This window comes from Aeromonas sp. R1-2, from assembly GCF_040908505.1.
Classification (GTDB): Bacteria; Pseudomonadota; Gammaproteobacteria; order Enterobacterales; family Aeromonadaceae; genus Aeromonas; species Aeromonas veronii.
This window is the reverse complement of sequence record NZ_JBFODU010000018.1, coordinates 1-56,426: the sequence shown is the minus strand read 5'-3', so window position 1 is coordinate 56,426 and position 56,426 is coordinate 1. Positions and strand designations below refer to the sequence as shown.

Annotated in this window: 53 protein-coding genes, 1 tRNA gene and 1 rRNA gene (1 of these 55 running past the window's edge); 17 read left to right on the top strand and 38 right to left on the bottom strand. The window is 61.0% G+C overall.

Annotation, left to right across the window (positions count from 1 at the left end; all coding sequences use genetic code 11):
* The 3 genes from AB5Y76_RS06950 to AB5Y76_RS06940 all read right to left on the bottom strand — a co-directional run.
* A protein-coding gene (locus AB5Y76_RS06950; protein WP_005357481.1) for a glutamine amidotransferase crosses the window boundary here: on the bottom strand, window positions 1-60 show its start. 669 nt of this gene lie to the left of the window's left edge; 60 of the gene's 729 nt are visible here — the first part of the coding sequence; its start codon is at window positions 58-60; its stop codon lies beyond the left edge, outside the window.
* Window positions 61-143: 83 nt separating this feature from the next.
* Entirely contained in the window at window positions 144-1,640 is a 1,497-nt protein-coding gene (locus AB5Y76_RS06945; protein WP_263717849.1) for a CoA-acylating methylmalonate-semialdehyde dehydrogenase, read from the bottom strand.
* A gap of 81 nt (window positions 1,641-1,721) precedes the next feature.
* Window positions 1,722-3,053 carry an aspartate aminotransferase family protein gene (locus AB5Y76_RS06940; RefSeq protein ID WP_263717850.1) on the bottom strand — a complete coding sequence of 444 codons (1,332 nt, stop codon included), beginning with the start codon at window positions 3,051-3,053 and terminating at the stop codon, window positions 1,722-1,724.
* A 186-nt stretch (window positions 3,054-3,239) separates the two neighbouring features.
* Between AB5Y76_RS06940 and AB5Y76_RS06935 the strand changes: the two genes are divergently transcribed.
* The 6 genes from AB5Y76_RS06935 to AB5Y76_RS06910 all read left to right on the top strand — a co-directional run bounded on the left by AB5Y76_RS06935 (window position 3,240) and on the right by AB5Y76_RS06910 (window position 9,753).
* Window positions 3,240-3,782 carry a cupin domain-containing protein gene (locus tag AB5Y76_RS06935; RefSeq protein WP_005339643.1) on the top strand — a complete coding sequence of 181 codons (543 nt, stop codon included), beginning with the start codon at window positions 3,240-3,242 and terminating at the stop codon, window positions 3,780-3,782.
* Window positions 3,783-3,905: 123 nt separating this feature from the next.
* Window positions 3,906-5,402 carry an aldehyde dehydrogenase gene (locus AB5Y76_RS06930; protein WP_159157990.1) on the top strand — a complete coding sequence of 499 codons (1,497 nt, stop codon included), beginning with the start codon at window positions 3,906-3,908 and terminating at the stop codon, window positions 5,400-5,402.
* Window positions 5,403-5,528: 126 nt separating this feature from the next.
* A complete protein-coding gene (locus AB5Y76_RS06925) occupies window positions 5,529-5,699 on the top strand; it encodes a hypothetical protein (protein ID WP_005341999.1) in 171 nt (56 codons plus the stop codon).
* A 125-nt stretch (window positions 5,700-5,824) separates the two neighbouring features.
* On the top strand, window positions 5,825-6,721 hold the full coding sequence (rarD, locus tag AB5Y76_RS06920; protein WP_159157989.1) for an EamA family transporter RarD: 897 nt from the start codon (window positions 5,825-5,827) through the stop codon (window positions 6,719-6,721).
* Window positions 6,722-6,901: 180 nt separating this feature from the next.
* Window positions 6,902-8,521: a methyl-accepting chemotaxis protein gene (locus tag AB5Y76_RS06915; RefSeq protein WP_368177698.1), complete on the top strand. Its 1,620-nt coding sequence runs from the start codon at window positions 6,902-6,904 to the stop codon at window positions 8,519-8,521.
* A 122-nt stretch (window positions 8,522-8,643) separates the two neighbouring features.
* Entirely contained in the window at window positions 8,644-9,753 is a 1,110-nt protein-coding gene (locus AB5Y76_RS06910; protein WP_263717853.1) for a YeeE/YedE family protein, read from the top strand.
* Between the two features lie 79 nt (window positions 9,754-9,832).
* Here AB5Y76_RS06910 and ompA read toward each other — a convergent pair whose 3' ends face one another.
* Entirely contained in the window at window positions 9,833-10,972 is a 1,140-nt protein-coding gene (ompA, locus tag AB5Y76_RS06905) for a porin OmpA (protein ID WP_263717854.1), read from the bottom strand.
* Window positions 10,973-11,097: 125 nt separating this feature from the next.
* Window positions 11,098-11,664 (bottom strand): TetR/AcrR family transcriptional regulator, encoded by a 567-nt coding sequence (locus AB5Y76_RS06900; protein ID WP_263717855.1) that lies wholly within the window; start codon window positions 11,662-11,664, stop codon window positions 11,098-11,100.
* 76 nt (window positions 11,665-11,740) lie between these two features.
* Here AB5Y76_RS06900 and AB5Y76_RS06895 point away from each other — a divergent pair, with 76 nt between their 5' ends.
* Complete coding sequence (locus AB5Y76_RS06895) at window positions 11,741-12,193, top strand: HPP family protein (protein WP_263717879.1); 453 nt, start codon at window positions 11,741-11,743, stop codon at window positions 12,191-12,193.
* A gap of 49 nt (window positions 12,194-12,242) precedes the next feature.
* On the opposite strand, the gene ilvA is transcribed toward AB5Y76_RS06895, so the two are convergent.
* From ilvA to ilvG, 5 genes are all read right to left on the bottom strand, one after another.
* Window positions 12,243-13,763, bottom strand: coding sequence for a threonine ammonia-lyase, biosynthetic (gene ilvA, locus AB5Y76_RS06890; RefSeq protein WP_201913314.1), 1,521 nt, complete (start codon window positions 13,761-13,763; stop codon window positions 12,243-12,245).
* 3 nt (window positions 13,764-13,766) lie between these two features.
* Complete coding sequence (ilvD, locus tag AB5Y76_RS06885; RefSeq protein ID WP_263717856.1) at window positions 13,767-15,608, bottom strand: dihydroxy-acid dehydratase; 1,842 nt, start codon at window positions 15,606-15,608, stop codon at window positions 13,767-13,769.
* Between the two features lie 144 nt (window positions 15,609-15,752).
* Window positions 15,753-16,697: a branched-chain amino acid transaminase gene (locus AB5Y76_RS06880; protein ID WP_064338981.1), complete on the bottom strand. Its 945-nt coding sequence runs from the start codon at window positions 16,695-16,697 to the stop codon at window positions 15,753-15,755.
* Between the two features lie 12 nt (window positions 16,698-16,709).
* Window positions 16,710-16,988, bottom strand: coding sequence for an acetolactate synthase 2 small subunit (gene ilvM / locus AB5Y76_RS06875; RefSeq protein ID WP_005342011.1), 279 nt, complete (start codon window positions 16,986-16,988; stop codon window positions 16,710-16,712).
* Window positions 16,985-18,631, bottom strand: a complete 1,647-nt coding sequence (gene ilvG / locus AB5Y76_RS06870; RefSeq protein ID WP_263717857.1) for an acetolactate synthase 2 catalytic subunit — start codon at window positions 18,629-18,631, stop codon at window positions 16,985-16,987. The genes ilvM and ilvG overlap by 4 nt, the downstream gene beginning before the upstream one ends.
* 384 nt (window positions 18,632-19,015) lie before the next feature.
* Here ilvG and AB5Y76_RS06865 point away from each other — a divergent pair, with 384 nt between their 5' ends.
* From AB5Y76_RS06865 to AB5Y76_RS06855, 3 genes are all read left to right on the top strand, one after another.
* A complete protein-coding gene (locus tag AB5Y76_RS06865; protein ID WP_263717858.1) occupies window positions 19,016-20,530 on the top strand; it encodes a YifB family Mg chelatase-like AAA ATPase in 1,515 nt (504 codons plus the stop codon).
* A gap of 126 nt (window positions 20,531-20,656) precedes the next feature.
* A complete protein-coding gene (locus AB5Y76_RS06860) occupies window positions 20,657-21,556 on the top strand; it encodes an acyltransferase (RefSeq protein ID WP_005339610.1) in 900 nt (299 codons plus the stop codon).
* A 6-nt stretch (window positions 21,557-21,562) separates the two neighbouring features.
* Window positions 21,563-22,528 (top strand): acyltransferase, encoded by a 966-nt coding sequence (locus tag AB5Y76_RS06855; protein ID WP_263717859.1) that lies wholly within the window; start codon window positions 21,563-21,565, stop codon window positions 22,526-22,528.
* Here the strand turns inward: AB5Y76_RS06855 and AB5Y76_RS06850 are convergent.
* Together AB5Y76_RS06850 and AB5Y76_RS06845 are read right to left on the bottom strand one after the other, a co-directional pair.
* On the bottom strand, window positions 22,453-22,956 hold the full coding sequence (locus AB5Y76_RS06850) for a DUF523 domain-containing protein (protein ID WP_263717860.1): 504 nt from the start codon (window positions 22,954-22,956) through the stop codon (window positions 22,453-22,455). The two genes, AB5Y76_RS06855 and AB5Y76_RS06850, sit on opposite strands and share 76 nt — an antisense overlap.
* Window positions 22,953-23,603 carry a DNA mismatch repair protein MutT gene (locus AB5Y76_RS06845; RefSeq protein ID WP_005339607.1) on the bottom strand — a complete coding sequence of 217 codons (651 nt, stop codon included), beginning with the start codon at window positions 23,601-23,603 and terminating at the stop codon, window positions 22,953-22,955. Before AB5Y76_RS06845 ends, AB5Y76_RS06850 begins: the two co-directional genes overlap by 4 nt.
* Window positions 23,604-23,677: 74 nt before the next feature.
* On the opposite strand from AB5Y76_RS06845, the gene AB5Y76_RS06840 reads away from it, so the two are divergent.
* The gene (locus AB5Y76_RS06840; RefSeq protein WP_042055347.1) at window positions 23,678-24,313 is read left to right on the top strand and encodes a nicotinamidase; all 636 of its coding nucleotides are present in this window, start codon (window positions 23,678-23,680) and stop codon (window positions 24,311-24,313) included.
* Between the two features lie 101 nt (window positions 24,314-24,414).
* Window positions 24,415-25,593: a nicotinate phosphoribosyltransferase gene (gene pncB, locus AB5Y76_RS06835; RefSeq protein ID WP_263717862.1), complete on the top strand. Its 1,179-nt coding sequence runs from the start codon at window positions 24,415-24,417 to the stop codon at window positions 25,591-25,593.
* Window positions 25,594-25,665: 72 nt separating this feature from the next.
* Here the strand turns inward: pncB and AB5Y76_RS06830 are convergent, their stop codons facing one another.
* From AB5Y76_RS06830 to rph, 9 genes are all read right to left on the bottom strand, one after another.
* Window positions 25,666-26,274, bottom strand: coding sequence for a thiol:disulfide interchange protein DsbA/DsbL (locus tag AB5Y76_RS06830; protein WP_005339604.1), 609 nt, complete (start codon window positions 26,272-26,274; stop codon window positions 25,666-25,668).
* Between the two features lie 137 nt (window positions 26,275-26,411).
* Window positions 26,412-27,401, bottom strand: a complete 990-nt coding sequence (locus AB5Y76_RS06825; RefSeq protein ID WP_069529748.1) for a serine/threonine protein kinase — start codon at window positions 27,399-27,401, stop codon at window positions 26,412-26,414.
* Window positions 27,402-27,475: 74 nt separating this feature from the next.
* Window positions 27,476-28,927 (bottom strand): cytochrome c oxidase accessory protein CcoG, encoded by a 1,452-nt coding sequence (gene ccoG / locus AB5Y76_RS06820; protein WP_005356121.1) that lies wholly within the window; start codon window positions 28,925-28,927, stop codon window positions 27,476-27,478.
* Window positions 28,928-29,082: 155 nt separating this feature from the next.
* On the bottom strand, window positions 29,083-29,346 hold the full coding sequence (locus tag AB5Y76_RS06815) for a YihD family protein (RefSeq protein ID WP_005339598.1): 264 nt from the start codon (window positions 29,344-29,346) through the stop codon (window positions 29,083-29,085).
* A gap of 30 nt (window positions 29,347-29,376) precedes the next feature.
* On the bottom strand, window positions 29,377-30,531 hold the full coding sequence (locus tag AB5Y76_RS06810) for a GGDEF domain-containing protein (protein ID WP_005339596.1): 1,155 nt from the start codon (window positions 30,529-30,531) through the stop codon (window positions 29,377-29,379).
* Between the two features lie 127 nt (window positions 30,532-30,658).
* Window positions 30,659-31,048, bottom strand: a complete 390-nt coding sequence (cueR, locus tag AB5Y76_RS06805; RefSeq protein WP_005356117.1) for a Cu(I)-responsive transcriptional regulator — start codon at window positions 31,046-31,048, stop codon at window positions 30,659-30,661.
* Window positions 31,049-33,478: a heavy metal translocating P-type ATPase gene (locus AB5Y76_RS06800; protein ID WP_263717863.1), complete on the bottom strand. Its 2,430-nt coding sequence runs from the start codon at window positions 33,476-33,478 to the stop codon at window positions 31,049-31,051. It abuts the gene before it with no gap.
* Window positions 33,479-33,656: 178 nt separating this feature from the next.
* A complete protein-coding gene (pyrE, locus tag AB5Y76_RS06795) occupies window positions 33,657-34,310 on the bottom strand; it encodes an orotate phosphoribosyltransferase (RefSeq protein WP_010676102.1) in 654 nt (217 codons plus the stop codon).
* Window positions 34,311-34,385: 75 nt separating this feature from the next.
* On the bottom strand, window positions 34,386-35,102 hold the full coding sequence (rph, locus tag AB5Y76_RS06790; protein WP_263717864.1) for a ribonuclease PH: 717 nt from the start codon (window positions 35,100-35,102) through the stop codon (window positions 34,386-34,388).
* Window positions 35,103-35,249: 147 nt separating this feature from the next.
* Between rph and AB5Y76_RS06785 the strand changes: the two genes are divergently transcribed.
* On the top strand, window positions 35,250-36,113 hold the full coding sequence (locus AB5Y76_RS06785; RefSeq protein ID WP_005357447.1) for a YicC/YloC family endoribonuclease: 864 nt from the start codon (window positions 35,250-35,252) through the stop codon (window positions 36,111-36,113).
* A gap of 112 nt (window positions 36,114-36,225) precedes the next feature.
* Here the strand turns inward: AB5Y76_RS06785 and AB5Y76_RS06780 are convergent, their stop codons facing one another.
* The gene (locus tag AB5Y76_RS06780) at window positions 36,226-37,131 is read right to left on the bottom strand and encodes a LysR substrate-binding domain-containing protein (RefSeq protein WP_263717865.1); all 906 of its coding nucleotides are present in this window, start codon (window positions 37,129-37,131) and stop codon (window positions 36,226-36,228) included.
* Window positions 37,132-37,251: 120 nt separating this feature from the next.
* Here AB5Y76_RS06780 and AB5Y76_RS06775 point away from each other — a divergent pair, with 120 nt between their 5' ends.
* The 3 genes from AB5Y76_RS06775 (at window position 37,252) to AB5Y76_RS06765 (ending at window position 40,379) form a co-directional block, all read left to right on the top strand.
* A complete protein-coding gene (locus AB5Y76_RS06775; RefSeq protein ID WP_259584401.1) occupies window positions 37,252-38,379 on the top strand; it encodes an S-(hydroxymethyl)glutathione dehydrogenase/class III alcohol dehydrogenase in 1,128 nt (375 codons plus the stop codon).
* A gap of 48 nt (window positions 38,380-38,427) precedes the next feature.
* Window positions 38,428-39,264: an S-formylglutathione hydrolase gene (fghA, locus tag AB5Y76_RS06770; protein WP_263717867.1), complete on the top strand. Its 837-nt coding sequence runs from the start codon at window positions 38,428-38,430 to the stop codon at window positions 39,262-39,264.
* A 191-nt stretch (window positions 39,265-39,455) separates the two neighbouring features.
* Window positions 39,456-40,379, top strand: a complete 924-nt coding sequence (locus tag AB5Y76_RS06765; protein WP_263717868.1) for a LysR family transcriptional regulator — start codon at window positions 39,456-39,458, stop codon at window positions 40,377-40,379.
* A 2-nt stretch (window positions 40,380-40,381) separates the two neighbouring features.
* Here the strand turns inward: AB5Y76_RS06765 and AB5Y76_RS06760 are convergent, their stop codons facing one another.
* The 7 genes from AB5Y76_RS06760 to AB5Y76_RS06730 all read right to left on the bottom strand — a co-directional run bounded on the left by AB5Y76_RS06760 (window position 40,382) and on the right by AB5Y76_RS06730 (window position 43,684).
* Window positions 40,382-40,597 (bottom strand): hypothetical protein, encoded by a 216-nt coding sequence (locus AB5Y76_RS06760; protein WP_263717869.1) that lies wholly within the window; start codon window positions 40,595-40,597, stop codon window positions 40,382-40,384.
* A 69-nt stretch (window positions 40,598-40,666) separates the two neighbouring features.
* On the bottom strand, window positions 40,667-40,996 hold the full coding sequence (locus tag AB5Y76_RS06755; protein WP_263717870.1) for a hypothetical protein: 330 nt from the start codon (window positions 40,994-40,996) through the stop codon (window positions 40,667-40,669).
* Window positions 40,989-41,447, bottom strand: coding sequence for a DMT family transporter (locus AB5Y76_RS06750; protein ID WP_033114721.1), 459 nt, complete (start codon window positions 41,445-41,447; stop codon window positions 40,989-40,991). Before AB5Y76_RS06750 ends, AB5Y76_RS06755 begins: the two co-directional genes overlap by 8 nt.
* Entirely contained in the window at window positions 41,447-41,887 is a 441-nt protein-coding gene (locus AB5Y76_RS06745; protein ID WP_103250671.1) for a DMT family transporter, read from the bottom strand. The genes AB5Y76_RS06750 and AB5Y76_RS06745 overlap by 1 nt, the downstream gene beginning before the upstream one ends.
* Complete coding sequence (locus AB5Y76_RS06740; RefSeq protein WP_263717871.1) at window positions 41,884-42,399, bottom strand: VOC family protein; 516 nt, start codon at window positions 42,397-42,399, stop codon at window positions 41,884-41,886. Before AB5Y76_RS06740 ends, AB5Y76_RS06745 begins: the two co-directional genes overlap by 4 nt.
* Window positions 42,399-42,764 (bottom strand): carboxymuconolactone decarboxylase family protein, encoded by a 366-nt coding sequence (locus AB5Y76_RS06735; protein WP_042010292.1) that lies wholly within the window; start codon window positions 42,762-42,764, stop codon window positions 42,399-42,401. Before AB5Y76_RS06735 ends, AB5Y76_RS06740 begins: the two co-directional genes overlap by 1 nt.
* 197 nt (window positions 42,765-42,961) lie before the next feature.
* Window positions 42,962-43,684 carry a head GIN domain-containing protein gene (locus AB5Y76_RS06730; protein ID WP_263717872.1) on the bottom strand — a complete coding sequence of 241 codons (723 nt, stop codon included), beginning with the start codon at window positions 43,682-43,684 and terminating at the stop codon, window positions 42,962-42,964.
* Between the two features lie 363 nt (window positions 43,685-44,047).
* On the opposite strand from AB5Y76_RS06730, the gene ovoA reads away from it, so the two are divergent.
* The gene (ovoA, locus tag AB5Y76_RS06725; RefSeq protein WP_263717873.1) at window positions 44,048-46,198 is read left to right on the top strand and encodes a 5-histidylcysteine sulfoxide synthase; all 2,151 of its coding nucleotides are present in this window, start codon (window positions 44,048-44,050) and stop codon (window positions 46,196-46,198) included.
* A gap of 79 nt (window positions 46,199-46,277) precedes the next feature.
* Here the strand turns inward: ovoA and AB5Y76_RS06720 are convergent, their stop codons facing one another.
* From AB5Y76_RS06720 to AB5Y76_RS06680, 9 genes are all read right to left on the bottom strand, one after another.
* Window positions 46,278-47,228: a bile acid:sodium symporter family protein gene (locus AB5Y76_RS06720; protein WP_263717874.1), complete on the bottom strand. Its 951-nt coding sequence runs from the start codon at window positions 47,226-47,228 to the stop codon at window positions 46,278-46,280.
* Between the two features lie 294 nt (window positions 47,229-47,522).
* Window positions 47,523-48,968: an amino acid permease gene (locus tag AB5Y76_RS06715; protein ID WP_263717875.1), complete on the bottom strand. Its 1,446-nt coding sequence runs from the start codon at window positions 48,966-48,968 to the stop codon at window positions 47,523-47,525.
* 166 nt (window positions 48,969-49,134) lie between these two features.
* Entirely contained in the window at window positions 49,135-49,473 is a 339-nt protein-coding gene (locus tag AB5Y76_RS06710; RefSeq protein ID WP_026080427.1) for a tRNA-binding protein, read from the bottom strand.
* 76 nt (window positions 49,474-49,549) lie between these two features.
* Window positions 49,550-50,995 (bottom strand): amino acid permease, encoded by a 1,446-nt coding sequence (locus AB5Y76_RS06705; protein ID WP_102989700.1) that lies wholly within the window; start codon window positions 50,993-50,995, stop codon window positions 49,550-49,552.
* Between the two features lie 101 nt (window positions 50,996-51,096).
* Window positions 51,097-51,552, bottom strand: a complete 456-nt coding sequence (locus tag AB5Y76_RS06700) for a beta-galactosidase subunit beta (protein ID WP_263717876.1) — start codon at window positions 51,550-51,552, stop codon at window positions 51,097-51,099.
* A complete protein-coding gene (gene ebgA, locus AB5Y76_RS06695) occupies window positions 51,549-54,623 on the bottom strand; it encodes a beta-galactosidase subunit alpha (RefSeq protein ID WP_263717877.1) in 3,075 nt (1,024 codons plus the stop codon). Before ebgA ends, AB5Y76_RS06700 begins: the two co-directional genes overlap by 4 nt.
* A gap of 321 nt (window positions 54,624-54,944) precedes the next feature.
* Complete coding sequence (gene ebgR, locus AB5Y76_RS06690; RefSeq protein WP_263717878.1) at window positions 54,945-55,910, bottom strand: transcriptional regulator EbgR; 966 nt, start codon at window positions 55,908-55,910, stop codon at window positions 54,945-54,947.
* 165 nt (window positions 55,911-56,075) lie between these two features.
* Window positions 56,076-56,190: ribosomal RNA gene (gene rrf / locus AB5Y76_RS06685) — 5S ribosomal RNA — on the bottom strand.
* Between the two features lie 27 nt (window positions 56,191-56,217).
* Window positions 56,218-56,293: transfer RNA gene (locus AB5Y76_RS06680), tRNA-Thr, on the bottom strand.
* Between the last annotated feature and the right edge of the window lie 133 nt (window positions 56,294-56,426).

Genomic DNA, 56,426 nt, shown 5'->3' with positions numbered 1-56,426 from the left:
GCCAAAACGATCCGCCAGATCGGGATCGAGCCGGTCACAATCGAGAATTCCCAATCGCATCTGTTGTTCCTTTACAGAGTTCGCCCCCGCCAATCATTGACCGGCGGGGGCAAGAGGTTAGGCCATGAGCACGCGCCAGCGCGTCACTTCATGGTCGGCATGGAGAACTCGGCACCACTGCGCAGGCTCTGAGGCCAGCGCGCCGTCACCGTCTTCATCCGGGTATAAAAGCGAACCCCGTCCGGCCCGTGCATGTTGAGCGGCCCGAAGATGGAGCGCTTCCAGCCGCCAAAGCTGTGAAACGCCATCGGCACCGGAATGGGAACGTTCACCCCTACCATACCGACCTGCACCCGCGCCGTGAAGTCCCGCGCGGTGTCGCCGTCGCAGGTAAAGATGGCGGTGCCGTTGCCGTACTCGTGCTCGTTGATGAGCCGCAGCGCCGTCTCGTAGTCCGGTACCCGCACGATGGAGAGCACAGGGCCGAAGATCTCCTCGCGATAGATACGCATCTCGGGGGTCACCTCGTCAAACAGGCTGCCCCCGATAAAGTAACCCTCGTCGTGGCTCAGGGTGCGACCATCGACCCGCAGCGCGGCCCCTTCGGCCACCCCCTGATCCACGTAGCCACGCACCTTGGCCAGATGCTCCTTGCTGATGAGCGGCCCCATCTCGTTCTCCGGGCTCTGGCCCAGCCCCGGGCCCACCCGCAGTTTTTCCACCAGCGGCGTCAGCTTGGCCACCAGGGCATCGGCGGTCTCGTCACCCACCACCACGGCCACCGAAATGGCCATGCAGCGCTCGCCCGCGGCCCCATAAGCAGCCCCCATCAGGGCGGAGACCGCCTGATCGAGGTCCGCATCCGGCATCACCACCATGTGGTTCTTGGCGCCGCCCAGCGCCTGTACCCGTTTGCCGTGGGCCGAGGCGGTGGCATAGATGTACTGGGCGATTGGGGTGGAACCGACAAACGACACGGCACCGACCCGCGGATCAGTCAGCAGCACGTCCACCACCTCCTTGTCACCGTTCACCACGTTGAGCACGCCGTCAGGCAGACCGGCCTCCTTGAGCAGTTCTGCCATCCGCAGCGAGAGAGAGGGATCCTTCTCGGAGGGCTTGAGAATGAAGGTATTGCCGCAGGCGATGGCGACCGGGAACATCCAGAGCGGCACCATGGCCGGGAAGTTGAACGGGGTGATACCGGCGCAGACCCCCACCGGCTGCATCATGGAGTAGCTGTCTACCCCGCGACCGACGTTGAGGGAATGCTCCCCCTTGAGCAGATGGGGAATGCCGCAGGCAAACTCCACCACCTCCAGCCCGCGGGTCAACTCACCCTGCGCATCGGAGAAGACCTTGCCATGCTCGCGGCTGATGAGCTGGGCCAACTCGTCCCTGTGCTGCTCCATCAACTCCTTGAAGCGGAAAAAGACCCGGGCCCGCACCAGCGGGGGGGTTTGTGACCAGTCGGCAAAGGCGCGCTCGGCTATGGCGATCGCCTCCTGACACTCGGCGGCGCTGGACAGCCCGACGCTCCCCTGCTGCTTGCCGCAGGCGGGATTGAAGATGGCCCCCTGGCGCTCGCTGCGACTCTCCTGCGGCTGGCCGTTGATGAAGTTGCTGACCCTGTATGTCATGTATCCTCCGTGATAACTGATGCGGTAAATGCGCTGAGCAAATCAACGCAAGGCCCCGCCAGTGCGGGGCCATCAAATGGGTTAAGGTTGTGCCTGCAGGGCATCCTGCAGCAGGGTGAAGAGATCGTCGATCTGGCTGCGCTCGATGATGAGGGGCGGCGACAGGGCGATGATATCGCCGGTCACCCGGATCAATGCCCCCTTCTCGAAGCAGCGCACGAACACCTCGTAGGCGCGTTTGCCCGGTGCATCCGGCATCGATTCCAGCTCGATACCCGCCACCAGCCCGTAGTTGCGTACATCCTTCACATGCTTGCAGCCCTTCAGCGAATGGGCCGCCTCCTCCCAGTAGCCAGCCAGATCGGCTGCGCGGCTGAGCAGGTTCTCGTTGCGATAGATCTCGAGGGTCGCGAGCCCCGCAGCCGCAGCCACCGGATGGCCGGAGTAGGTGTAGCCGTGGAACAGCTCGATAGCCCCCTTTCCTGCCGCCATCATGTCGTCATAAATGTGCTTCTGCACCAGCACCGCGCCCATGGGGATAGCGCCGTTGGTCAGCCCCTTGGCGCAAGTGATCATGTCGGGGATGACATCGAACTCCTGTGCGGCGAAGGGGGAGCCGAGGCGACCGAAACCGGTGATCACCTCGTCAAAAATCAGCAGGATGCCGTGCTTGGTGCAAATCTCCCGCAGCCGCTTGAGGTAGCCTTTGGGGGGCATCAGCACGCCGGTACTGCCAGCGATGGGCTCGACGATCACCGCCGCGATATTGCTGGCATCGTGCAGGAAGACGATCTTCTCCAGCTCGTTGGCCAGCGCCACATCCTCCTCGGGCAGCCCTTTGGTGAAGGCGTTCTTGGCGATGTTGAGGGTATGGGGCAGATGATCCACCCCGGTCAGCAGGGAGCCGAACCACTTGCGGTTGCCGGGAATGCCCCCTACCGAGATACCGCCAAAGCCGACCCCGTGATAGCCACGCTCGCGACCAATCAGCCGGGTGCGGGTGCCCTGACCGCGAGCCCGCTGCCAGGCCAGCGCGATTTTCAGCGCGGTATCGACCGACTCGGAACCGGAGTTGGTGTAGAAGACGTGGCCAAACCCCTTGGGAGCGATCTCCACCAGCTTGTTGGCCAGCTCGAACGGCAGGGGGTGGCCCATCTGGAATGTGGGGGCAAAATCGAGGTGGGAAATCTGCTGGGAGACCGCCTCGGCAATCTCGCGCCGACCATGGCCCGCGTTGCAACACCAGAGTCCGGCTGTGCCATCCAGTATCTTGCGGCCATCCTCTGAGTGATAATACATCCCCTCTGCCGACTTCAGGATACGCGGCGCTGCCTTGAACTGCTGGTTGGCGGTGAACGGCATCCAGAAGGCGGACATGTCGGAGGGCGTATTGATGTCGCTGATCGGTTTCATGGTCACCTCATCCTTAAGGTGTTTAGCAACTGTCGGCCAATGCCTATTAAATTAAACACCTGAATCCATAAAAAAGGGCCCGTTATCGCCCTGTCTGGTGCCACCCCTAGCTAGACGCATCAGCAGGGTGGTATAAGATATTTAACACAATTTTAATAATAGTAAACAGCCAAGGAGTGTCTATAGATGGATATCGGTCACCGCCTCAAGGCGGTTCGCACCAAGGCGGCCCTCTCCCAGCGCGAGCTGGCCAAGCGCTCCGGTGTGACCAACGGATTTATCTCCCAGATCGAGAAAAATCAGGTGAGCCCCTCTGTCGCCTCCCTGCGCAAGGTGCTGGAAGGGATCCCCATGTCGCTAGCCAGCTTCTTCACCGAAGAGACTGAAATGGGCACCGAAGTGATCTTCCGCGCCGCCGATATGCCGGATCTCGGCACGCATCCCATCAGCTACCGGCTGGTCGGGCACAGCCGCGCCAACCGCGCCATCGGCATGTTGCAGGAGGTGCTGCCACCTGGCGCCGACACCGGCGACGACATGCTGAGCCACGAGGGTGAAGAGTGCGGCATCGTCATCAAGGGCGAGGTTGAAGTGACCGTGGGCGAGCAGATCTACCTGCTGGGCGCCGGGGATGGCTACTACTTCGACAGCCGCACCCCCCACCGTTTTCGCAATAGTGGCGAACAGGAGTGCGTGCTGATCTCGGCCAACACCCCCGCCAGTTTCTGACATTCAGACGCGCATCGGCAGGGGGCAATGTTTAATGAATTGTTACAAGATGGATTTACAAGCGGCAGGATGTTTAGCATATTGATACGCGGAAACTGACTTTTGCCGGTTCAAGGAGTGAACATGAGTGACCTGACCCTGGCCCAGTGGCAACACAAGGCCGCCCATCTGACCCTGCCCTCGCAAGCCTTTATCAACGGCAGCTATCGGGATGCCGTCAATGGCGCCACCTTCGATTGCATCAACCCGGCCAACGGCAAGCTGCTGACCAAGGTGGCAGCCTGCGATTCCGCCGATGCCGAACTGGCGGTACAGGCTGCGCGTGACGCCTTCAACGACAAGCGTTGGAGCGGCCTGCCGCCGAAACAGCGCAAGCAGATCATGCAGCGCTTCGCCGAGCTGATGCGCCTCAACAAGGTGGAGCTGGCGCTGCTGGAGTCGCTGGATATGGGCAAACCCATCGGCGATGCCATGGGCTATGACGCCCCCGCCGCCGCCAACTGTATCGCCTGGAACGCCGAAGCGATCGACAAGATTTACGATCAGGTCGCCCCGGTGGAGGAGTCAGCACTGGCACTGGTGACCCGCGAAGCGCTCGGGGTGGTTGCCGCCATAGTGCCCTGGAACTTCCCGCTGGTGATGGCCTGCTGGAAGCTGGGCCCGGCGCTCGCTACCGGCAACTCGGTCATTCTCAAGCCTTCCGAAAAATCGCCCCTGACCGCCCTGCGTATCGCCGGTCTGGCCAAGGAGGCGGGTATTCCGGACGGCGTGTTCAACGTGCTGCCTGGCTTTGGCCACACCGTGGGCGAGGCGCTGGCCATGCATATGGATGTGGACTGCATCACCTTCACCGGCTCCACCAAGATCGGTAAACATCTGGTGGAGTGCTCCGGCAAGTCCAACCTCAAGCGCGCCTTTATGGAGTGCGGCGGCAAGAGCCCCAACATCATACTGGCCGACGCACCGGATCTAGACGCTGCGGCCAAGAGCGCCGCTGGCGCTATCTTCTACAACCAGGGCGAGGTGTGCACCGCAGCCTCCCGCCTGCTGGTACAAAACAGCATCAAACCGCAATTTATGGAGCGACTGCTGGCCCATGCCCGCGAGTGGATCTCGGCCAACCCGCTCGACCCTGCGACCCGCATCGGCGCCATGGTGGATCACATCCAGATGGAGCAGGTGCTGCGCTATATCGAGATTGGCAAGCAGGAGGGGGCCAAGCTGCTGCTGGGTGGCAACCGCACCAATATGGAGAGTGGCGGCTTCTATATCGAACCCACTATTTTCGACGACGTGACCCCGCAGATGCGCATATTCCGCGAGGAGATCTTCGGCCCTGTGCTGGCGGTGACCGGCTTCGATACGCTGGAAGAAGCCATTGCGCTCGGCAACGACACCGACTATGGGCTGGCGGCGGCGATCTGGACGGCTGATCTCAACAAGGCGGTGAAAGGCTCGCGCGCCCTGCGCGCCGGTACCGTGTTCGTCAACAACTGGGACGGTGGTGACATGACCATGCCGTTTGGCGGCTTCAAACAGTCCGGCAACGGTCGCGACAAGTCACTTCATGCGCTGGAGAAGTACACCGAGCTGAAAAGCACCTGGATTCAGCTGGAATAACACGACAAAGCAGCACTATCGGATCAAAAAGGGGGAGAAATCCCCCTTTTGCATTTTTGGCCTTCCATCATCGGGCTCAATCCTTATAATGATAAAAAAGCCAACATGTTAAATATAAAGACAAAAATGCTATTTTTTCTGGGAAGCGTACTTTTTCTGGTGATCGGTTTGCCCCTGCTGTTCTTCGTGCTGGGGCACGGCGAGGCCTACGTGACCTGGGGCCCCTGGATCTCCGCCATCGCCCTGATGTTGTGGCTGTTGATGGACGTCGACAAGATCCGCCGCGGTAAAGGCTGACCGGCCAGCCACACTCCTCCTATCCCTCAAACTTCGTTTATTCGCTTCTTTCCCCGCAAAAGGATCGCTACACTGATTTTTTGCGATGTTTTCCCGCATCCAACGCTTCAGTAAAGGTCATCCGCATGCCGCAACAGATCCAGCGTCAGGGCGTCATCTACGCCCTGTGCGCCTATACCCTTTGGGGCATAGCCCCCATCTATTTCAAGACCATCTCTGCCGTTCCGGCCGCCGAGATCCTGACCCACCGGATGATCTGGTCCTGCGTGCTGCTGATAGTACTCACCCTGGCAGGGCGCCAGTGGCACAAGGTGCAGGCGGTGCTGCGCCAGCCAAAAGTGTTGCTCACCCTGGCGTTTACCTCGGTCACCGTCGGCGGCAACTGGTTGCTGTTCATCTGGGCCATCAACAACGGTCATATGCTGGATGCCAGCCTCGGCTACTACATCAACCCGCTGTTCAACGTGCTGCTGGGGATGGTGTTTCTGAGCGAGAAGCTGCGCCGCCTGCAGTGGTGGGCAGTGGCGCTGGCCTTTGCAGGGGTGGCGATCCAGCTTATCGCCTTTGGCTCCTTGCCCTGGATTGCGCTGGTGCTGGCATCGAGTTTTGCCATCTATGGACTGGTGCGCAAAAAACTGGCCCTCGATGCCCTCACCGGTCTGCTGATCGAAACCATGATCATGCTGCCGCCAGCGGCCATCTATCTGTGGGGCTTTGCCGACAGCCCCACCAGCCATCTCACCCAGAACGACTGGCACCTCAACCTGCTGCTGATCGCCGCAGGCGCCGTCACCACGGCCCCCCTGCTCTGCTTCACTGCCGCCGCGACCAGGCTCAAGCTCTCCACCCTGGGCTTCTTCCAGTACATAGGCCCCAGCCTGATGTTTATCCTCGCAGTCACCCTCTATGGGGAAGCGCTGGCGATGGACAAACTGCTCACCTTTGCCTGCATCTGGAGCGCGCTGGTGCTGTTCAGTCTGGATGGGCTGCGCAGCGGCAAAGCCGCGCCAAGCCGGACCTGACACCGCCTCACCACCATCGACCCCGGCTCATCCGCCGGGGTTCTTTTTCGTGCCACCAGCGGTTTTCAGACTGCTACTCCCCCTTCTCCAGAGCCGACTGACCATCAACAGACCATACCCGAGTCGCACCATCCCGCCAGAGAGCTATGCTATCCATGAACGGAGCCGAATGGAGGCAACATGCTCAAGCACATTCACGACAGATCCCTGCTTTTTGGTCAGGTTCTGGGGATCATGGTCATTATCACGCTGATCTCCATCAGCTTTTTCGGGCTTTACTCGGTCCGGAGCGCAGCCGATCAGATGGGACAGGGGAAGGATGTGGTAGCCGATATTCTGCCGCCGCCCCTCTACCTTATCGAATCCCAGTTGCAGGTCTACACCCTGCTCCATGCCAAACCGGAGGAGCGGGAGGCCCTGCTGCAAACCCTCGCCCGACTGCAGCAAGAGTTCGAGAGCCGTAACCGCTTCTGGCAAGAGAGCAGCCTGAACGAGCCCCTCAGGGAGTTGCTGCTGGGGGAGCAAAAAGTGCAGGGGGAGCTGTTCTGGCAGTTGCTCAACGACAAGTTTGTCCCCTCCATCAAGGCTGGGGATCTGGCGCAGGCGGGCGCGCTTGCAGCACGCCTGCACACCCTCTATAACGCCCACCGGCTAGGGGTGGACGCCACCGTCATCCGCGGTAACGAGTATGCCGCCGAGCAAATGGCCCATCTAGCCAACACAACCCGACTCTGCTACGGCCTGCTGTTGTGCGCTGCAATGCTGGGGGCCGGGCTCATCTTCTGGCTGGGACGCCCCACCCAACAGCGGCTGCTGGCCGCAGGCAAGGCGACCGCCGCGATCGCCGAAGGGGAGTTGAACCGCCCCATGCCGGAGCCGGGCCTCGATGCCATCGGCGAGCTGATCCGCCAGATCGGGGCCATGCGTGACCAGCTGGCAACCCTGGTGGAGTCCCTGCAACGCAGCGCCAGTACGCTGGATGATCGCGCCACCAGCCTGACCGCCATGGCACAACGGCACACCGATGACAGTCAGGCACAGGTCGGGGCGGCCCACCATATCGAACAGGCCATCGAGCAGCTCACCCACTCCATTGAACAGGCGGGTAGCCAGCTGCATCAGGTAGGGGAGCAAACCCTGCAGTCAGCAGAGCGGGCACAAGAGGCGACGCTCGCCATCCACACCGTGGAACAGGTGATCGGGGAGCAAGTCACGGGCGTGAAGCAGGTCTCCCATACCATTTCGGATCTGGCTGGCCTCTCGCAGCAGATTGCCGGGCTGGCAGGCGCCATTCACGATATTGCGGAGCAGACCAATTTGCTGGCGCTGAACGCCGCCATTGAAGCGGCGCGGGCAGGTGAACAAGGGCGCGGTTTTGCCGTGGTAGCCGATGAAGTGCGCTCGCTGGCGACCCGCACCGGCAGCGCCACCACCGAGATCAACACCATCATCGGCAAGATCCAGGATGTCAGCCTGCGCGCCGCCAGCGAGATGGATACCGAGCTGGCCCGGGTCGAACAGGCGGTCACTCACACGATGACAGCGCGCCAGAGCGTCGCCCGGATCGCGCAGAGCTGCGAGGAGATCAACCAGCGCATCGCTCAGGTCGATCAGTTGATGAGCGATGAGACCCGGCTGGTACAAGGGATCCACCATCAGGTCGGCGAGATGTCGCGGTTGGCGGCCGAGGCCAACCAGAGCGCCAGTCAGGCCGCCGAAGAGGCGACCATGGTCGCCCAACACGCCCGCATCCTGACCAGGCAGACTCACCACTTCCATCTCGACACCCCCCGCCATTGATCCCCGGCGCTGACGGGAGTCTGCGCTCCCCTTTTTCTCTGCATTGGTTAAATGGGTAGCACTAGACTCCATGAGGGAATAGGATCCGCCCCTCTGAAAACCAACTGCAAGGATCAACTGACATGACTCGAAAATGGTCGCTCCCCATCGTGGTAATCGCGGGGGGAGCGTTACTCTGGCTTGGCAACACCTTTGGTATGAAATGGGCTCTGATGGCCCTGATCGGATTCGGCTTCGGCTTCACCCTCTCCTTCAGTCGCTTCGGCATCGTATTCGGTTGGCGCGAAATGCTAACCAAGCGCAACAGTTACTATGTGCGGGTTCACCTGCTCACCATCGCCATCGAAATTCTGCTGTTCACCACCTTCCTCTCCTTTAGCCACGCCCTCTTTGGCGATGCCATGGTGGGTAACGTGATGGCTATCGGCATTCCCTTCATCGTCGGTGCCTTCCTGTTCGGCATCGGCATGCAGCTGGCAGGCGTCTGCGCCACCGGCACTCTTTACTGCTGCGGCGAGGGACAACCCCGCTTCTGGCTGGTGCTGATCTGCTACGGCATCGGCACCCTGATCAGCAACCAGTTCCGCCCCGAACTGGAGGCTACCTTCTCCAGCCATGTGGTATTGGCCCGGGATCTGACCGGCAATATCTGGAGCGGCATGCTGCTCAACCTGGCGCTGGTCGCCGCGCTGTTCCTGCTGTTTCGCAAGAGCGAACTCAAGCGCACCGGCGAGCTCAAGCCCCTCTTCAGCGGCGGCAACCTGTTCTGGCGCGATGGCCGCTTCACCGTGCTGACCGGCGGCATCATCATCGCCCTGCTCAACTCGTCCGTGGTCGCTCTGCACGGCTCGGCCTGGACCATCACCGGCGCCGTCTATGACATGGCGCTGCGCGGTGCCTCCCTGTTTGGCCTGTTCGAGGGCAACCCCAAGCTGGCCCAGCCACTCTTTATCAACCCCATGGTCGGCATGTTCTGGCTCGGCATTCTGGGGGCCATGCTGGCGCGCTGCATCAGCGGTGGTGGTAACTTCGCCCCGATGCGGATCGGCAACAGTCTGGCCTCCATCATCGGCGGCCTGTTGATGGGGATGGGCGCCATGTACGCCGCCTGCAACCTCGGCGGCTTCTTTGATGGCACGGCATCTGGCAGCCTGCACGGCTGGGTCTGGATGCTGATGGCCCTCGCTGGCAGCCTCATCGGCATTCGCCTGCGCCCGCTGTTCGGGCTCTGAGGCTCAACATCGTAAACACCCCATAAGAAACGGGAGGCCAAGCCTCCCGTTTTTACATTTATTGCTCCCGTCGCTCTGCTTATTGGACAGGCTGGGAAACCCCTTCCAGATGGATTTCTACCCGGCGATCCGGTGCCAGACAGGCGATCAGCTCCTGCTTGGAGCGGCTGGCACAGCTGTTGCCAGTGACAGGATTGGACTTGCCACGCCCCTCGACCCGTACCTTGTCGGCATACAAGCCTTTGGATACCAGATAGCTGGCCACGCTCTGGGCACGCTTCTCGGAGAGGGCCAGGTTGTAGTTGTCGGAACCGATGCGGTCGGTATAACCGATGACAGTTGCGACGCCATCTTTCGGATTGGCCGCCACAATCTGGCTGAACAGGGCATCGAGCGCCTGATTGGCAGCCGGCTTCAGGGTCGCCTTGTTGAACTCGAACAGCACATCGGAACTCAGACTGAAGGTCTTGGGCTCAACCACGGCTACAGGTGCCGGTTCGGCGGCCGGAGCGGGCGCCGGTGCTACGACCTCGCCACCTTGCTGACCGAAGCGATAGAGCATCCCAACAGAGAGCAGACCATTATCCATCTCTATACCGGAACGATCTTCAGATGTACTGCCCAACGGGGTGGTGTATTGGTATTCAAGGCGAGCAGCCCAGTCTTTGTCGATGGCATATTCAACACCAAGTGCACCAACAAACGCAGCGCCATGGTATTTGTGTCCATTATTGTCAAATGACACATCGTTGGCTGGGGTAGCGGAATCTTTATACCAACCGGAATAAGAGCTCTCAGTCCAGGCATACGCGCCGCCCAAGCGACCATAGACATCCAATACAGATGTAGCAGGGAAACTAATCTTCATGGTGGCCTGTATCATTTGCGCTTTAGCTTCACCGTGCAACCCGGCAGACAGGGTTCCCAAGGACGCAGTTTTATCAAGCTGATACTTACCAAGCCAGTCATAACCCAACTCAAAACCCAAGTTCTGATTAAGCTGATAGCCGACAAAACCACCCAAACCGAGATCACTTTGTTTATCACTGGGTGATACAAAATCGACTACATCCTTAACTTGTTGGTTGTAATCAACGCCATAGTAATTGGACCAACCGGCCTTGCCACCGACATACCAGGTATTGTCCTGAGCGGCAGCCTGCACGGCTCCGGCCGCCAACAAACCACTGACCAATACGGCAAGCATGGATTTATTCATATTTTCGCCTCTGCAATAAGTCGTTATGGGCGCCTGAGTGCGCACTTTCCCTGTGTGAAGCCGTCAGGCGGCCTCTCCGCTATTCAGGGTATCCCATCCGAACGCAGCCTCAAATGACCAGCAGCTCAGGAGTGTGAAGCGGCCTGCATTATCGCGGTATCGTCGGTCAAAATGGTCTTTGCCAGCATTCTGGCCTGCTCCAGCGCCAGTGGCTGCTGATAGCTGTGAGCCATCACGATCGCCCCCTCCAGCAACAGGCAAAGCTCGGTGGCCTGTGCCAGAGAACAGTTGAGCTGGTTTATCACCCAGCCCAATAACGCCTGCTTGTGGGCCATCACCAGCTTACGCACCGGATGGCGTGGGTCGGCAAACTCGGCGCTGGCGTTGATAAAGTTGCAGCCATAGAAATCAGAGCGGCCAAACCACTCTGCAAAACCGTCAAACAGCGCCTGCAGGCGAGCTTCACGTCCGCTCACACCGGCCAGCCGCTGGTCAAGCAGGACGAAGAACTCCCGGTCACGAGCGAGCAGCACCTCCTCAATCAAGGCATCCTTGGTCGGGAAGTGGCGATAGAGGGTGCGCTTGGTACTCCCCGCCTCGGCCCAGATGCGATCTATGCCGGTGGCATGAAAGCCATGACGGTTGAACAGACGGTAGGCTGTCGCCACCAGTTGTTGACGCTTCTCACTCATGATTTGCCTCTTGAAGTACACCGATCTGTCTACCTAATGTGCCTAATCAGTTCTGGCAAACCAAGAGGAAAGCATGATGACAAAATGGTATGGCCCGTTATGGGCAGGTGTGGGCGCCGCACTCACCATCGGCATATTGGGATGGCTCAATCTGAGCTGGCATGTCGCGCTAGTCATGGCACCCTTCGGGGCCAGCTGTGTGTTGTTGTTTTCCCTGCCAGATAGTCCGCTGGCGCGCCCCAAAAACGTGCTGGGTGGAAACCTGCTGACGGCCTGCGTCGGACTGGTCATCGGCATGCTTCCCCTCCCTGCTGAAATGCAGATGGCTCTGGCAACCGGGCTGGCTATCGCACTGATGCAGGGACTAAATATTCTTCACCCTCCGGCAGGCGCCAATCCCTTGCTGATCCTGATGACAGGACAAGAGCCAGCATTCGTGTGGCAAACGGTGCTGCCCGGCACCCTGCTACTGATGGCGCTGGCCCATGGATTTCAATGGCTCAGACAGAAGTTCCCAATTGCAGCCTAAAAACAGAGGGAGGCCAACGCCTCCCTCCTGCTTCATACCGATCTCGCCATCAACTAGCCAGAAACAGCCGGTAGGCGGGGTCATCGCTCACCTCTTTCCAGCCGTAGCCAATCTCGTGCAGGTAGTCGTGGAAAGCCGCCACGTCCTCGTCCGGCAGCTCGAAGGCGCAGAGCACCCGTCCGTAGTCGGCGCCGTGGTTGCGGTAGTGGAACAGGCTGATGTTCCAGCGACAGCCCAGGGTCTCCAGGAAGCGCATCAGGGCCCCTGGCTGCTCCGGGAACTTGAAGCTGTAGAGACGCTCACCGAGGGGCCGGGCCGGGCGACCGCCAATCATGTAGCGCACGTGGTTCTTGGCCAGCTCGCTCTCGGTCATGTTGACCACCGGATAGCCGTTGCCGCCGAGCTGATCGATGATCTGGCCCAGCTCCTCGTCACCGCCGGTGAGGCGCACCGAAACGAACAGCGACGCCTGCTCCGCGTCCGCATAGCGATAGTTGAACTCGGTCACCATGCGGGGCCCCAGCTGACGGCAGAAGTCGAGGAAGGCCCCCTTGCGCTCGGGGATGGTCACCGCCAGCATGCCCTCGCGCTTCTCACCGATCTCGCAGCGCTCGGAGACGTAGCGCAGGCTGTGGAAGTTCACGTTGGCGCCGGACAGAATGGCCGCCATCCGCCCCCCTTTGACCTGCTCCCGCTCGCTGTAGGCCTTGAGGCCCGCCAACGACAGGGCGCCCGAAGGCTCGGCGATGGCGCGGCAGTCGTCGAAGATGTCTTTCAACGCGGCACAGATCTGGTCGTTGGAGACTGTCACCACCTCGTCCAGATACTGGTTGCAGAGGCGGAAGGTCTCCTCGCCGATGCGCTTGACCGCCACCCCGTCAGCAAACAGCGAGACCCGCTCCAGATTGACCGGCTCGCCGGCCGCCAGCGCGGCCTTGAGGCAGGCGGAGCCCTCCGCCTCCACCCCGATCACCTTCACATCCGGCAGCAGCTGCTTGATATAGACCGCCACCCCGGCGGCCAGACCGCCGCCGCCCACCGGCACGAACACGTGAGTGAGGTGGGTATCCTGCTCCAGCAGCTCCTTGCCGATGGTGCCCTGCCCGGCGATCACCTCAACGTCGTCAAACGGCGGGATCAGGGTGTAGCCCTCCAGCGTGGCGAGGCGGCGGCTCTCGCCATAGGCCTCGTCGAAGCTGTTGCCAAACAGCATGACGTTGCCTCCCTGCCGGCGCACCGCGTCGATCTTGATGTCCGGCGTGGTCTTGGGCATCACGATGATCGCCTTGATACCGAGCTTGGCGGCCGAGAGGGCGACCCCCTGCGCGTGGTTGCCAGCAGAGGCGGCGATGACGCCGCGCGCTTTCTGCTCCTCGGTCAGGGTGGCGATCTTGTGGTAGGCACCGCGCAGCTTGAAGGAGTGGACCGGTTGCAGATCCTCCCGCTTCAGGCTGACGTGGTTGCCGAGCCGCTCGGAGAGTTTCTTCAGGGTTTGCAAGGGGGTGACCCGCGCCGCCTCATAGACGGGGGAGAGCAACACCTTGCGTAGATAATCCGCCGCAGAGACCATGATTTATTCCCCCAGCATCGAGCGATCGCGAACCGCGCCTTTATCGGCGCTGGTGGCGAACATGGCATAGGCGCGCAGGGCAAAGGAGACCTGACGCTGACGATCGAGCGGCTTCCAGCCCCGAGCCTCTACGGCGATACGGCGGGCGGCCAGCACGCTGTCGGCCACCTCCAGCACCATGCTGCGGGCCGGGATATTGATGCTGATGATGTCGCCATCCTCCACCAGACCTATGGTGCCGCCGGAAGCCGCCTCCGGCGAGACATGGCCGATGGAAAGACCCGAGGTGCCGCCGGAGAAGCGGCCATCGGTGATGAGGGCACACGCCTTGCCGAGTCCCATGGATTTCAGATAGGTGGTGGGGTAGAGCATCTCCTGCATGCCCGGACCCCCTTTCGGCCCTTCGTAGCGGATCACCACCACCTCGCCCGCTTTCACGGTACCGTCGAGGATGCCGCTCACCGCGCTCTCCTGACTCTCGAATACCCGGGCCGGGCCACGGAAGGTGAGGTTCTCCTCATCCACTCCGGCAGTCTTGACGATGGCACCGTTGACCGCGAGGTTGCCAGAGAGCACCGCCAGACCGCCCTCCTGGCTATAGGCGTTATCCAGCGAGCGGATACAGCCTTCTGCTCTGTCCAGATCCAGCTCCGGCCAGCGGCAATCCTGACTGAACGCCTTGATGGTGCGGATGCCGGCAGGGCCGGCGCGGTAGAAGTCCACCACCTCCTGACTCGGCTGGCGGCTGACGTCATATTCATTGAGCTGCTCGACAAGGGAGCAACCCAGCACGGTACGGGTATCGCCATTCACCAGACCCGCTTTTTCCAGCTGGCCCAGAATGGCGACCACGCCACCGGCGCGGTGCACATCTTCCATATGGTATTTCTGGGTGGAGGGCGCCACCTTGCACAGCTGGGGCACCTTGCGGGACATGCGGTCGATATCGGCCATGGTGAAGTCGACGCCAGCCTCCTGCGCCGCCGCCAACAGGTGCAGCACGGTATTGGTAGAGCCGCCCATGGCGATATCGAGCGCCATGGCATTCTCGAACGCCGCCTTGGTGGCGATGTTGCGCGGCAGGGCGGTCTCGTCATCCTGCTCATACCAGCGCTTGGCCAAAGTCACGATGCGCTGGCCCGCCAGCTTGAACAGCTGCTCGCGATCGGCGTGGGTTGCCAGCATGGAGCCGTTGCCCGGCTGGGAAAGGCCGAGCGCCTCGGTCAGACAGTTCATGGAGTTGGCGGTAAACATGCCGGAGCAGGAGCCACAGGTGGGGCAGGCACTGCGCTCCACCTGTTCGCTCTGGGCATCGGAGACCTTGGGGTCGGCGCCCTGGATCATTGCATCCACCAGATCCAGCTTGATGATCTGGTCGGAGAGCCTGGTCTTGCCCGCTTCCATCGGGCCGCCGGAGACAAAAATGACCGGGATATTGATGCGCAAGGCCGCCATCAGCATCCCCGGGGTGATCTTGTCGCAGTTGGAGATGCAGACCATGGCGTCGGCACAGTGGGCGTTGACCATATACTCCACCGAATCGGCAATCAGCTCCCGCGATGGCAGGGAGTAGAGCATGCCGCCGTGGCCCATGGCGATACCGTCATCCACTGCTATGGTGTTGAACTCCTTGGCAACACCACCCGCAGCTTCGATTTCGCGGGCCACCAGCTGGCCCAGATCCTTGAGGTGGACGTGGCCCGGCACGAATTGAGTGAAGGAGTTGACCACGGCGATGATGGGTTTGCCGAAATCCTGATCGGTCATTCCGGTGGCGCGCCACAGGGCGCGGGCCCCGGCCATGTTACGTCCGTGGGTGGTGGTGGCGGATCTCAACTTCGGCATTGTCTCTACTCCCTGAATGCCCATATGGGCTCGATGCGTTATGCGGTGATGATACGAGTGGATCGGAATCGACCCTGGTGAAGACTCCTCTGGGAAGTTCTCACCGGAAGCGACTCGGGGAGGCACAGCGCCTCCCCTCTCTCATCAGTCGTTGACGGGCGTCAGCCAGCCCCACTTGTCCTCGGTCTGGCCGTTAAACAGGCCGAAGAAGGCGTTTTGCAGCTGCTCGGTCACCGGGCCACGGCTGCCAGCGCCCACCTTCATCCGATCGACGGAGCGCACCGGGGTCACCTCGGCGGCGGTGCCGGTCATGAAGATTTCGTCTGCCACATAGAGCGCCTCACGGGGCAGTGCCTGCTCGCGCACCTCATAACCGAGATCGCGGGCCAGCGTCATGATGGTATCGCGGGTGATGCCGGGCAGGATGGCAGCGGTGGCAGGCGGGGTGAACAGTACGCCGTTCTTCACCAGAAACAGGTTCTCCCCCGCCCCTTCGCTCAGGTAGCCGTTCACATCCAGCGCCAGCCCCTCGGCGAAGCCGTTGCGCTTGGCCTCGCGGCTGATCAGCTGGGATGACAAATAGTTGCCGCCCGCCTTGGCGCCGGTGGGAATGGTGTTGGGAGCGAGTCGGTTCCACGAGGTGACGCACACATCCACCCCGTTTTTCAGCCCCTCTTCCCCCAGATAGGCGCCCCACGGCAGGGCGGCCACCATCAGGTCGGCCTTGGCATCCAGCGGTGGATGCAGCCCCAGCCCCACGTTGCCGACAAAGGCCAGCGGGCGCAGGTAGCCGCTCTTCAGGCCGTTCTCGCGCACCACGGTGCGACAGGCTTCATTCACTTCGGCCTCGCTGTAGGGGACGTCCATCCAGTAGATCTTGGCGGAGTCGAACAGGCGGCGGGTGTGCTCCTGCAGACGGAAGATGCAGGTGCCCTTGGGGGTGTCGTAGGCGCGCACACCCTCGAACACCGAGGAGCCGTAGTGCAGGGCGTGGCTCATGACGTGCACCTGGGCATCCTGCCAGGGCACCAGTTTGCCGTTGAACCAGATGTATTGGGGGTGAGTGGCTGATTGGGAAGGCTGTGACATTGGCTTGGCTCCTTAAGCTCTGATCCGGGGTTGCTGTTCCAGTGCATCGACCCGGGAGACGTCCACCAGCTTCACCAGCTGGCTCCACAACTGCTGGATGGGACGTACCGACTCGACAGTAACCGTGATCCGCAGCTGTTGGCAATCCTGCTCCATGTTGAGGGCGCACAGATTGAAGCCGCGGTGGCGCACCACCCGCAGCACCCGCTCCATCACTTCGGGTCTGGGCTGGGCGTGGATATGCAGGGTGTGCTGTGCAAATGCTGGCTGGGCAAGGGTGTGCGGGTTCATGGGCGTTGCTCCATCATCTGGTGGTTAGCGACTCCCGGCGGAACCAGGGGCCAGACGTTTTCTTCCTCTGAAATAGCCACATGCAGCAGGTAGGCACTCTCGCTTGCCAGCAGGCGATCGAGGGCACCGGCTATCTGCTCCTTGCATGTGATGGTCTCGCCCGGAATGCCGAAAGCGGCAGCCAGGGCGACGAAATCGGGGTTGTCGGAGAGGATGGTCTCGCTGTAGCGACCGTCGAAGAACAGCTCCTGCCACTGGCGCACCATGCCGAGGCGCTGGTTATCCAGCAGCACCATCTTCACCTTGAGCTGGGCGCGGCGGATGGTGCCAAGCTCCTGCACATTCATCATGAAAGAGCCGTCACCGCTCACCAGCACCACTTCATCCTCCGGGCGCGACATCTTGGCCCCGATGGCGGCGGGCAGACCAAAGCCCATGGTACCCAGACCGGCGCTGGAGAGGTGGTTGCGCGGGCTGGTGAAGCGCATGTGCTGGGCCACCCACATCTGGTGCTGACCCACATCGCAGGCCACCACGCTGCTCTCCGGCAGCCGGGCAGAGAGCTGCTTGAGCAGAGCCGGGGCGTAGATGGCCTGACCCGGGTGGTCGTAGCGAAATGCATATTCGCGGGCCATGGCGGCGCAGTGTTCACGCCAGGGGGCGATGTCGAGAGTCATGGCGAGGCGCGGCAGCACCTGTTTGAGATCCGCGGTGATCCCCACCTCGGCGGCGCGGCGCTTGCCGAACTCGGCGGCATCCACATCGAGATGGATCACCTTGGCCTCGGGGGCGAACTCCTCCAGCTTGCCGGTCACCCTGTCGTCGAAACGGGCACCCACCACCAGCAGCAGATCGCACTGCTGCACCGCATAGTTGGCCGCCTTGGTACCGTGCATGCCGAGCATGCCGAGGTAAACGGCGCTGTCGGGGTCGAGCGCGCCAATCCCCTTGAGGGTGGTGACCGCTGGCATGCCGGTTGCGGCAGCAAAGTCGCGCAACTGCTGCTCGGCATTGGCCATGCCCACTCCGCCACCGACGTAGAGCACCGGGCGCTCGGCGGCAGCCAGCAGGGTGCGGGCCGCGGCCAGATCCGAGGGGTTGAGCACCTCCGACTCTTCCACTGCAAACAGCGGGCTCTGGGCAGGCACGGCGGCCAACTGCACATCCTTGGGGAGATCGATCAGCACAGGGCCGGGGCGACCTTCGGTGGCGATGGCGAAAGCTTCTGCCAGCACCCGCCCCAGATCGGCGGCATCGATCACCATGAAGGAGTGCTTGGTACAGGAGAGGGACATGCCGAGCACGTCGACCTCCTGAAACGCATCGGTGCCGATGGCGGAACAGGGCACCTGACCGCTGATGGCCACCAGCGGCACCGAGTCGAGCAGCGCCTCCGCCAGACCGGTTACCAGATTGGTAGCTCCGGGGCCGGAGGTGGCGATGCAGACCCCCACCTGACCGGAGGCGCGGGCGTAGCCCACCGCCGCCATGGCGGCACCCTGCTCGTGGCGGCAGAGCTGATGGGCCAGACCACCGTCATACAGGGCATCGTAGACCGGCATGATGGCCCCGCCCGGGTAACCAAACACCTGGGTCACACCCTGTTTCTTGAGAGCCTGTACCAAAAACTGCGCGCCGTTCATGTGGAAAATCCTGTCCTTTGGTCGAAAAAAAACCCCCGAGCTGTGAGGCTCGGGGGTCGCTTGTTTCGTTCTGTCCGGTGGTGGGTCTATCCCTTGTTCCGTGCAGCTAAACGAGCCCCGAGCGGTGAGATAATAATCACCACTAGGACCACAATAATGCTGACGAAACGGGAGGCCATGTTCATAGTTACAACCGGAAATCCTGTGAAATTGGGGCGGTTTCTACCGCGAATGGCTATTAGAACTAGCACGGTGATTTTTATTGGGCAAGCCTTTTTTCTGTGACAACCCACTGATTTTGGCTATTCCCCAGCCGGAACTCTGGAATAAAAAACCAACAACAAGCAGTTAGTCAGAACATATATCAACTCAAGGACGGGATTTATGTCATTAGCTGTGGTTTATAGCCGTGCCAGCCTCGGGATCGCGGCCCCGCAAGTTACAGTGGAAGTTCACCTCTCCAACGGCCTGCCCGCCTTCAACATGGTCGGCCTGCCAGAAACCTCGGTGAAGGAGTCGCGGGATCGGGTGCGCAGCGCCCTGCTCAACGGCAATTTCGAGTTCCCGAGCAAACACATCACGGTCAATCTGGCCCCCGCCGATCTGCCCAAGGAGGGGGGCCGCTTCGATCTGGCCATCGCCATCGGCATTCTCGCCGCTTCCAAGCAGATACCCGCAAAATACCTGCTCGATCACGAATTTTTGGGGGAGTTGGCCCTGACCGGCGAAATTCGTCCCGTGCTCGGGGTACTGCCTGCCGTACTCGCCTGCCGGGATGCAGGGCGCACCCTGCTGGTACCGCGGGAGAACGGCCCCGAAGCTTCCCTCATTCAGGATGCCGAGGTGCGTACCGCCCACCAGTTGCTGGCCGTCACAGCTTGGCTGGCGGGCCAGTACGAACTGCCGCTGCCGGATCCCCAAAACGCGGAGAGCCTGCCCGATGTACCGGATCTGCAGGATGTGATCGGCCAGTCACAGGCCAAGAGGGCGCTGGAGATCGCCGCCGCCGGCAGCCACAACCTGCTGTTCATCGGCCCACCTGGCACCGGCAAGAGCATGCTGGCCAGCCGTCTGCCCGGCATTCTGCCACCGCTCAGCGAGCAGGAAGCGCAGCAGACCGCCGCCATCCACTCCATCGGCGGCCTCACCCCGCGCGCCGGCCACTGGCACCACAGACCCTATCGCACGCCCCACCACAGTGCCTCAGCGGTGGCGCTGGTGGGCGGTGGCAGCCACCCGCGGCCCGGCGAAATTTCGCTGGCCCACAACGGGGTGCTGTTTCTTGACGAGCTGCCCGAGTTCGAGCGCAAGGTGCTCGACTCCCTGCGCGAGCCGCTGGAGACGGGCCACATCACAATCAGCCGGGCCGCCCGTCAGGTGGATTTCCCCGCCCGCTTCCAGCTGGTGGGCGCAATGAATCCTAGCCCCTGCGGCCACTATGGCGATGGCCAGACCCGCTCCAGCCCGGATCAGATCCTGCGCTACCTCGGCAAACTCTCCGGCCCCTTTCTCGACCGCTTCGACCTGACAGTTGAGGTGCCGCTGCTGCCCAAGGGGAGCCTTACCGGCAAGGCGGAGCGGGGGGAGTCTAGTCAACAGATCCGCGATCGGGTACTGGCGGCACGGGAGCGCATGCTGAGTCGCAACGGCAAGCTCAACAATCTGCTGAATAGCCGCGAGATTGAGGATATTTGCCGACTATCACCGCAAGATGCCGAATTTTTGGAGAATGCCATCCAGAAGCTGGGGCTCAGCATCCGGGCCTGGCACCGCATTTTGCGGGTGTCACGCACCATCGCCGATCTGGCCGGGCAATCCGCCATCGGCAAGGAGCATCTTATTGAGGCGCTCGGTTATCGCGCCATGGACAGGCTGCTGTCGCGATTGCGCAGCAGCTGACAGAAGGGAAAGGGTGAGTCCAACCCCGTAACGGCTCTGAATGGTCTCACGGGCAATCGGCTGATATTATGGCCACAGATCTGACCACTTGATGGCCCTTTATCGACAGCAAGACGGACCCGACTCATGCCCAACAAGCTGACAGAGCGACTGCGCGGCAGTCTCTCCACCCTGCTCTATTTTTTCAACACCCTCTTCTGGTTTGTCCCCATCTTCTCGCTGGGTCTGCTCAAGCTCCTGCTCCCCCTCAAGGGGTGGCGCACCCTCTGCAACTGGCTGCTCGATGGCTGTGCCAGCTGCTGGATCGGTTTCAACAATCTGATCCAGAAAACCATCATCAAAACCCCTTTCGAGGTGGTCGGAGTGGACAAAGGGCGCCGGAATGAGTGGTATATGGTGATTGCCAACCATCAATCCTGGGTCGACATACTGGTACTGCAGCGGGTTTTTAACCAAAAAATCCCCTTCCTGAAGTTTTTCCTCAAGAAAGAGCTGATTTGGGTACCTTTTCTCGGTCTGGCATGGTGGGCGCTCGACTTCCCCTTCATGCGGCGATATTCCAGGAAATTTCTGGAAAAGCATCCCCATCTGAAGGGAAAAGACATTGAAACAACCCGTAAAGCCTGTGCCAGGTTCCGCCACATTCCGGTGAGTGTGATGAACTTCGTCGAAGGCACCCGCTTCACCAAGGGCAAACATCAGAAGCAGGGTTCGCCCTATCGTCACCTGCTCCACCCGAAAGCAGGCGGCATCGCCTTTACCCTGGCAGCCATGGGTGACCAGTTGCATCAACTGGTGGATGTCACCATCGCCTATCCGGACGGCATTCCCAGCTACTGGGACTTCATGTGTGGCCGGGTCGGGCAAATCAAGGTTCAGGTCCGCTATTTGCCGATCGACCGCAAGCTGGTGGGGGATTACTTCAATGACCCCGAGTTCCAACAAGAGTTTCAACAGTGGTTGAACGGGATCTGGCACGAAAAGGACCAGACCCTGAGCCAACTGCTGGCAACCAAGGCGCAGTAAACATTCATGCTATCCCTGCTTCCCGGCCCGCTGGTGCTGATCATCAGCGCGGGCCTAACCATCCTTTTCACCGCCTTGTGCGCCAGCCTGATCCTGCTGGTGTCGCTGGCCAAACTAGTACTGCCGATCCCGGCCTTTGGCCGCGCCTGCAGCCGCCTCAACAACCGCTTCATGAGACTGTGGCTGGCCTGCAATGCGCTGGTGATCCGCCTCACCACCCGTATTGACTGGCAGGTGGAGGACAATACCAAGCTGCGCAAGGATGGCTGGTATCTCATCATCAGCAACCACATGAGCTGGACCGATATCGTGGTGCTCGGCCACCTGTTCCGCGACCGGCTGCCGGTGCCCAAGTTCTTCATGAAGCACGAGCTGATCTACATCCCGCTGCTGGGGCTCGCCTGCTGGGGGCTCGATATGCCCTTTATGCGCCGCTATTCGCGAGAATTTCTGTTAAGAAATCCGCACCTGCGCGGCAAGGATATCGAGACCACCCGCAACGCCTGCGAGAAGTTTCGCCACATCCCTACTACCGTCATCAACTTCGTGGAAGGGACCCGCTTCACCGAGCAGAAACGGGATGCGGCCCGCTCCCGCTATCGTCACCTGATGCCGCCCAAGGCGGCAGGACTGGCCTTTACACTGGCGGCCATGGGCGAGCAGTTCGACAGCCTGATCAACGTCACCATCCGCTATCCGGACAACGCCGAGACCCCGTTCAAGGACTTCCTGATGGGGCGGGTAGAACGCATTCAGGTGCGGATCGAGGAGCTGCCGGTGGATGAGGCGCTGATTGGGGATTACTTCAACGACAAGCAGTTCAAGCGCGGTTTTCAGGAGTGGCTAAACCAGCGCTGGCAGGAGAAGGACGAGGTGCTGGAGGGGTGGCAGAGCGGTCAGGCGCCGCTGCCGGTTGCCGCCAAATCCGGGGAGGAATCCAAAGAGAGCGCAGAAGCCAACTCGGCCAACTGATCTTCGGAAAAGACAGCAATCCCGTGGCGGCGCAGCAGGGCGGTGGTCTTGCCCTCGCCCGCCACAGAAATACCCTCAAAGCGGCCGTTATAGATACGGCCGCTGCCACATGAGGGGCTCCCCTCTTTCAGCAGCGCAAAGCGAATGCCCTGCGCCTGACAAATAGCCAACGCCAGCTCGGCGCCGCGATCAAACTCTTCAGTCACATCCAGCCCGCTCGCCGTCACTACACGCTCGCCCTGCCGCTCGGCAGGAGGACGCGGGGTCGGCAGACCGCCCGCCACTTCGGGGCAGAAGGCCAGCGCCCGCCCCTCGGCACCCAGCGCACTCAGCCAGTCGCTGACGATCCCCTTGCTCTGACCGTCGTAACGCACCGGCTGACCCAGCAAACACGCGCTGACCAGCACACGAACAGGATTCGCACTCACGCCTCCGCTCCGTGCATCACTTGATCGAACATCACGCAGCAGGGGCTCTCCAGCCGGTAGAGGATGGCAGGACGCTGTTTGCCGGTGCGCTTGCGGCCGGTGTCTACCAGAATGTCGGCGCGATGGATCCGCTTGCGAAATGCCGCCGTATTCATGGGGGTCTGCAGGATGATTTCGAAGGCGCGTTGCACCTCGGAGAGGGTGAACTCGGGCCCCAGCAGTTGCAGCGGCAGGGTGCTGTAGCGGCTCTTGATCCGCAGCCGCTCCAGCCCCTTGGCGATAAGCTGGACATGGTCGAAGGCGAGGCTCAGCCCCGGCAGGTTGGCGAGCGGATGCCAGCAGCCGTGGATCGCTTCCACTTCCGGATCCACCAGACAGAGATAGACCAGGGTCGTGGACCAGCCGCGGGGATCCCGTTCCAGATTGCCGAGAGTGCAGACCTGCTCACTGTAGCAGTGACCGAGCCCCCACTCCGCCAGCAGACGGCGCTGGGCGGCATCCAGATCCCGATCCCGGGTCTCGTCGATGCGCAGCGCCGGCAGTTGCCAGCAGTGGGCAAAGGGGGGGCGATCGCGGGTCTCGAGCAGCAGCTCGAGCCGCTCCTCATGCAACCGCAGCACCACCATATCCAGACTCATTCTCAGCATGCCGATCGCCCTGCTCGCCTTCCATTAATGTTTGGTAGATAATATCACACGAATAGTATGTGCAGGAGCCAATCATGGGAACCGTCGCCAGCCTGGATATTGATGCGCAGAAGGGCTTTACCCCCCTCTGCCCGAACGAACTGCCCGTTGCGGGCGGTGATGATATTGTGGCTGCGCTCAACGCTCAGGCCACCCTCGCCACGCTGCGGATCGGCAGCAAGGACTCTCACCCCGCCAATGCCGACTGGGCCGTCTCTGACCCTGCCGGTATGCTGTTGCCGCTGGATCTGCCCAACGCCGACCTCACCTGGCCGGTGCACTGCGTACCGGGCAGCAAGGGCTTCGAGCTGCTCGACGGCCTGCCCGCTCCCATCGACTATGACTTCTTCGTCTGGAAGGGGGTCGAGCCTGATCTGCATCCCTACGGCACCTGCTTCCACGACCTGGCTGAACGGCGCAGCACCGGACTCATCGAATTTCTGCAAGCCCGCAAGGTCGATACCGTACTGGTCGGCGGCCTTGCCACCGACTACTGTGTCAAAACCAGCGTGCTGCAACTGCGCCGCGCCGGTTTCCGGGTAATCGTCCATCTCGATGCCTGCCGTGGCATCGCCCCCGAGACGGTTGCCAGCGCCCACACCCAGATGATCGAGGCTGGCGCCGAACTGGCCCAGACCCTGATCGATGTACAACGCCTGCTGGACGCCTGATATGCCACCGATTCTTACCAGCCTGCTCGACACCGATGCCTGCACGTTACATATGCGGCAGGGGAGCACCATCGTGCTCACCAGTCTGCGAGGAGCCTGATATGCCTCCAATCCTCACCAGCCTGCTCGACACCGACGCCTACAAGCTGCATATGCAGCAGGCGGTGTTCCATCGCTATCCGGATGCCGAGGTGGTGGCCGAGTTTCACAGCCGCAATGAAGAGGATCTGCTGCCCATGATGGGGCAGATCGAAGAGCAACTGCGCCTCGCCGGCTCCCTGCGACTGACCAGGCCAGAGCTCGATTTTCTGGCCGAGCGTCCCTTCTTCACTCCTGACTACCTCGACCACCTGCGCCGCAAGCCGCTCGACGCCTCGCTGCTTAAAGTGTTCGAGCAGGATGGCCGCATCAATGTGCGGGTCGAGGGCCCCTGGCAGGATGTGATCCTGTGGGAGATCCCGGTGCTCGCCATCATCAGCGAGATGCGCAACCGCTTCCGCTATCCCCAGTTCGGCGTCCGCCACGCGCTGGAGCGGCTCGATCAGAAGATCGACAAGCTGGAACGGGAGCTGAGCAGCGACGAGATGAGCGAGTTCAACCTCATCGACTTCGGCACCCGCCGCCGCTTCTCCCATGCGGTACAGGATGCGGTAGTGGGTCGCCTCAAGGAGCGGCTGCCGGCGTTTCGCGGCACCAGCAACTACATGCTGGCCCAGAAGTACAAGCTGCCCGCGGTCGGCACTCAGGCCCATGAGTGGTTCCAGGCGCACCAGCAGCTCGGCTTCCCGCTGGAGCACAGCCAACGCGCCGCCCTCACCAGCTGGCTGGACGAGTTCACCGACCATCTCGGCATCGCCCTGACCGACTGCATCACCATGGATGCCTTCCTGCGCGACTTCGACTTCGAGCTGGCCAGCAGCTATCAGGGCTTGCGTCACGACTCCGGCGATCCCGTGGTGTGGGGCGAGAAGGCGATCAGCCACTATCAGCGCCTCGGCATCGACCCCACCGAAAAGACCCTGGTCTTCTCCGACGGGCTCAACCTCGACAAGGCGGTGCAGCTGTTCCGCCACTTCCGTGGCCGCATCAATACCAGCTTCGGCATCGGCACCAAGCTCACCTGCGATCTGCCCGGTGTCAGCCCTATGAACATCGTCTTCAAGCTGATCGAGTGCAATGGCGGCCCGGTTGCCAAGATCTCCGACAGCCCGGGCAAGACCCTCTGTCGGGATGCGGAGTTTATCCGCAACCTCAAACAGGCGTTCCACGTCGGGGTCTGATCTTCCCGAACACCAGAAAACAAAAAGCCCGCCGGTTCGCACCGGCGGGCTTTTTTATCGACTCAAGGGGTATCAGTCTTTCTTGGCCAGCAGGAACTGCACCAGCTTGTTGAACTGCTCTTGAGAGGTGATGGATTCAATCTTCACCATGTACTTGCCGTTCACCAGGAAGGCCGGTACACCGCGAATGTTGTAGCTCTCGGTGTTGCGATCGAACTGGGAGACCATGCCGGAGACGGCGAAGCTGTCGACGGCACCATCGAACTCTTCAGCCGGTACGCCGTTGTCCACGAAGATCTTCTTCACATCGTCACGGCTCATCGGCGGCTGACGCTGGGTGTGGATCTTGGTGAAGATGGCCGGAGTCAGCTTGGCTTCGGCATTGAGCAGGCTGGCAACAGCGTAGGCACGCTGCATCTCGGGGCCCATCTCGCGACCGAGGAAAGCAACCGGGTTCTTCTTGAGGGGCACACCCTCTGGCAACCCGGCCTTCAACTGTTCAACGATCGGTTCGAAGGTAGCGCAGTGCGGGCAGTAGTAGGAGAAAAACTCCATCACTTCCGGCTGAGCACTGCCAGTCTGTTTGACCACATCGTAGTTGACGCCTTCCTTGAACTCGGGGGCGGCGTGAACCATGGGGATCATCAGCATGGCAGCAAGGAAAAATAGAACTTTTTTCATGATGTTTCCTGTTAAGGGATCACTGTGAGGCACGCCCGGCGAACCGAAGCAGTGCCAAGCCTATTGTTTCGCCATGCTGACGTCAATGGTCAGGGCCGGAGATCGAGTCCCCCTTGCCGCGCAAGATCCCTTCTATTTCACCAGTTTGGCATCAGGCTCAACGGTGGCGCCTTGAGTGCCTCCAGCTGATCGTGCAGTGTCGCTATCTGTTGACGCCAGTAGTGATCGGTATTGAACCAGGGGAAGTGACGGGGGAAGGCGGGATCTTCCCAGCGCCGTGCCAGCCACGCCATGTAGTGAACGATGCGCATCGCCCGCAGCGGCTCGATCAGCGCCAACTCCCGAGAGTCGAACTCCATAAACTCCTCGTAGCCCGCCAGCAGGGTGTCGAGCTGGATCTGCTGCTCGTGGCGCTCGCCGCTCAGCAGCATCCAGAGATCCTGAATCGCGGGGCCGGTGCGGCAATCATCGAGGTCGACAAACATGGGGCCATCGCGCCACAGGATGTTGCCCGGGTGGCAATCGCCATGCAGGGAGATCTGCGCCACATCCAGGGTCATGGCATCGCTGACATGTTTAATCAGCTCGTCCAGCACCCCGAAGAATTGCTTCGCCAGCCCGCTTGGCAGCCACTCGCCAGACGCCAGCAGCTGACGCGGTTCGTGCAGCATGCTCTCCACATCGAGCCGCACCCGATGATGAAACGGCTTGCTGGCGCCGATCTGATGAATGCGACCGAGGAAACGCCCCACCCACTCAAGCTGGTCGAGATTATCCACCTCGAACTGGCGGCCACCGACGCTCTGCCAGATGGCAAAGGGGTAGCCCTCGTGCTCCAGCAGGGTCTCGCCCTCGAAGGCGAGCGGTGCGGCGACCGGGATCTCCGCCTCTGCAAGGCGGGTGGCAAACTCGTGCTCCTCGAGGATCTGGGCCCGGCTCCAGCGGCCGGGACGGTAGAACTTCACCACATAGCGGCGACGATCCTCATCCTGAAACTGGTAGACCCGGTTTTCGTAGCTGTTGAGCTCGATAAGGCCGGAGTCGAGCCGCAGGCCACTGAGATCGAGCGCATCCATGATGAGGTCGGGATTGAGATCGGAATAGTTGAAACGCATGTCATCCACCATAAGAAAGGGGCGCCGTTGCGCCCCATTCTATCACTACTGCCCGCCATTGCCGTGCATGGCGGTAGGCCAGACCGTTACAACCGGCTGATAAACTTGCTGCCCTGGCGCAGGTTGCCCTTGCTGTCATCGGGCGCCGCCCCCTCCCGTTTCAGCACGAACTGGATATCCAGCGCCGGCCGTTTCAGGTTGTAGGGATCGACCGCCAGACTGACCGGCAGGGTGTAGATCTCGCCCGCCTTCAGGGTCACTTCACGGGGGCCGAACCACTGATACTCGGGCAAGCCCTCCACATCCAGCTGGTAGGTCTGGGACTGCAGGGTCTTGTTGAGGATCTTGAGGGTGTAGGTGTTCTCGATAAGCCCCTCGCTATTTTCGCGGAACAACTGGTTGCGATCCCGCAGGATATCGAGCCCCATCGGCATGATGGACATGGCGTTGTAGACAAAGACCCCCAGCATCACTGCCATCACCAGCCCGTAACCAATCAGCTTGGGCCGCGCCACATGAGTGGAGTCGTTGGCCAGCTTGTGCTCGGTGGTGTAGCTGATGAGCCCTTTCGGGTAGCCCATCCGCTCCATGGTCTGGTCACAGGCATCGACGCAGGCGCCGCAGTTGATGCACTCGTACTGCAGGCCATCGCGGATGTCGATACCGGTCGGGCAAACCTGCACGCAGAGATCGCAGTCGATACAGTCGCCCAGCCCCATCGCCTTGGGATCCGCCTTGCGGGAGCGGGCGCCACGGGTCTCGCCACGCTTGGTGTCATAGCCGACGATGAAGGTGTCCTTGTCGAACATGGCGGACTGGAAACGGGCATAGGGGCACATGTGGATACACATGATGGCACGCATCCAGCCTGCATTGCCGTAGGTGATGATGGTGAAGAAGAGCACCCAGAACAGCACCCAACCGCTGGCCTGCAGGGTGAAGAGGTCCGGCACCAGTTCAGTTACATCCTGGAAGTAGGCGACGAAGGTCAGGCCGGTCACCAGTGAGATCGCCAGCCAGGCCAGATGCTTGGCCCCCTTGCGGGCCAGCTTCTCGCCGCTCCAGGGCGCCTCGTCCAGCTTGCGCCGCTTGTTGGCGGGCCCTTCCAGCTTCTCTTCAAACCAGATGAACATGAAGGTCCAGACCGTCTGCGGGCAGAGATAGCCACACCAGACCCGACCGAGGAAGGTGGTAATAAAGAAGAGTCCGAAGGCGGCGATCATGAAGAGCCAGGCGAGCAGGGTCAGATCCTGCGGCCAGATGGTGGCGCCAAAGATATGGAACTGCTGGTGACCGAGGTCGAACAGCACCGCCTGTCGCCCGTCGTAACGCAGCCAGGGCAGCAGCACGAACAGCGCCACAAAGAACCAGCCCATGGCCTTGCGCATCCGCTGCCAATACCCTTTCTGGGCCCGCACATAGATGCGGTTGCCCGGATTGAATCTGTCGTCGCTGGCTTTGAACGTATTGGGGTTGAAGGTCCCGGTTACGCCCTTGTCGGTGACGTCCTTGATATCGATTTTATCGTGGTCGGCCATTGCAAGACATCGCTCCCTTATTTGTTATGGAGCGGATTATATCTTAAACAGCATGCTAATTGTGTGGATTAGATGTATCTAATATTGGGGTTGGATCGCAATTTTCGGCAACAAAAAAGCGCATCACCACGAGGTGATGCGCTTCCGCTAAAGATTCACTTGATTCCGCGAGCCTTGAGCAGCGCCTCTTTGAAATCGGGCACATGATCCTTGGCCAGACCGGGGATCATCGCCTGCTTGTCGGATTCCCGCATCTTGAGGTGATAGATCAGCATGTCGTCGGTCAGCTCGGACAGAGGCCCTTCAAATCCCGCTTCTTGGGCCAGTTTGGCAACAAACTGCACCAGGCTGAGATCCTGTTCCTTGATCCAGGCAGGCTGCAACAACTCCAGCAGCTCTTCGATACGATGACATTGCATAGACAACCTCTTTAATCTGTCACGTTAAATTCAGGCAACCTTACCCATCAAGGCTACTTCGATTCGATCCCGCCCATTATGCTTGGCCTGATAGAGTGCTGCATCCGCTTTTTGGATCAAATCGGCGATTTTCATGCTGTTGTCCGGTATCAGTGTCGCAACACCAAAACTACATGTGACCCGACCGGAGACCAGTGACTTCTGGTGCGGGATGGCCAGCTCCTTGAGCGCCTGCCGCACATTGTCCGCCACCTGCAACGCCCCCTGCATGCCGGTGCAGGGCAGCAGCAAGGCGAACTCTTCGCCCCCGTAACGGGCCGCCAGATCGTCCTCGCGCCGCTCCACCTCGGCCAGCAGCCCCGCCACCTGTTGCAGGCAGTCATCCCCCAGCTGATGGCCGTAGAGATCGTTGAACTGCTTGAAGTAATCCACATCCACCAGCACCAGCGACAACGGCGCCCGGGCGCGATGGCAGCGCCGCCAGGCCCGCTCCAGAGAGTCGTCGAGATGGGCGCGGTTGGCGATGCCGGTCAGGCCGTCGAGGCGGGAGGTGAGACGCAAATGCTCGGAGACAGCCTTCAGTTCGGCCACCAGCTCGGCGTTGGAGAAACGGTGGTGGAGCGAGGCGATCTGATCCCGCCGCATCCGGCGCAACAGGGTCGGCAGAAAGACAAACAGATAGCCCGCCAGCATGCAGGAGACGATCCGCTCCTGCTCGTTGCCATTGCCCAGCTCGAACAGCATCGCCATGCCCAGCGGCAGGGCGGAACCATAGAGGGTACGGCGGCTGCCAAACAGCATGATGGCGCTGCCGGTAAGAATGAGGCTGGAGAGCATCATCATGGCGGCCCGATAGGTATCGGGCAACTTGTCCATGTAGAGCAGCACCCCGAGGGCCCAGATGATGGAGGTGATGGTGGCTCCGATAAAGAGCTCCCGCTCCAGCACCGGCAACGGCGTCTGGTGCAGGCGGGCTCGGCGCCAGCGCAGGTGCCAGCCCCGACCCAGCAGCCACAGGAAAGTGCCTGCCAGCCAACCGAGCGCTTCGATGGCGGGTAGATAGTCGTGAAACAGTAGACTCCAGCCAAATGCCAACACGCCCAAACAGGGGAGACTGAACGATGCATGGGTATAGAGCTGGGCCATAATGGCCTGCTTAACCTGGCGTGTCACACTCTGGGTCAACTGAGTACTCCTGTACAAGAGCCGAGCAGTCTACCATTACCCCCTGACCCGCAACAATAAAGCGCCGCTTATTAAGAAGTTAATCAATCAATAACGATTTCTTCTGCGCTGGCAGGTGAGTCCTTGCTCACCCCTTCTCCAATTCGTCGAGGATCGGGCACTCGGGATTTTCATCCCCGTGGCAGCAGCAGACCAGCCCCTCCAGGGAGGTAAGCATGGCCTGCAGCCCGGCGATGCGAGCGCGCAGATCGACGATCTTCTCCTGCGCCAGCTTCTTCACTTGGGCGCTGGTTCTGTGTTCGTCCCGATAGAGCGCCAGCAGCTCCTGACACTCCTCCAGATTGAAGCCGGTCTCCCGCGCCCGCTTGACGAAACGCAGCTCCCGCAGCGCCCCCTCGGTGTAACTGCGATAGCCGTTGTCACTGCGTACCGGGGCTGTGATGAGGCCAATGCTCTCGTAATAACGGATGGTCTTGGCGGTCAGCCCAGTGGCCTTGGCAACCTTGCTGATGTTCATTTATGCCTCCTTACTGATCGGGTTGGATGCTGGCCCGTGCGCCGCCCTGGGCTGCCAGCGTTTCAATAACAGGGAATTGCTCAAAACGGTGATGCTGCTCAGGGCCATGGCCGCCCCCGCCAGCTCGGGGCTCAGGTAGCCCAGCGCCGCCAGCGGAATGCCGATGATGTTGAACACGAAGGCCCAGAACAGATTCTGCTGTATGGTGCGCCAGGTCGCCGCCGAGATATCGATGGCATCGGCCACCAACCGCGGGTCAGATCGCATCAGGGTGATGGAGGCGGTCTCCATCGCCACATCGGAGCCGGAGCCCATGGCGATGCCCACGTCCGCCGCCGCCAGCGCCGGGGCATCGTTCACTCCATCCCCCACCATGGCCACCAGCCCGCGGGTTTGCGCCCGCAGCGCCTCCACTTTCTCCACCTTGCCCGCTGGCAGCACGGAGTCAAAGGCCCCGTCCAGCCCCAGCTTGGCGGCGATATGGGCCACCGGCGCCGGTGCATCGCCGCTCACCAGCCAGCTGGCGATGCCGCGCTGGCGCAGGGTGGCGATGGCTTCCGGACTCTCGGGGCGCAGGGTATCAGCCAGCGCCGCGATACCAGCCACCACGCCGTCGATGGCAACCCAAACCCGGGTAGCACCATCGGCGGCTTGTTCATCCTGTTGCGGCGTTTCAATATCGAGCTGGGCCAGCAGGGAGCCATTACCGATGGCGACTGTGTGACCCGCCACCTGACCGACAATACCGGCACCGACCCGAACCTCTACCTCATCGGGCTGAGGCAGTATCGCCTCCTTGCCGACTGCCTCGCGCATGGCCAGCGCCAGCGGGTGTTCGCTCGCCTGCTGCAGGGCGGCGGCGAGGCGCAGTTGCTCGTCATTGCCGCTCCAGCTCGCCAGCACGGGCTTGCCTTGGGTCAAAGTGCCTGTCTTGTCGAAGATAAGCGCCTTGATGGCGTGGGCCTTCTGCAGGGTATCCACATCCTTGATCAGGATGCCGTGACGGGCCGCCACCCCGGTGCCGGTGACGATGGCGGCAGGGGTCGCCAACCCCAGCGCGCAGGGACAGGCGATCACCAGCACCGCCACCGCTGCCAGCAGCGCCTGAGCAAAGTCGTTGCTGATGGCGTACCATACCAACAGGGTGAACAGGGCTATGGCCATCACCACCGGTACAAACACGGCAGAGACCTTGTCCACCAGCTGTTGTAGCGGGGCCTTGCCCATCTGGGCACTCTCCACCAGTGCGATGATCTTGCTGAGGCTGGAATCCTCCCCCACGGTAGTGGCTTCGATCTCCAGCACACCGGAGCGGTTGATGGCGCCGCCCAGCACCTTGTCGCCTTCACTGCGCGGCACCGGCAGGCTCTCGCCGGTGAGGATCGACTCGTCCAGTTCGCTGGCGCCGCTCACGATTTTGCCATCCACCGGCACCCGCTCACCCACCAGCACCCGCAGTCGATCGCCGCGCAGCACCTCATCGATGGCGACACTCTGCCAGCTCTCGCCACGCCTGACGGTGGCGGTTTCCGGCCGCAGCGCCATCAGTTCGCGAATGGCGGACTGAGTGCTGCGTCTGGCCCGAGCTTCCAGCAGTTTCCCCAGCGAAATCAGGGTAATAATGATGGCGCTAGCTTCGAAGTAGAGCTTGCCGCTGGCGGCCATCCCCAACGTCAGCAACAGATAGAGACTGTAGAAGTAGGCGGCGCTGGTACCGGTAGCCACCAGCACATCCATATTGGCTGCGCGGTTCTTGATGGCGAGCCAGGCGCCGCGATAGAAACGGGCCCCGATCCAGAACTGCACCGGTGTGGCGAGCAGCAGCTCGAGCGAGGCGGGCAGATGCCAGGGGAACAGTCCAGCCATGGCCAGCATCCCCACCAGCAGCGGCAAGGTGAGCAAAGCCGAGATGATGACCCGGGTCTGCGCCTGACGGGCTGTGGCGGCCTCCTGCGCTTCCCGCTCCAGCAACTGCTGGCGGCGGCCGCTGGCCGAACCCTGTGCCAGTTGGGCGCCAAAGCCAAGCGCCTCGATCTGCTCGCGCAAAGCGGCTGGCGTCTGCATCCCGGGGACCAGCACGATCCGGGCCTGTTCGATGGAGAAGTTGACCTCGGCCGAGATAACGCCGGGCAGCGCCGCCAGCATCTTGTTCAGGCGGGCCGAACAACCGGCACATGTCATGCCGGTAATTTGAAACAAAAGGGTCTCGCTGCCGTAGTCGTAACCCTGACTCTTGATACTGTCGAGCACCACAGGCAGGCGGTCGGGGCTGGCCAACTCGATGGCCGCCTGCTCCAGCGCGAAATTGACGGTGGCCGATACCCCGTCGAGTTTGTTGAGACTGGCCGCGATACGGCCTGCGCAGTTGGCGCAGCTCATGCCGCTGAGCGGCAACTGCAGATGAATAGGTGATTGAAGATGAGTGGTCATGTTGTTCCTCCCCGGAACCCGTCGGCACCACAAAACGCCGACTGGCAAACCCTAACCTTTACTGTAAGGGCAAGCTCAAGCCACATGATCCACTTTTTGCAGATGAAAAAACGGCGCCCGTTTGCTGCCAGAGAACAAACGGGCGCCGCATTCAGCTATTGCGCGGTGTGAGCTGAACTCAGATACCGTACTGAGCGCGGTAAGCCTTCATGGCCGCCAGTTGCGCTGCCAGCTCCGGCTGTTCGGCCTGCTTCTCTTCCAGATACTGGATCAAGTCGCTCATCTGGATGATGGCGATGATGTGGGCGCCGTAGTCACGCTCCACTTCCTGAATGGCGGAGAGTTCGCCCTTGCCCTTCTCCTGACGGTCCAGCGCGATCAGCACGCCCGCCAGCGAGGCGCCGTTGGCCTGGATCAGATCCATGGATTCGCGGATGGCTGTACCGGCGGTGATGACGTCGTCCACCAGCATGATGCGTCCCTTGAGCGGGCTGCCCACCAGATTGCCGCCCTCGCCGTGATCCTTGGCCTCCTTGCGGTTGAAGCACCAGGGCACATCCACATCGTGCTGCTCCACCAGCTGTACCGCGGTGGCGGAAGCGATGGGGATCCCCTTGTAGGCCGGGCCAAACAGCACATCGAACTCGATACCGGCATCCATCAGAGCGGCGGCATAGAAGCGGCCGAGACGGGCCAGATCGCGGCCGCTGTTGAACAGACCGGCGTTGAAGAAGTAGGGGCTTTTACGACCGGATTTCAGGGTAAATTCACCGAATTTGAGGACCTGTTTCTCCAGGGCGAACTCGATAAATTGACGCTGGTAGGCTTTCATTCTGGCTCCTTGCTTGGCTTGTCGTTGTCTTGTGTGGGGGTATAAAAAAACGCGGTCAATGCCGCGTTTTTAAAATCAGGAGAGCGACTGCTTCTGCAGCGCAATGATGTCGGCGATGCCGCCCTTGGCGAGCGCCAGCATCTCCAGCAGCTCTTCGTGGGTGAAGGGCTCGGCCTCCGCGGTGCCCTGCACCTCGATGATGCGACCATCTTCGGTCATCACCACGTTCATGTCGGTCTCGGCGGCGGAGTCTTCGATGTATTCCAGATCGCAGATGGCTTCGCCCTGATACATGCCGACGGATACGGCGGCGATCATCTGCTTGAGCGGGCTCTGCTTGATCATGCCCTTCTCGACCATCCAGTTCAGCGCATCCACCAGCGCCACGCAGGCACCGGTAATGGAAGCAGTGCGGGTGCCGCCATCGGCTTGCAGCACGTCACAGTCAACTGTGATGGAGTGCTCGCCCAGCACAGTCAGGTCTACCGCCGCGCGCAGGGAGCGGGCGATCAAACGGGAGATCTCCAGAGTGCGGCCACTCTGCTTGCCGGAGGCCGCTTCGCGGTTCATCCGGGAGTGGGTGGAGCGCGGCAGCATGCCGTACTCGGCGGTGACCCAGCCCTGATTCTTCCCTTTCAGGAAGCGCGGCACGCTGGTGTCAACGCTGGCGGTGCAGAGCACGCGAGTGTTACCGAACTCCACCAGCACTGAGCCTTCTGCATGTTTGGTGAAATTGCGGGTAATGGTAACCGGGCGAAGTTGCGCGGCACTGCGATCGCTTGGACGTGACATGGAACGGACCTCTGGGCTGGCTCAAATTGGCGGGGGATTATAAGTGATCCCGCCCCAAATATCAGCCGCTAAAACCACGGCATCGGCTGACGAGCAGGGCCGGGCTGAGTATACTGGCCGCACACTTCATCAAGCCCGGAACAATCAATGATTCACAGCATGACCGCCTACGCCCGCAAGGAATTCAAGGGCGACTGGGGCACAGCCGTTTGGGAAATTCGTTCGGTCAACCAGCGCTATCTGGAAACCTACATTCGCCTGCCGGAGCAACTGCGCAGCCTGGAGCCGGTTCTGCGTGAGCGTTTCCGCGCCAAACTGCAGCGCGGCAAGGTGGAGTGCAACCTGCGCTTCGAGGCCGCTCAGGCCGCAGCCAGCCAACTCCATATCAATGAAGAGCTGGCCAAGCTGATTATCGACAGCGCCAGCTGGGTAATGAAAGAGGCGGGCCAGGGCCAGCTCAACCCGGTCGATGTACTGCGCTGGCCGGGCGTCATGGCTGCCGCCGAGCAGGACATGGATGCGGTCGCCACCGAGCTGCTCGGCGGTTTTGACCAGACTATGGAAGATTTCCTCGCCTCCCGCGCCAGCGAAGGGGCCAACCTCAAGGCGCTGATCGAACAGCGTCTGGCCGGTATTCAGGTGGAAGTGAAGAAGGTGCGCGTCCACCTGCCGCAGATCATCGAGTGGCAGCGCCAGAAGCTCACCGACCGGCTGGCCGAAGCCAAGGTGGAGCTGGACCCGGCTCGCATCGAGCAGGAGATCGTGATGCTGGCCCAGAAGATCGACGTGGCCGAAGAGCTGGATCGTCTGGAGATGCACATCAGCGAGACCAACAAGATCATGAAGAAAGGTGGCGCCTGTGGCCGTCGTCTCGACTTTATGATGCAGGAGTTCAACCGCGAGTCGAACACCTTGGGCTCCAAGTCCATCAATGCCGAAGTGACCCAGTCCGCCGTCGAGCTGAAAGTCCTTATCGAGCAGATGCGCGAGCAAATTCAGAACATCGAGTGATGCATCGCTGACTATCCGGTTGTTACCTGCAAAAGAGCCCTTGATTCCTCAAGGGCTCTTTTATTTTCAGGCCATGAGATTTCCACCAGTGAGCCAACGAGCGAGAGAAGCCCTAGCCTATAGGCATCACCAGTGCCGGTTGGTGAGGGTCGCTCAGCCGCTCGGCCAGATAGTCCACCAGCAGCCGCACCTTGGGGGAGAGGTGGCGGTTATGGGGATAGAGGGCCCAGATCCCCTCCGCCGGCGCTCGCAGTTCCGGCAGCAGCTCGATCAGCTCCCCCCGGGCCAGATGGTCGCTCACGTAGTAGTCCGGCAGCTGGATGATGCCGATCCCCTTGAGCGCCGCATCCAGCAGGGCGTGGCCGCTGTTGCACTGCAACAGGCCGTGCACCCGCACGCTGTGGGGGCGGCCATCCAGGGTGAAGTGCCACTCGTCGCTGTTGCCCACCAGACAGGTATGGCGGATCAGCTCGGAGAGGCTGTTGGGCATGCCGTGGCGGGCAGTGTAAGCCGGTGAGGCACAGACATAGGGCACCCGCTGCGCCAGCTTGCGCGCCACCAGCGTCGAATCCTTGAGATGACCTAGCCGCAGCGCCAGATCGTAACCTTCGTGCACCAGATCCAGCAGCTGGTTGGTGAGGTTGAGAGTGACCTCCAGCTGGGGGAAACGCACCATGAAGTCGTTTACCAGCGGGGCGATGCGGCTCTCGCCGTAGGAGACGGGCGCCGTGATGCGCAGCGACCCTTGCGGCACCGCCTGATGGCGCCCCACCGCCAGCTCCGCCTCGTAGAGGTTGTCCAGCAGCTGGCGGCAGTGGCGATAGTAGATCTCGCCAAGCTCGGTGAGCCGCACCTGACGGGTGGTACGCAGCAGCAGCTTGGCCTGCAGCCGATCTTCCAGCTGTGCCACCTGACGGCTGACCTGCGCCACCGACACTCCCAGCTTGCGTGCCGCCGGGGTAAAGCCCCCCTGCTCCGCCACGCTGACAAATTCACAGATCCCTTCCCAGCCGAACATTATTACCTGTGTGTAAAAGTGATTTGAGATTTGTCCTCATTATCACCAAATCGGCGGGAAACTACACTGAATGCCCGAACTCATCTCTGTTCACCCTGCTCAACAAGAAGGATGTCATTCATGGCACAGGTTCAAAGCATCAAGTGTAAGGCCGCCATCGCCTGGGGCCCAGGTCAGCCCCTTTCCATCGAAGAGATCGAGGTCATGCCGCCGCAAGCGGGCGAGGTGCGGGTGCGCATCGTCGCCACCGGCGTCTGCCACACCGATGCCTTCACCCTCTCCGGTGAAGATCCGGAAGGGGTCTTCCCCTGCATTCTCGGCCACGAGGGAGGCGGCATCGTCGAATCGGTCGGCGAAGGGGTCACCAGCGTCAAGGTGGGGGATCACGTGATCCCGCTCTACACCCCCGAGTGCGGCGAGTGCAAGTTCTGCAAATCCGGCAAGACCAACCTGTGCCAGAAGATCCGCGCCACTCAGGGCAAGGGGCTGATGCCGGACGGCACCACCCGCTTCTCGAAAGATGGCCAGCCCATCTATCACTACATGGGCACCTCCACCTTCAGCGAATACACGGTACTGCCGGAGATCTCCATCGCCAAGGTGGACCCGGCCGCCCCGCTGGAAGAGGTCTGTCTGCTCGGTTGTGGCGTCACCACCGGCATCGGCGCCGTGATGAACACCGCCAAGGTGAAAGAGGGTGAGAGCGTCGCCATCTTCGGGCTGGGGGGCATCGGCCTCTCGGCGGTGATCGGTGCCCGTCTGGCCAAGGCCGGTCGCATCATCGCCATCGACATCAACGAGAGCAAGTTCGAGCTGGCCCGCAAGCTGGGCGCCACCGACTGCATCAACCCGAACGATTACGACAAACCGATTCAGGAGGTGATCGTCGAGCTGACCGACGGCGGCGTCGACTTCTCCTTCGAGTGCATCGGCAACGTCAAGGTAATGCGTGCGGCGCTGGAGTGCTGCCACAAGGGGTGGGGCGAGTCGGTCATCATCGGCGTCGCCGGAGCGGGTCAGGAGATCAGCACCCGTCCGTTCCAACTGGTGACCGGTCGGGTCTGGCGCGGCAGCGCCTTCGGCGGGGTACGCGGTCGCAGCGAACTGCCGAGCTATGTGCAGCGCTACATGCAGGGTGATTTCCGCCTCGATGACTTCATCACCCACACCATGGCGCTGGAGCAGATCAACGAGGCGTTCGATCTGATGCACCAAGGCAAAAGCATCCGCACCGTCATCCACTACTGAGCATGATCACCCCGCCCGCCATCGTGGGCGGGGTGCAGGAGTCCTTCGATGAATCTGGAGATTATCAGCAGCAACAAGAGCTTCGGCGGCTGGCACAAGCGCTATCGCCACAGCTCTACCGTGCTCGGCTGCGAGATGAATTTTGCCATCTATCTGCCGCCTCAGGCCCTCACCGGCCAGAAGGTGCCCGTGCTCTACTGGCTCAGCGGTCTCACCTGCACCGATGAAAACTTCATGCAGAAGGCGGGTGCCCAGCGTATCGCCGCCGAGCTTGGCATCGCCCTGGTGGCGCCGGACACCAGCCCCCGCGGCGACGGCGTGGCCGACGATCCCGGTTATGACCTCGGCATGGGCGCGGGCTTTTACGTCAATGCCAGCCAGAGCCCCTGGCAGGCGCACTACCAGATGTATGACTACGTCACCCGCGAACTGCCTGACTTGATAGAGACCCACTTCCCGGTCTCGACCCGCCGCGCCATCAGCGGCCACTCCATGGGCGGTCACGGTGCGCTGATCGCCGCGTTGCGAGAGCCGGGTCGCTACCGCTCAGTCTCGGCATTCAGCCCGATCTGTCACCCGAGCCGCAGCCCCTGGGGCCAGAAGGCGCTCGGTGCCTATCTCGGCAGCAATCCCTTGTTGTGGCAGGAGTGGGATGCCTGCCAGCTGCTGCGCCACCAGCCGGTCACGCCACTGCCCACCCTGGTGGATGTGGGGCTGGATGATCCCTTCCTCGCCGAGCAGTTGCATATCGATGCGCTGGCCGAGGTGGCCGCCAGCAAGGAGTGGCCACTGGAGCTCAACCGCCACGAGGGCTATGACCACAGCTACTACTTCGTGGCGAGCTTTATCGAGGCGCACCTGCGCTTTCACGCCCGCCACCTCTGATCAAAACAGGCCCGTGACGGGCCTGTTTCAGTTGGTGTTGTGGTGATCGGACAAGATCAGCCTTGCTGCTCGTGGTAACGGCATGCCAGCACAGAGCAGAGCATCAGTGGCAGCAGCCTCCGCATAATACCGGCTTGCCCTGGCCAAGGTCGGCCGATTACCCTTGAGGATTGCGATGGAGGAGGTATTCCGTGAACTACGACGTTTCGTTGTTGGAGATAAAGCTGTTTCTGATGACCACCCGGTTTGGCAGTTTTTCAGATGTGGCGCGTCGGCAGGATATGACCCCCTCGTCCGTCTCGCGCAAGATGGCGCAGTTGGAGGAGAAGGTGGGCTCCAAACTGCTGCACCGCCATACCCGCTCCATCTCCCTCACCGAGGAGGGGGTCGCCTTTGCCAAACAGTGCGCCGAGATCCTCCAGCAGTATGAGCGGGTGGTCGGCCAGATCGAGCAGCGGGCGGACACCCCGAGAGGCACCATCCGGATCAGCGCGCCGGTCGCCTTTGGCCGGCTTCACATCGCCCCCTATCTGACCGAGCTGCTGGAGCGCTACCCCCTGCTCAAGGTCGAGTTGCAGCAGACGGATCACTATGTCGATCCGGCGGCCGAGTCGATCGACCTGCTGATCCGCATCGGGATCTCGCCAGACTCCTCCCTGCGAATGAAGCAGTTTGGCCAGCAGCACTACGTGATGGCGGCCAGCCCCGACTACCTCAATCGCCATGGCGAACCGGCCAGTCCGGATGAGCTGGTGCAGCACAACTGTCTGGTCTTCAAGGGTAGCAATGGCCTGCAACGCTGGTTCATCGGCCAGGAGCAGCTGCAACCCTATGAGGTGAGTGGCACCCTCTACAGCAACAATGCCGATACCCTGGTTGCCGGCGCGGTGGCGGGTGCCGGGATTGTAGTGTTCCCCACCTGGCTCATCGGCGAGGAGCTGAAAACCGGGCGGCTCAAGCCGATCATGACCCGGTTCACCGTCTCCACCAGCGTGGAGCAGCAGGTGATCAGCGCACTCTATCTGGAGACCGACCAGCTCGCCGCCAAGGTGAGGGTGGTGATCGATTTTCTGGCGGGAAAATATGGATCTCCCTGCTACTGGGATGCCAGATAGGTTCAGCCAAACAGCCTGCTGGAGAGTTTGTGCAACGCCGGCAGCAAGACAAAGACGGCGCAGGCCACGATCACACTATCGATGAGCAGCACCGCGACTGGTGTGGCGGGGTCGAGCTGCCATCTCGCCAGCAGCGGCGCCATCCAGCGCGGGATCAGCAGCGTCAGCGGAAAGATGATGGCCAGCACGTGCAGGTATTCGCCTAGCTGTTTTTTCATAAAGCCTCTGATGTTGTGGCAGCCAAGCCAGTGGCAAGAGTGGTATCCCCTTCACCACTGGCGAGCCGGCTACAGCGTGGTGATGTCCTGGGTGCAGATAAAGTGGGCATCCGTGGCAAAGGCCTCAAACTGCCGGATCACCTGCTGCATCTGCGAACTCAGGATCTCCTGCAGAAATTGCGTCTCCGACTCGATGTGGATCACTTCGAAGTAGTCCCACGGCGACGCACTCTGTTGCCCCAGCATCTTCAGCCCCTTGAACACCTCGAACGAGGTGACGCTGTTGAGCCGGTTCACGGTGGGCAGATCGACCTCCCGTGCCCACGCCAGATAATCCGCCTCGTTCGCCCCCGGTTTGAGATTGAAAAAGACCATCAGGGTTGTTGCCTGTTCACTCATTCACTTGTTCCTGTTGTCGGTTCGCCAGATAGATGCAGAGCAGCGCCGCGGCGACGGCCATCATGGCGGCAAGGCGCCAGTAGTTGAGGGGGATGGGGGCATTGCCCAGCCAACCCATGGTATCGATCACCAGACTCATCACCATCTGGCCCAGAATGGTGGCCACAGTGGCGATGGCGACCCCTACCCGTGGAATGGCCGCGACCATCACCACCATGTAGACAATGCCGAACAGGGCTCCGGCCAGCTGCCACTTCGGCACGCTGAGCAGGGTCGCCTGATAGGGCGGCTCAAAGAAGAAGATCAGCAGGGCGGTCACCACAGTGCCCATGGTGAAGGTGAGCAGCGAACTCTGCACCACTCCAACCCGCGACCCCAACTGACCATTGATCGCCGCCTGGGCGCTGAGCGCCATGCCGGAGACGATGGCCAACACGATAATCAGCACCATCAGTTTGCTCCCAGATAGGTAAACAGCAGCGCCAGCGCGATGCAGCCAAGTGCCACCAGCCGCAGGGGACGGGTTGCCCGTTTCGGCATGCCAAACCAGCCGAAGTAGTCGATGGCAAAGCTCTTGGTCACCTGCCCCAGCAGGACGCAGATCATCGTCATCGCTACCCCCAGCATGGGGGTCGAGAGAGTGAGCGCCACCACATAGACGGGGCCGAGCAAGCCACCGATCAGCTGCCATTTCGGCACCCCATGCCACCCTGTGGATGTCCCCCGTACCGTGAAGAAACGGATCAGCCAGAGCAGTGCAGCCCCCACGCCGAAGATGCTCAGGGTGGCCCACAGATGGCCCACCTGTTCACCAAGCGGGCCCAGCAGGCCCGCTTCGAAGGAGAGGCCCATGCCGGCCATCACGATGAGCAAAACCGAGAGTGCGTTCATCGTGGATCAAACAGGGCGACGGGTGATTGACGGCTATAGGCCTTGCCCTGCGGATAGGAAACCAGCTCCAGCTGCATGCCCCATGGCGCAAGAAAATAGACCCAGGACTCCCCTGCAGTCGGCCCCTCCGTCATGCAGGTCGGCTCGCCCAGCACGGCGATCCCCTGCTCCTTCAGGTAAGCCACCGCCGCCGCCATGTCATCCACATAGAAGGCGAGATGATGACCACCGATATCGGCGTTGTTGGGAGCCTTGAGGTTGCGCTCGATATTGCTGGCGTACTCGAAGATCTCCAGATTGATTCCTTTGGCATTCATCACCGCAATGCGGGTGATCTCGGCGCGGGCATTCACGTTGAGGTGCTCCGCCATCCAGTTGTCAATCGCCACAAAGGGCCCGAACTCATAGGCCAGCTCGAAATCGAAGTGGTCGCGAAAAAAGGCGATAGCCTCTGCCAGATTGGGCACGGTAAAACCGATATGATCCGGCTTTTTCAGTCCTGGAATGGCCATCAGATATCCCCCCGCTCGTGGCGCAATTTGTTGAGCGCCCCCATGGTGGTCGCCCCCTTGTTGAAGCCGGTATAGACGGATGCAAAGACGATCAGCTCTTCAAGCTCCTGCCAGGTCGCCCCCTGCTTGAGAGCCATATCGACATGAGCTGCGAAGGGGTTGCCTTCACCGCTGACGTTGAGGGCCATCTGGTCGATGGCGATGGTGATGAACGCCTTGGTCTTCTGGTCGAGCTGCGGCATGCCCCAGGCTTCACCGGCCACGCGGACCGTCATGTCGCCCCAGGTCGGGTTAATGGATTTGAGCCCGCTGACCAGAGCCTGATCATCGAGCACGGCATTTGCAAAAGGTAATGATGTAGTCATCAGTGACGCCTCAGTAGTAGATAAGTTCGCCGTAGCGGATGAGGCGCATTATTAGTGAGCGGGATGTATTGAAAAACCGGCGGGCCGGAACATCACTTATGCAGGATCTGCACAAATGGCACGGTGAGTTGCGCCATGTTGGAAAAAGCAAAACAGGCCCGTTGCGGGCCTGTTTCAGTTGTGGTGATCGGTTGATATCAACTGCCCGCTCGGGTCACGCCGCCGGAGCCTGCGATCTGCTGCTCTATCTTGGGATCGCCCCAGTAGGCGATGTTGCCTGAACCGGCGATGCCGACTTTCAGCGTCTCCTGCGCCCGTACCGCCACATCACCGCTGCCGGCGATATTGACCTCTACCTCCTTGCCGCGCATCTCACTCCCGAGCACATCGCCAGCACCGGCAATGTTCAGCTCGATGGCCTGTGCCGAACCGCGGCCCAGCTCCAAACTGCCGGTGCCAGCGATATTTCCTTCCAGCCGTTTCAGCTCCAGCTGACTGGCAACGATGTCACCAGTACCGGCCACCGACAGCACCAGCGAATCCCCCTTGAAGCCGCTCAGATCGCCGTTGCCGGTCCCGGCCAATGCCAGTTCGTTCAACACCGGCAAGGTGATGGTCAGCTCCAGCGACTCGGTAGGATCGAGCCGGTAACCCTCCTTCACTTCGATCTCCAGCTTGTCGCCGCTCTCGGTCAGCTCCAGATAGGGCAGCAGGTTCTCCTGCCCCTTGATCAGGATACCGCGCGGCTCCCCCGCTACCAGATGGAGGGTGGCAGGCACACCCGCCAGCACCCGGGTCACCCCGTCACCGAGCACCTGCTGGCGTTCGACCACAGCCCCCGTTCCGGTCACTCTGGTCTGATCCAGCCAGTGACAGCCACTGAGCCCTGCCATCAACATGACAACCATCATCCATTTCATCGCTACTCTCCTCCTTATGTGTTGGCCATCCCGGGCCAATTGGTTTTCATGCTCTGCAAAGCGTGAGCCAAAAATTAACCTAATGATTCAAAAGGAAATAACCATTTAAACCAGAACAGACAGAAGAATTTAGAGAGCCATTTAGACCATATTTTGGTGAAAATAACCATTCTCGAACGGATATTATCGTGGCTGATTGGCGGGTCGTCCTGCCGGTCACTATGCTGACAGCCCGTGGAAGTTTTTAATTGCCCTGCCGGTCTGTTGAGCCAATAGTGGTACTTCGTGCGTACCAAGCTCTCCATTGCGGTAATGTCATTACCACTGTCTTGTCAGTCTTCACTGCCAACAAGGAGTCAGAGCGTGACCCAAGCAAGCCCTCTCTATTCCACTGCCACCGGTCTGCCGGAACCGACTCGCACCCCGTTGCTGACCGGCAGCGATCCCGAGCAGAAACGGCGCGAACTGCTCACCTACTTCTGCCAGACCTTCGATCTCTACGACTCGCTGTTCGACTGTCTGGCCGATGAGCGGGCCTGGTTCAACAAGGCGATCCCGCTGCGCCACCCGCTCATCTTCTACTACGGCCACACCGCCGCCTTCTTTATCAACAAGCTGCTGGCGGCGCGCCTGATCGATCAGCGGCTGGATGCCCGCATCGAGGCCATGGTCGCAATCGGGGTGGACGAGATGAGCTGGGACGATCTGGACGAGACCCACTACGACTGGCCAAAAGTCACCGAGCTGCGCAGCTATCGGGCCAAAGTCCGTTCGCTGGTGTGCGACTTCATCCGCCAGATGCCGCTCACCCTGCCCATCGACTGGCAAAGCCCGGCCTGGGTGATCCTGATGGGGATAGAGCACGAGCGCATCCACCTCGAGACCTCCAGCGTGCTCATCCGCCAGTTGCCACTCGCCTGGGTGCGACCGCAGCCTTATTGGCCCACCTGTACCGAAGCCCGCCACCGAATTGATCAGGTGCCCGCCAACAGCCTGCTGCCGGTGGCCGGCGGCAAGGTGCGCCTGGGCAAGCAGGATGCCACCTACGGCTGGGACAACGAATATGGCGAGCGCAACATCAAGCTGGCCCCGTTTCAGGCCAGCCGCATGCTGGTGAGCAATGCCGAGTACCTCGTCTTCGTCCAAGCGGGCGGCTACGACCAGCAACAGTGGTGGGATAAGGAGGGGTGGGGCTGGTGCCAGTATGCCAAGGCGCAGATGCCCACCTTCTGGGTGGGTGATCCCACCAAGCCCGAACAACTGCAGCTGCGGCTGATGACCGAGCAGGTCGCCATGCCATGGGACTGGCCAGTCGAGGTCAACCAGCTGGAAGCGGCTGCCTTCTGTCGCTGGAAGGCGGCCCGGACCGGACTCCCCATCCAGCTGCCGAGCGAGGCGGAGTGGATGCTGCTGCGCGAGCAGCTACCCGGCGATCAGCCGGACTGGACACAGGCCCCCGGCAATATCAATCTGGCCCGTTTTGCCTCCTCCTGCCCGGTGGATGCCTGCCCGCAAGGGGAGTTCTTCGATCTGGTGGGCAATGTCTGGCAGTGGACCAGCACCGCCATCGATGGCTTCGACGGCTTTAAAATCCACCCGCTCTACGACGACTTCTCGACCCCCACCTTTGATGGCAAGCACACCCTGATCAAGGGTGGCAGCTGGATCAGCACAGGTAACGAAGCGCTCAAATCATCCCGTTACGCCTTCCGGCGTCACTTCTTCCAGCATGCGGGTTTCCGCTATCTGGTCTCCCGTTATCAGGAACCCGTTATCGTGAATCCCTATGAAACCGACACGCTGGTCGCTCAGTATCTCGACTTCCAGTACGGCCCGAGCCACTTCGGGGTAGCCAACTACGCCAAGACGCTTGCTGATCTTGCTGGCGAGCTGTGCAGCAACCACCAGCGGGCACTGGATATCGGCTGTGCCACCGGCCGCGCCAGCTTCGAACTGGCTCGCCACTTCCAGCATGTGGACGGGGTCGACTACTCGGCCCGCTTCATCGATGTGGCGCTGGCCCTCGCCAGCCAGGACAGCTTCCGCTATGCCATTCCGCTGGAGGGTGAACTGGTGGAGTATTGCGAGGCGCGCCTGTCGAGCCACGGGCTGGGGGCGAGTCAGGCTGAGCGCATCCACTTCAGTCAGGGGGATGCCTGCAACCTCAAGCCCAAATATGACCACTACGATCTGGTGCTCGCCTCCAACCTGATCGACCGGCTGCGGGAGCCCGCCCGCTTCCTGCGGGATATCGCCCCCCGGCTGCGCAGCGGTGGCCTGCTGGTGCTTACCAGCCCTTATACCTGGCTGGCGGAATATACCCCGCCCGCCAACTGGCTCGGCGGCATTCGCGAAAACGGCGAGGCGCTCACCACCTATCAGGCGCTGCAACGGCTGCTGGCGGCGGAGTTCGAGGAGCACTGCCCGCCCCGGGATGTGCCCTTCGTCATCCGCGAGACAGCCCGCAAATATCAGCACACGATGGCGCAGCTGACCGTCTGGCGCAAACGCTAGCACGCCGGTCGACATGCAGATGAGAAGGGGGAGGCCAACGGGCCTCCCTCTTGTTATGGCAGTCAAAACGGCGCGAGTATCACTCTCCCTGCTCGTGATAGCGGCGCGCCAGTACGGCGCAGACCATCAGCTGAATCTGGTGGAAGATCATCAGCGGCAACACCATCACCCCGACGCTGGCGGCGGGGAACATGACGTTGGCCATCGGCACCCCGTTGGCGAGACTCTTCTTGGAGCCGCAGAAGACGATGGTGATCTCGTCCGCCTTGTCGAAACCGAGACGACGGCTGATCCAGACGTTCCAGCAGAGCACCAGCGCCAGCAAGACGCAGCTCAGCACCACGATACTGGCCAGATCGTACCAACCTACTTGATGCCAAATCCCCTGCACCACCGCCTCGCTGAAGGCGACATAGACCACCAGCAGGATGGAGCTCTGATCCAGCTTGCCGATGAGCGGACGATGGCTGTCGACCCAGCGACCGATGAGTGGACGCGACAGGTGGCCCACCACGAACGGCAGCATCAGCTGCATCATGATGGACTGGATGGAGTGCCAGGTGTCGATCCCCTCCCCTTGCACGTGGATCATCATCCCCACCAGCACCGGCGAGAGGAAGATGCCGAGGATGCTGGAGGCCGAAGCGCTACACACCGCCGCCGACACATTGCCCCCCGCCATCGAGGTGAAGGCGATGGCCGACTGCACTGTGGCAGGCAGGGCGCAGAGATAGAGGAAGCCGAGGTAGATGGCCGGGCTCAACCAGCTCGGCACCAGCGGGGTGAGCAGCAGCCCGAGCAACGGAAACAGCACGAAGGTGCTGAGCATCACCACCAGATGAAGCCGCCAGTGACCGAGGCCCGCCAGCAGGTTCTGGCGCGACAACTTGGCGCCATGCATGAAGAACAGGAGCGCCACCGCCAGCTTGGTCAGCAGACCGAACCAGACGGCTACCTGCCCCTCGCAGGGAAAGAGGGAGGCCAGGGTGACCACCGCAATCAGCACAACAGTAAAGGGATCCAGGCGCACGAAAGGTCTCCATCAGAAGGGCATCCTGCAGCCATGGCGACAGTCAGGATTGGGGAGGACAAGAAACAGAGCGGGAGATGTCTGGCACCTCCCGCTAAAGCGAACCTCCAGCTTACCCCGATAACGGAGAGGCGCAACGTTGTGCAGCGGTTAATTGTTCATCAATGCTTAACGCCTTTGCTTTGTCGAATAGCGGAAGTTGCTGACCCGCGGCCAGATAGCGCCAAACCGGGGCTAAATGGATAAAAAAAACGGGCGACCCAGGCCGCCCGTCACGCTTTTTCATCCAGCCGATCAGCGCTGGCTGGCCAGCTTGCCGTTGCCGATTTTCTTGTCATTGCCGGCGAGCTTGCGGGCCTGCCGCTTCTCGAAGCGGGAGATCCACCAGTAGGCCAGTGCCGAGAAGACCGCGGTCATAAAGACGTTGATGAAGAAGGCGCGCACCAGATCCACCCCGGCCGGGAATGCGGAGGCGCTCATGCTCACCACGAAGATGGCGATCAGCACCGACACCACACCCATCCCGAACTTGCGCGACCCCATGCGGAAGTCACGGGGGGTGTCTTCATGTTTCCAGCGGAACACGAAGTAGGCCAGCATGATGAAGATCGGCGGCAACATGGCGGTACCGGCGGTGAGGTTGATGGCGGTGTTCATCATCTGCTGCACCGACTCGGAGCCGAAGCCGTTGACCACCAGCATCGCGAACACGAAGACAAACTGCCACCAGGCGGCGCGCACCGGCACGCCGTGCTCATTGAGCTGGGTGGTCTTCTCGCCGTAAACCCCCTGCGGGATCTCGGAGAAGTGGATCTTCACCGGCGCCGAGGTCCACATCATCATGGAGCCGAACATGGCGATGAACAGCACCACACCGACGAAGCGGCCCACCAGCGCCTCGGAGAGACCGAAGTATTGCGCCATGCCGGTGAAGATCTCCACCATGCCGCCGGCATAGGTGAGGCTCTCGCGCGGCACGAACACGTTCACCAGCAGGGAACCGACCGCATACATGGCACCGATGACGATACCGGCGCTGATGATCACCTTGATGAAGGACTTCTGGCCGCCCTTCACATCATTGAGGTAGGCCGCCGCCGTCTCGGCACCGCCCGCCGCCTGGAAGATCCAGCACATGATGCCGAGCGTCGCCCAGTTGACGGTGGGAGTCATCGCCTCCAGCGTGATGGGCTGGGCCGGCACATGATCGCCACTCAGGGCCATGAGGGCGCCCAGCACATAGATGGCGAACAGGGCAAATACCCCGTAGGCCACGATCTCCGCAATCTTGCCGAGCCAGCTCGCACCCTTGGTGGAGATGTGGGTCGCAGCCGCAAACAGCACGATGGAGATGATCGAGGTGACCATGGGGGAGAAACTGTACTCATAGCCCAGCATGGCGTAGGAGGCGTAGGCGATGACGTTGGGCAGCAATGAGACGAACCAGAACAGGTTCACGAACCAGTAGAGAAACGAGCCCAGATAGGCCATCCGGGTGCCGAGCGGTTTTTTAAGCCAGTCGTACATCCCCGACTCGGAGTTTTTGTTGGCCGAGACGAACTCGGCGATGATGAAGACGAACGGGATGAAGTAGACGATGGTCGCCAGCAGGAAGATGGGGGCGGAGCTGAGCCCCAGCTCGATGTTGTTGTTGACGATGTTGCGCACGTTGAACACGGCGGCAAAGGTCATCGACAACAGGGCAAACTTGCCTATGGTGCCGCGTACGGATTCAGACATGGTGTCCTCCAGTGGACTCGCGCTCCCTGCGGGTAACGCTGTGACTCTGTGATGTGTTCGGCAAGGGTCTGTCGGCCCCGCGCTTTACTCTCTTGTTATGATCGGGCCGCGTGGACGGCCTCGTTGGTGAACCGGTGCAGTCTCCCGCACCGGCTCGCAATACCAGTCAGACGATCGGGGTGCCCGGCGCCATCGGCACCCGGGGCTGCAACAGCACGCTCTGGCTCTCGTCCGGGGTCTCGGCGCAGAGCAACATGCACTCGGAACGCTCACCGCGCATCCTGGTGGGCTTGAGGTTGGTCAGTACCACCACCTCGCTACCCATCAGCTCCTCTTCGCTGTAATAGGGCACCAGACTGGTGACGGTCTGCAGCGGCCGCTCGCCCCCCACGTCGATCTGGACGATGTAGAGTTTGTCTGCCCCGGGGTGGCGCACCACCTCCAGCACCTTGCCTACCTTCATCTCGACCCGTTTGAATTCGGCAAACTCGATCGTCTCGCTCATGCTCTTTTCCTTTTCTGGTTCAACGGTTTGCGGGTGGCCAACGGCCACCCGGTTTGATTGGGATTAAAAACCGTGCCTATGGCGTCTGCATGGCAACCTGCGCTGCCGGCTGGGCCTCTTTGGCACGCGCTTCGGCGCTGAGGGAGGCCTCGTATCTGTTGTATTTCCACCAGGCGAAGCCGAGGAAAATCACGATCCCGCCGACGTTGTAGAAGATGATGGTCATGATGTCGGCACCGGTCGGGAAGGTGGAGGCGAGGAAGCCCACCGAGAAGATGGCGATCAGCACCGACACCACGGCGATGCCGGTGGTGCGCGACCCCATCTTGAACTCCCGTGGCAGGTGGTCGAGCTTCAGGCGCAGATTGAGGTAGGCCAGCATGATGAACAGCGGCGGCAACATGGAGGCGGCGGCGGTCATGTTGATGACGGTGTTCATCAGATCCTGCGCTGTGTTGGAGCCCAGGGTCGGGATCACCATCAGCGGCAGCACGATGAGGTACTGGATCCAGGCTGCACGGGCAGGCACGCCGTTCTCGTTCAGCTCAACCGTCTTCTTGCCGAAGATGCCGGCCGGGATCTCGGAGAAGAAGATCTTCACCGGGGTCGCTGTCCACATCAGCAGGGAGCCGAACATGGCGGTGAAGGAGACCAGCCCGACGAAGCGGTTCATCAGGATCTCCGGCAGGCCGAAGTAGGCCGCCAGCCCCTCGAACACCTGCACCGAGCCGCCGGTATATTTCAGGGTGCCGCTCGGTACGAACACGTTGATCAACAGCGAGGCGATGGAGTAGAGCACCCCGATGAAGATCCCGGCGATGATGATCACCTTCACGAATGACTTGGAACCCCCTTTCACGTCATTGACGTAGACCGCCACCGACTCGGCGCCACCGGCTGCCATAAAGATCCAGGTGGTGATGCCCAGAAACGCCCAGCTGAAATCGGGAACCATGGCCTCTACCGTGATGGGGTCGGCCGGCTGTACGCCGCCCACCAGTGCCGCACCTGCCAGCAGGATGTAGGAGAGGGTTAGCAGCAGCATCAGGGACGAGGTCACCGAGGTGATGGGGCCGAGCATCTTGGCGCCGTTGGTGGAGACGTAGGTGGCAAAGGCAAACAGCACCATGCTCAATGCCGTGGTCGCCACCGGGGTGAGAATGTACTCGTAGCCGAGGAAGGCATAGGAGGCGTAGGCGATAACCCGCGGCAGCAGCGAGGTGAAGAAGAAAAGGTTCACGAACCAGTAGGTGTAGGCGGAGATAAAGGCCCAGCGACCGCCGAGGGAGCTCTTCACCCAGGCATAGACGCCCGCTTCGGAGTTCTTATTCAGTGACACAAATTCCGCAATGATGAGGCAAAACGGAATGAAGTAGAAAATGGTGGCCAGAAAGAACATCGGAGCCGAGGCCAGACCGATCTCGATGTTGTTGTTGATGACGTTGTTGAAACTGAATACCGCCGCGAAGGTGAGCGACAGCAGACCAAACTTGCCTATCGTATTGCGTTTGGAATCAGACATGGTGCATCTCCAGACCTGTAGTTATCTAGCGAAAGGACGGGGCATGATTTGTAGGGTGAGCCCCGCCCTTCCGGCTTTGTCAGTGCAGAACCGGCGGCTTGTTATTTGTTCTTGAAGTAGCCACCTTCGACGGTGACCTTGATGATCACCTTGCGCACCGGGCTATCGCCTGTGAACCGGTACGCCTCGTCGTTCTCGAAGATCACCACCTGACCGTTGCCGACTTTCTGACGCTCACGCACCTCGCCTGCCAGCCACTCTCGGTCGGTGGTGTCGTCATAAGCCTGCTCGACCGCCAGCTCCGATTTGGGGGCCCACTCCACCGTCTCTGCCCCTTCCAGGTAGTAGTGAACGTCGAAGTAACGGCGCTGCCCCTCGAACAGGGAGGTAGCCGGGCTGACCCCCTCCTGCAAGCGATAGGTGAGGGAGTCACCGATGGAGTGGCAGATGCCGGGCTTGAGGTTCGGCAGGTTGTCGATGGCCTCCACGCAGCGGCCCCACTTCTTGCCCTCCCGGTAGATGTTTTTGAACAGGGTCAGGTTGTCCAGGGTGATCATGCGAGGTTCCTCCCGCAGTTGATGGTGAGATCTAGCCCGGCCAGCACAGCCGGATTGAGGTTGCTACGGGCGATGGGCAGCAGGGTCAGGCCGAAGCTGAACGGCTCGAAGCGCACCCGCCAGGAGTCCAGCACCTCGGAGCCCCAGGAGTTGGAACCCAGCCCCAGCACCTTGTGATCCAGATTGAGGGTGAGATAACCGCTCGGTTCCAGCTCGTTGATGTGCTGCGCCGCGTGGATATGCTCCCAGCTGTAGGGCCAGACGCTCAGGTTGATGGGGGCATCGGGTCGCACGTAGAGACCGGCGCCGTGGCGGTTGGTCAGGGTCGCCCAGCGCACCTGCTGGCGGTTGCCGTTGTCCTGCGGGAAGGGGTAGTGCTCCCACATCTCGCTCACCGTGCTCTGGAAGCTGTCGATCCAGTTGCTCTGGCGGCTGTCCTGATAGTTCTCGCCCGGACCCATGCCGTAGTAGTGCACCCGGTCAAGATCCTGACGAATACCCAGCTCGAAGCCGATCTTGGGGATGATGTCGTCATAACCGCCGTAGGGCTGACCGGACAGTGCCACGTGCAGCTGACCGTTCGGGCTCAGGGTGTAGACGTAGCGGCAGCGCATGCCAAAGTCGAACACCGGCGGCGCGATCAGGCTCTCCACCGTCACCTCGACCGCCTCACCCAGCTGACGCCAGCTTAAGGTGCGGAAGTGCTCCTGCATGATCTGCAGGTGGTTCGGGTGCCACAGGCTCTCGTACTCCTGCTTGTGGTTGTCGATCATCGGCTTGAAGAAGGTGAGACGCGGCGAGCGCTCAATCAGCTCGATACCATCCTGCTGCCAGCTCACCAGCTTGCCGTCGAGGCGCGAGAAGCGCAGGGCGAAGCCGCTGCCGCTCAAGGTCAGATCAAGCCGTTCGTCGGCAATCTGCAACGGGGTGGCGTTGGGATTGGCAAAGGGCTGCAGCTGGCGAGTCGACTCTTTCAGCTGGAACTGGTACTGGCCCAGCTGGTGCTCCGCCGCGCTATAGCGGGTGGCACTGGCCTTGATGACCCGCAGCTGGACGAAGGTTTCCCTACCATCGAGGGATGGCAGTTCGAGTTGCAGCTCTGTGGTGGCACCGGGGGCAACCCCTTCCAGCCGGATTTGCTGGCTGGCCAGCAGTTCGCCCTCGGCCTTCACTTCGACCAGTAGACGGATATCGTCGAGAGTGGAGAACCAGTAGCGGTTTTCCACCGCCAGCTTGCCGCTGGCCAGATCCAGAGCGCGCACCTTGACCGGGCAGATCACCTGCTTGTATTCGCGCAGGCCAGGCCCCGGGGTCTGATCCGGATAGATGAGGCCATCCATGCAGAAGTTGTAGTTGTTGGGGTAGTCGCCGTAGTCGCCGCCGTACTTGTAGACGGCACGCCCCTGCTCGTCCTGATCCAGAATGCCGTGATCGCACCACTCCCAGATGTAGTGGCCCTGAATGTGGGGATGGCGGTCGAACACCTGCTGATATTCGCTGAGGCCACCCGGGCCGTTACCCATGGCGTGGGCGTATTCGCAGAGGATGCGCGGCTTCTCCATCGGGAACTCGCCGAAGCAGTTCATCTGGGAGACGCGCGAATACATGGTGCTCACCACATCCACCACCTCGGCATCGCGATCCTCTTCGTAGTGCACCAGCCGGGTCGGGTCGATCGCCTTGCAGCGCTGGTACATGGCTCTGATGTTGCAGCCGTAGCCGGACTCGTTGCCAAGCGACCAGATGATGATGGAGGGGTGGTTCTTCTGGGCGTGCACGTGGCGCTCGATGCGATCCACGAACACCGGCTCCCAGAAGGGGTCGTCGGTGATGCGGCTGAGATCGCCGACGTTGGCAAAACCGTGGGTCTCCACGTCGGTCTCCGCCATCACGAACAGACCGTACTGGTCGCACAGCTCGTAGAAACGCGGGTCGTTCGGGTAGTGGGCGGTGCGCACCGAGTTGAGGTTGTGCTGCTTCATCAGCACGATATCGCGTTCAACACGATCCATTCCGACCGCACGGCTCTTGAGATGGTCGTTGTCGTGGCGGTTCACCCCGTGCAGCTTGAGGTAGTGGCCGTTGACGTAGAAGAGGCCATCTTTGACCTTGATTTCACGCACCCCGACCCGCTGCGGGATCACTTCCAGCAGCTCGCCCTGACCGTTGTAGAGGGAGAGTTGCAGCTGATAGAGGTAAGGGTCTTCGGCGCTCCACAGATGGGGGTTGGCCAGATCCAGCGTGAAGTGGCAATCACACTTGCCGTCGATGGCGAGATGGTCGAGGGAGCCGCTGGCGATCTCGCTGCCCTGATCCAGCAGGGACCAGACCAGACGGTGATCACGGGCGGCCGCCCCCAGGTTCTCGAGCTGGATATCGCAGCTCAGGGTAGCGCTCTGATTGTCATCGGCCAGCGCGGTGCGGATGAAGAAGTCCTGCACATGGGCGGCCGGTTTGCCCACCAGATAGACGTCGCGGAAGATCCCCGCCATCCACCACATGTCCTGATCTTCGATATAGGTGGAGTCGGCCCACTGCATCACCCGCACCGACAGCAGGTTCTCGCCAACCTTGGCGTAGGCACTGATATCGAACTCGGCGGTGAGACGGCTGCCCTTACTGAAGCCGACGTAGTGGCCGTTCACATAGACCTCGAAGTAGGTCTCCACCCCGTCAAACTTGATGATCACCTGCTCGCCGTCCCAGGCCGGGCTCAGCATAAAGCTGCGCTGATAGGCGCCGGTGGGGTTGTTGGTCGGCACGAAGGGGACGTCGATGGGGAAGGGAAAACCTTCGTCGGTGTACTGCAGATTGCCATGCCCTTCCATCTGCCACATGTTGGGCACGGTGATCTGGCCCCACTCGCTCATGGTGCTGTGATAGAAGGCCTCCGGCACCTGCAGGGGGTGGTCGAAGTAGTGGAACTGCCACTGGCCGCCAAGGCTCAGAAAACGGCGGCTCAGCTCGCGCTGCATGGTAGTCGCCAGCGTGTGGTCGGCATAAGAGAAGAAGTAGGCGCGCGGGGCCAGCCTGTTTTCACCAACGAATTGGACGTTTTCCCAGTTATTCACATGTCCTCCCGGAACAAGGCAACGTTAACTGGGTAAACTCTAGATAAACATTTACTAAATATCAGCTTTGAATTGGTAAAGTTTTAACCTGATCACAATGAACAGATGGTTTTGTGAGCGAGATCAGAAGCGGGAGATAAAGGAGGGCAAGATATGGATGAGTGGCATAGATGTTGATAGCCGTTGGCTGAGCTGCAATAAAATCAACTATAAAACAATATGATATGAAGTTGCTGGATGATATGGGAAAGAGGTTTGCTAGGGAGAGGAGTCGCACCACCGCAAGATGGCGCGACTAAAAAGCAGAATGTTTTACTAAAATCAGCGAGTGGTGCCACGCAGGGTCAACTTGCTCGGTACCAGCACCCGAAGGGGAATATCCCGCTCGTCTCGCAGCCGCTCAACCAGCAGATTGACCCCCTGGGAGCCCATCAACTCGGAGTGGATCCGCACCGTAGAGAGCGGCGGGAAGGTGAACTTGGCGGTCGGAATATCGTTGACGCTGATAAGCTCGATCTGCTGGGGAATCGCCAATCCCTTCTCATGAATGGCACGCAGCACACCAATGGCGATGGAATCGGAGGCAACGAACAGCGCCTTGGGCCAGTCACCCGCCAGCATCTCCTTCGCCAACTGGTAGCCGGAGGCACTGGAGAAATCCCCACGATAGAGGTCGCTCTCCTGCACCACCCCCAACCGCTGGCCATAATCCCGGAAGGCCAGTTCGCGCAGATCCGGATTCTCATCCTGGCCACCGATATAACCGATGCGCTGGTGCCCCTGCGCAATAAAGTAGTCGACGACCTGCTGGCTGATCAGAGCGAGATCCACATCGACCGAGTCAAACTTTCCCTGTGAACGGCAGTCAACAAACACCAGCTGGCTGGAACAAGCCCTTAGCTGGACGAGACGCTCGGCTGTGAGGGTGCCGACCACCAGAATGCCATCCACGGAGCTCAGTTCGCGCCCTTCACCGCAGTTGTAGAGATGAGTCAGTTCGATATTGAGGCGGGCACTCTGGGTCTCGATGCCATAGCGGATAGCGAGATAGTAAGGGTCGTTGACCTCGGTACTCTGGGGATAGGCATAGACCACCAGAAAGTGCAGCTTGCTCTTGTGTACCCCCTTGCGGGCGCTGCTGGTCTTGTACTCCAGCCGTTCGGCAATCTCGAAGATCCGCTGCTTGGTCTCTTCCTTGACGCTCAGGCTGGGATCCTCGTTCAGTACCCGGGATACCGTGGCGAGAGAAACCCCCGCTTCCTGTGCAATTTCCTTCAACGTAGCCATCAATACCTCGCTGGCAGCATCACGTGTTAATCGGCAACGGCTAAAGAGTAACGGGCAATCCCTTGATAGCCCAGCACTTTTACTAAAATGCCGGCGGCATGACAGATTTTTGGAACGCAGAAATGCAAAAAGGCCTCCCGAATGGGAGGCCTCTTCTAAATAAGTGCCTGACAGTGTCCTACTCTCGCATGGCGAATGCCACACTACCATCGGCGCTACCGCGTTTCACTTCTGAGTTCGGCATGGGATCAGGTGGTTCCACGGCGCTATTGCCGTCAGGCAAAAGCTTTTAAAGCTAACTTGAAAATGGTGCTGATACCCAGAATCGAACTGGGGACCTCATCCTTACCAAGGATGCGCTCTACCGACTGAGCCATATCAGCACACTAACCGGTAAAGACCACGCTGGGCGTAATCTTGAAATTGGGTGCCTGGCAGTGTCCTACTCTCGCATGGCGAATGCCACACTACCATCGGCGCTACCGCGTTTCACTTCTGAGTTCGGCATGGGATCAG

Coding starts and splice junctions, on each gene's coding strand:
- AB5Y76_RS06775 (WP_259584401.1), top strand. CDS start 37,252: ATGGCACAGGTTCAAAGCATCAAGTGTAAGGCCGCCATCGCCTGGGGC.
- ebgR (WP_263717878.1), bottom strand. CDS start 55,910: ATGGCTACGTTGAAGGAAATTGCACAGGAAGCGGGGGTTTCTCTCGCC.
- AB5Y76_RS06830 (WP_005339604.1), bottom strand. CDS start 26,274: ATGAAAAAAGTTCTATTTTTCCTTGCTGCCATGCTGATGATCCCCATG.
- AB5Y76_RS06925 (WP_005341999.1), top strand. CDS start 5,529: ATGCTATTTTTTCTGGGAAGCGTACTTTTTCTGGTGATCGGTTTGCCC.
- AB5Y76_RS06840 (WP_042055347.1), top strand. CDS start 23,678: ATGGGAACCGTCGCCAGCCTGGATATTGATGCGCAGAAGGGCTTTACC.
- rarD (WP_159157989.1), top strand. CDS start 5,825: ATGCCGCAACAGATCCAGCGTCAGGGCGTCATCTACGCCCTGTGCGCC.
- AB5Y76_RS06700 (WP_263717876.1), bottom strand. CDS start 51,552: ATGATCACCCTGGACAACCTGACCCTGTTCAAAAACATCTACCGGGAG.
- AB5Y76_RS06915 (WP_368177698.1), top strand. CDS start 6,902: ATGCTCAAGCACATTCACGACAGATCCCTGCTTTTTGGTCAGGTTCTG.
- AB5Y76_RS06735 (WP_042010292.1), bottom strand. CDS start 42,764: ATGACTACATCATTACCTTTTGCAAATGCCGTGCTCGATGATCAGGCT.
- AB5Y76_RS06730 (WP_263717872.1), bottom strand. CDS start 43,684: ATGAAATGGATGATGGTTGTCATGTTGATGGCAGGGCTCAGTGGCTGT.
- AB5Y76_RS06800 (WP_263717863.1), bottom strand. CDS start 33,478: ATGACCACTCATCTTCAATCACCTATTCATCTGCAGTTGCCGCTCAGC.
- AB5Y76_RS06845 (WP_005339607.1), bottom strand. CDS start 23,603: ATGCTGAGAATGAGTCTGGATATGGTGGTGCTGCGGTTGCATGAGGAG.
- AB5Y76_RS06940 (WP_263717850.1), bottom strand. CDS start 3,053: ATGAAACCGATCAGCGACATCAATACGCCCTCCGACATGTCCGCCTTC.
- AB5Y76_RS06935 (WP_005339643.1), top strand. CDS start 3,240: ATGGATATCGGTCACCGCCTCAAGGCGGTTCGCACCAAGGCGGCCCTC.
- AB5Y76_RS06710 (WP_026080427.1), bottom strand. CDS start 49,473: ATGAGCGAGACGATCGAGTTTGCCGAATTCAAACGGGTCGAGATGAAG.
- ilvM (WP_005342011.1), bottom strand. CDS start 16,988: ATGAACCCGCACACCCTTGCCCAGCCAGCATTTGCACAGCACACCCTG.
- pyrE (WP_010676102.1), bottom strand. CDS start 34,310: ATGAAAGCCTACCAGCGTCAATTTATCGAGTTCGCCCTGGAGAAACAG.
- ilvG (WP_263717857.1), bottom strand. CDS start 18,631: ATGAACGGCGCGCAGTTTTTGGTACAGGCTCTCAAGAAACAGGGTGTG.
- rph (WP_263717864.1), bottom strand. CDS start 35,102: ATGTCACGTCCAAGCGATCGCAGTGCCGCGCAACTTCGCCCGGTTACC.
- ilvD (WP_263717856.1), bottom strand. CDS start 15,608: ATGCCGAAGTTGAGATCCGCCACCACCACCCACGGACGTAACATGGCC.
- AB5Y76_RS06930 (WP_159157990.1), top strand. CDS start 3,906: ATGAGTGACCTGACCCTGGCCCAGTGGCAACACAAGGCCGCCCATCTG.
- AB5Y76_RS06760 (WP_263717869.1), bottom strand. CDS start 40,597: ATGAAAAAACAGCTAGGCGAATACCTGCACGTGCTGGCCATCATCTTT.
- fghA (WP_263717867.1), top strand. CDS start 38,428: ATGAATCTGGAGATTATCAGCAGCAACAAGAGCTTCGGCGGCTGGCAC.
- AB5Y76_RS06740 (WP_263717871.1), bottom strand. CDS start 42,399: ATGGCCATTCCAGGACTGAAAAAGCCGGATCATATCGGTTTTACCGTG.
- AB5Y76_RS06705 (WP_102989700.1), bottom strand. CDS start 50,995: ATGTCTGATTCCAAACGCAATACGATAGGCAAGTTTGGTCTGCTGTCG.
- AB5Y76_RS06755 (WP_263717870.1), bottom strand. CDS start 40,996: ATGAGTGAACAGGCAACAACCCTGATGGTCTTTTTCAATCTCAAACCG.
- AB5Y76_RS06855 (WP_263717859.1), top strand. CDS start 21,563: ATGCTATCCCTGCTTCCCGGCCCGCTGGTGCTGATCATCAGCGCGGGC.
- AB5Y76_RS06880 (WP_064338981.1), bottom strand. CDS start 16,697: ATGTCACAGCCTTCCCAATCAGCCACTCACCCCCAATACATCTGGTTC.
- AB5Y76_RS06815 (WP_005339598.1), bottom strand. CDS start 29,346: ATGCAATGTCATCGTATCGAAGAGCTGCTGGAGTTGTTGCAGCCTGCC.
- cueR (WP_005356117.1), bottom strand. CDS start 31,048: ATGAACATCAGCAAGGTTGCCAAGGCCACTGGGCTGACCGCCAAGACC.
- ompA (WP_263717854.1), bottom strand. CDS start 10,972: ATGAATAAATCCATGCTTGCCGTATTGGTCAGTGGTTTGTTGGCGGCC.
- ilvA (WP_201913314.1), bottom strand. CDS start 13,763: ATGGTCTCTGCGGCGGATTATCTACGCAAGGTGTTGCTCTCCCCCGTC.
- pncB (WP_263717862.1), top strand. CDS start 24,415: ATGCCTCCAATCCTCACCAGCCTGCTCGACACCGACGCCTACAAGCTG.
- AB5Y76_RS06785 (WP_005357447.1), top strand. CDS start 35,250: ATGATTCACAGCATGACCGCCTACGCCCGCAAGGAATTCAAGGGCGAC.
- AB5Y76_RS06750 (WP_033114721.1), bottom strand. CDS start 41,447: ATGGTGCTGATTATCGTGTTGGCCATCGTCTCCGGCATGGCGCTCAGC.
- AB5Y76_RS06865 (WP_263717858.1), top strand. CDS start 19,016: ATGTCATTAGCTGTGGTTTATAGCCGTGCCAGCCTCGGGATCGCGGCC.
- AB5Y76_RS06900 (WP_263717855.1), bottom strand. CDS start 11,664: ATGAGTGAGAAGCGTCAACAACTGGTGGCGACAGCCTACCGTCTGTTC.
- AB5Y76_RS06945 (WP_263717849.1), bottom strand. CDS start 1,640: ATGACATACAGGGTCAGCAACTTCATCAACGGCCAGCCGCAGGAGAGT.
- AB5Y76_RS06825 (WP_069529748.1), bottom strand. CDS start 27,401: ATGGTGGATGACATGCGTTTCAACTATTCCGATCTCAATCCCGACCTC.
- ccoG (WP_005356121.1), bottom strand. CDS start 28,927: ATGGCCGACCACGATAAAATCGATATCAAGGACGTCACCGACAAGGGC.
- AB5Y76_RS06715 (WP_263717875.1), bottom strand. CDS start 48,968: ATGTCTGAATCCGTACGCGGCACCATAGGCAAGTTTGCCCTGTTGTCG.
- AB5Y76_RS06860 (WP_005339610.1), top strand. CDS start 20,657: ATGCCCAACAAGCTGACAGAGCGACTGCGCGGCAGTCTCTCCACCCTG.
- AB5Y76_RS06895 (WP_263717879.1), top strand. CDS start 11,741: ATGACAAAATGGTATGGCCCGTTATGGGCAGGTGTGGGCGCCGCACTC.
- AB5Y76_RS06780 (WP_263717865.1), bottom strand. CDS start 37,131: ATGTTCGGCTGGGAAGGGATCTGTGAATTTGTCAGCGTGGCGGAGCAG.
- AB5Y76_RS06910 (WP_263717853.1), top strand. CDS start 8,644: ATGACTCGAAAATGGTCGCTCCCCATCGTGGTAATCGCGGGGGGAGCG.
- AB5Y76_RS06745 (WP_103250671.1), bottom strand. CDS start 41,887: ATGAACGCACTCTCGGTTTTGCTCATCGTGATGGCCGGCATGGGCCTC.